This window comes from Tropicimonas sp., assembly GCF_047971885.1.
Taxonomy (GTDB): Bacteria; Pseudomonadota; Alphaproteobacteria; order Rhodobacterales; family Rhodobacteraceae; genus Tropicimonas.
The window spans coordinates 1-46,405 of sequence record NZ_JBKEAE010000184.1 but is presented as its reverse complement, the minus strand read 5'-3'; the positions used below and the strand labels follow the sequence as shown (position 1 = coordinate 46,405).

47 protein-coding genes are annotated in these 46,405 nt (G+C 64.4%); 14 read left to right on the top strand and 33 right to left on the bottom strand.

The genetic code is table 11. The features are described 5' to 3' along the window. Positions 1 to 982: GAF domain-containing protein (locus ACK5IR_RS15860; protein WP_416930189.1), on the bottom strand; the 982-nt coding region annotated here is incomplete at its 3' end. 166 nt (positions 983 to 1,148) lie between these two features. Beyond that, positions 1,149 to 2,690 carry an acetolactate synthase large subunit gene (locus ACK5IR_RS15855; protein WP_416930187.1) on the bottom strand — a complete coding sequence of 514 codons (1,542 nt, stop codon included), beginning with the start codon at positions 2,688 to 2,690 and terminating at the stop codon, positions 1,149 to 1,151. Positions 2,691 to 2,847: 157 nt separating this feature from the next. On the opposite strand from ACK5IR_RS15855, the gene ACK5IR_RS15850 reads away from it, so the two are divergent. Together ACK5IR_RS15850 and ACK5IR_RS15845 are read left to right on the top strand one after the other, a co-directional pair. Continuing rightward, positions 2,848 to 3,741 carry an aldo/keto reductase gene (locus tag ACK5IR_RS15850; RefSeq protein ID WP_416930185.1) on the top strand — a complete coding sequence of 298 codons (894 nt, stop codon included), beginning with the start codon at positions 2,848 to 2,850 and terminating at the stop codon, positions 3,739 to 3,741. Positions 3,742 to 3,763: 22 nt separating this feature from the next. Further along, positions 3,764 to 4,261: a flavin reductase family protein gene (locus tag ACK5IR_RS15845; RefSeq protein WP_416930183.1), complete on the top strand. Its 498-nt coding sequence runs from the start codon at positions 3,764 to 3,766 to the stop codon at positions 4,259 to 4,261. A 215-nt stretch (positions 4,262 to 4,476) separates the two neighbouring features. Here the strand turns inward: ACK5IR_RS15845 and ACK5IR_RS15840 are convergent, their stop codons facing one another. The 4 genes from ACK5IR_RS15840 to ACK5IR_RS15825 all read right to left on the bottom strand — a co-directional run bounded on the left by ACK5IR_RS15840 (position 4,477) and on the right by ACK5IR_RS15825 (position 9,884). Next, positions 4,477 to 5,382 carry a DMT family transporter gene (locus tag ACK5IR_RS15840; protein WP_416930181.1) on the bottom strand — a complete coding sequence of 302 codons (906 nt, stop codon included), beginning with the start codon at positions 5,380 to 5,382 and terminating at the stop codon, positions 4,477 to 4,479. Positions 5,383 to 5,544: 162 nt separating this feature from the next. Next, on the bottom strand, positions 5,545 to 5,808 hold the full coding sequence (locus tag ACK5IR_RS15835; RefSeq protein WP_416930179.1) for an excalibur calcium-binding domain-containing protein: 264 nt from the start codon (positions 5,806 to 5,808) through the stop codon (positions 5,545 to 5,547). A 57-nt stretch (positions 5,809 to 5,865) separates the two neighbouring features. Further along, positions 5,866 to 9,315 carry a transcription-repair coupling factor gene (mfd, locus tag ACK5IR_RS15830; RefSeq protein ID WP_416930177.1) on the bottom strand — a complete coding sequence of 1,150 codons (3,450 nt, stop codon included), beginning with the start codon at positions 9,313 to 9,315 and terminating at the stop codon, positions 5,866 to 5,868. A 59-nt stretch (positions 9,316 to 9,374) separates the two neighbouring features. Then, positions 9,375 to 9,884, bottom strand: coding sequence for a component of SufBCD complex (locus ACK5IR_RS15825; RefSeq protein WP_416930195.1), 510 nt, complete (start codon positions 9,882 to 9,884; stop codon positions 9,375 to 9,377). A 166-nt stretch (positions 9,885 to 10,050) separates the two neighbouring features. Here ACK5IR_RS15825 and hemB point away from each other — a divergent pair, with 166 nt between their 5' ends. Continuing rightward, a complete protein-coding gene (gene hemB / locus ACK5IR_RS15820; RefSeq protein WP_416930175.1) occupies positions 10,051 to 11,052 on the top strand; it encodes a porphobilinogen synthase in 1,002 nt (333 codons plus the stop codon). On the opposite strand, the gene ACK5IR_RS15815 is transcribed toward hemB, so the two are convergent. Further along, the gene (locus ACK5IR_RS15815) at positions 11,010 to 11,900 is read right to left on the bottom strand and encodes an aminoglycoside phosphotransferase family protein (RefSeq protein WP_416930173.1); all 891 of its coding nucleotides are present in this window, start codon (positions 11,898 to 11,900) and stop codon (positions 11,010 to 11,012) included. The two genes, hemB and ACK5IR_RS15815, sit on opposite strands and share 43 nt — an antisense overlap. Before the next feature lie 175 nt (positions 11,901 to 12,075). On the opposite strand from ACK5IR_RS15815, the gene ACK5IR_RS15810 reads away from it, so the two are divergent. After that, positions 12,076 to 12,642, top strand: coding sequence for a YSC84-related protein (locus ACK5IR_RS15810; protein ID WP_416930171.1), 567 nt, complete (start codon positions 12,076 to 12,078; stop codon positions 12,640 to 12,642). Between the two features lie 67 nt (positions 12,643 to 12,709). Here the strand turns inward: ACK5IR_RS15810 and ACK5IR_RS15805 are convergent, their stop codons facing one another. After that, the gene (locus ACK5IR_RS15805) at positions 12,710 to 13,285 is read right to left on the bottom strand and encodes a peptidylprolyl isomerase (protein WP_416930169.1); all 576 of its coding nucleotides are present in this window, start codon (positions 13,283 to 13,285) and stop codon (positions 12,710 to 12,712) included. Further along, on the bottom strand, positions 13,272 to 13,778 hold the full coding sequence (locus tag ACK5IR_RS15800; protein ID WP_416930167.1) for a peptidylprolyl isomerase: 507 nt from the start codon (positions 13,776 to 13,778) through the stop codon (positions 13,272 to 13,274). Before ACK5IR_RS15800 ends, ACK5IR_RS15805 begins: the two co-directional genes overlap by 14 nt. A gap of 144 nt (positions 13,779 to 13,922) precedes the next feature. Between ACK5IR_RS15800 and ACK5IR_RS15795 the strand changes: the two genes are divergently transcribed. Both ACK5IR_RS15795 and ACK5IR_RS15790 read left to right on the top strand, forming a co-directional pair. Then, positions 13,923 to 15,098 carry a phosphoglycerate kinase gene (locus ACK5IR_RS15795; RefSeq protein ID WP_416930165.1) on the top strand — a complete coding sequence of 392 codons (1,176 nt, stop codon included), beginning with the start codon at positions 13,923 to 13,925 and terminating at the stop codon, positions 15,096 to 15,098. 767 nt (positions 15,099 to 15,865) lie between these two features. Next, the gene (locus tag ACK5IR_RS15790; RefSeq protein WP_416930163.1) at positions 15,866 to 16,795 is read left to right on the top strand and encodes a class I fructose-bisphosphate aldolase; all 930 of its coding nucleotides are present in this window, start codon (positions 15,866 to 15,868) and stop codon (positions 16,793 to 16,795) included. Between the two features lie 61 nt (positions 16,796 to 16,856). Here ACK5IR_RS15790 and ACK5IR_RS15785 read toward each other — a convergent pair whose 3' ends face one another. Further along, positions 16,857 to 18,488, bottom strand: a complete 1,632-nt coding sequence (locus ACK5IR_RS15785; RefSeq protein ID WP_416930161.1) for an acyl-CoA dehydrogenase family protein — start codon at positions 18,486 to 18,488, stop codon at positions 16,857 to 16,859. Between the two features lie 164 nt (positions 18,489 to 18,652). Between ACK5IR_RS15785 and ACK5IR_RS15780 the strand changes: the two genes are divergently transcribed. The 4 genes from ACK5IR_RS15780 (at position 18,653) to ACK5IR_RS15765 (ending at position 22,830) form a co-directional block, all read left to right on the top strand. Then, positions 18,653 to 18,955 carry an FtsB family cell division protein gene (locus tag ACK5IR_RS15780; RefSeq protein WP_416930159.1) on the top strand — a complete coding sequence of 101 codons (303 nt, stop codon included), beginning with the start codon at positions 18,653 to 18,655 and terminating at the stop codon, positions 18,953 to 18,955. A gap of 166 nt (positions 18,956 to 19,121) precedes the next feature. Next, the gene (gene pdhA / locus ACK5IR_RS15775) at positions 19,122 to 20,132 is read left to right on the top strand and encodes a pyruvate dehydrogenase (acetyl-transferring) E1 component subunit alpha (RefSeq protein ID WP_416930157.1); all 1,011 of its coding nucleotides are present in this window, start codon (positions 19,122 to 19,124) and stop codon (positions 20,130 to 20,132) included. A gap of 12 nt (positions 20,133 to 20,144) precedes the next feature. Further along, entirely contained in the window at positions 20,145 to 21,518 is a 1,374-nt protein-coding gene (locus tag ACK5IR_RS15770) for a pyruvate dehydrogenase complex E1 component subunit beta (RefSeq protein WP_416930155.1), read from the top strand. 10 nt (positions 21,519 to 21,528) lie between these two features. Next, positions 21,529 to 22,830, top strand: coding sequence for a pyruvate dehydrogenase complex dihydrolipoamide acetyltransferase (locus tag ACK5IR_RS15765; protein ID WP_416930153.1), 1,302 nt, complete (start codon positions 21,529 to 21,531; stop codon positions 22,828 to 22,830). Between the two features lie 86 nt (positions 22,831 to 22,916). On the opposite strand, the gene cysE is transcribed toward ACK5IR_RS15765, so the two are convergent. The 17 genes from cysE to ACK5IR_RS15680 form a co-directional block, all read right to left on the bottom strand. Then, on the bottom strand, positions 22,917 to 23,726 hold the full coding sequence (gene cysE, locus ACK5IR_RS15760; protein ID WP_416930151.1) for a serine O-acetyltransferase: 810 nt from the start codon (positions 23,724 to 23,726) through the stop codon (positions 22,917 to 22,919). Positions 23,727 to 23,865: 139 nt separating this feature from the next. After that, positions 23,866 to 24,573, bottom strand: coding sequence for a DUF2793 domain-containing protein (locus ACK5IR_RS15755; RefSeq protein WP_416930149.1), 708 nt, complete (start codon positions 24,571 to 24,573; stop codon positions 23,866 to 23,868). Next, the gene (locus tag ACK5IR_RS15750; protein ID WP_416930147.1) at positions 24,566 to 28,492 is read right to left on the bottom strand and encodes a baseplate multidomain protein megatron; all 3,927 of its coding nucleotides are present in this window, start codon (positions 28,490 to 28,492) and stop codon (positions 24,566 to 24,568) included. The genes ACK5IR_RS15755 and ACK5IR_RS15750 overlap by 8 nt, the downstream gene beginning before the upstream one ends. Then, positions 28,492 to 28,950: an NlpC/P60 family protein gene (locus tag ACK5IR_RS15745; protein ID WP_416930193.1), complete on the bottom strand. Its 459-nt coding sequence runs from the start codon at positions 28,948 to 28,950 to the stop codon at positions 28,492 to 28,494. Before ACK5IR_RS15745 ends, ACK5IR_RS15750 begins: the two co-directional genes overlap by 1 nt. Next, positions 28,943 to 29,863, bottom strand: a complete 921-nt coding sequence (locus ACK5IR_RS15740; protein WP_416930145.1) for a DUF2163 domain-containing protein — start codon at positions 29,861 to 29,863, stop codon at positions 28,943 to 28,945. Before ACK5IR_RS15740 ends, ACK5IR_RS15745 begins: the two co-directional genes overlap by 8 nt. Then, positions 29,863 to 30,492 (bottom strand): TIGR02217 family protein, encoded by a 630-nt coding sequence (locus ACK5IR_RS15735; RefSeq protein ID WP_416930143.1) that lies wholly within the window; start codon positions 30,490 to 30,492, stop codon positions 29,863 to 29,865. Before ACK5IR_RS15735 ends, ACK5IR_RS15740 begins: the two co-directional genes overlap by 1 nt. 20 nt (positions 30,493 to 30,512) lie before the next feature. Beyond that, positions 30,513 to 31,175 (bottom strand): phage tail tape measure protein, encoded by a 663-nt coding sequence (locus ACK5IR_RS15730; RefSeq protein WP_416930141.1) that lies wholly within the window; start codon positions 31,173 to 31,175, stop codon positions 30,513 to 30,515. Next, a complete protein-coding gene (locus tag ACK5IR_RS15725) occupies positions 31,165 to 31,362 on the bottom strand; it encodes a phage tail assembly chaperone (protein ID WP_416930139.1) in 198 nt (65 codons plus the stop codon). Before ACK5IR_RS15725 ends, ACK5IR_RS15730 begins: the two co-directional genes overlap by 11 nt. A gap of 4 nt (positions 31,363 to 31,366) precedes the next feature. Continuing rightward, positions 31,367 to 31,690: a gene transfer agent family protein gene (locus ACK5IR_RS15720; protein WP_416930138.1), complete on the bottom strand. Its 324-nt coding sequence runs from the start codon at positions 31,688 to 31,690 to the stop codon at positions 31,367 to 31,369. A gap of 2 nt (positions 31,691 to 31,692) precedes the next feature. Further along, on the bottom strand, positions 31,693 to 32,106 hold the full coding sequence (locus tag ACK5IR_RS15715) for a phage major tail protein, TP901-1 family (protein WP_416930135.1): 414 nt from the start codon (positions 32,104 to 32,106) through the stop codon (positions 31,693 to 31,695). Between the two features lie 36 nt (positions 32,107 to 32,142). Further along, positions 32,143 to 32,553, bottom strand: a complete 411-nt coding sequence (locus ACK5IR_RS15710; protein ID WP_416930133.1) for a DUF3168 domain-containing protein — start codon at positions 32,551 to 32,553, stop codon at positions 32,143 to 32,145. Then, positions 32,550 to 32,891 (bottom strand): head-tail adaptor protein, encoded by a 342-nt coding sequence (locus tag ACK5IR_RS15705; protein ID WP_416930191.1) that lies wholly within the window; start codon positions 32,889 to 32,891, stop codon positions 32,550 to 32,552. Before ACK5IR_RS15705 ends, ACK5IR_RS15710 begins: the two co-directional genes overlap by 4 nt. 2 nt (positions 32,892 to 32,893) lie before the next feature. Beyond that, positions 32,894 to 33,493, bottom strand: coding sequence for a head-tail connector protein (locus tag ACK5IR_RS15700; RefSeq protein ID WP_416930131.1), 600 nt, complete (start codon positions 33,491 to 33,493; stop codon positions 32,894 to 32,896). A gap of 164 nt (positions 33,494 to 33,657) precedes the next feature. Beyond that, positions 33,658 to 34,833: a phage major capsid protein gene (locus ACK5IR_RS15695; RefSeq protein ID WP_416930128.1), complete on the bottom strand. Its 1,176-nt coding sequence runs from the start codon at positions 34,831 to 34,833 to the stop codon at positions 33,658 to 33,660. 27 nt (positions 34,834 to 34,860) lie between these two features. After that, on the bottom strand, positions 34,861 to 35,436 hold the full coding sequence (locus ACK5IR_RS15690) for an HK97 family phage prohead protease (RefSeq protein WP_416930126.1): 576 nt from the start codon (positions 35,434 to 35,436) through the stop codon (positions 34,861 to 34,863). A gap of 24 nt (positions 35,437 to 35,460) precedes the next feature. Further along, positions 35,461 to 36,648 (bottom strand): phage portal protein, encoded by a 1,188-nt coding sequence (locus ACK5IR_RS15685; RefSeq protein ID WP_416930124.1) that lies wholly within the window; start codon positions 36,646 to 36,648, stop codon positions 35,461 to 35,463. Between the two features lie 146 nt (positions 36,649 to 36,794). Then, positions 36,795 to 38,138 carry a DNA-packaging protein gene (locus tag ACK5IR_RS15680; protein ID WP_416930122.1) on the bottom strand — a complete coding sequence of 448 codons (1,344 nt, stop codon included), beginning with the start codon at positions 38,136 to 38,138 and terminating at the stop codon, positions 36,795 to 36,797. 31 nt (positions 38,139 to 38,169) lie between these two features. Between ACK5IR_RS15680 and ACK5IR_RS15675 the strand changes: the two genes are divergently transcribed. Then, positions 38,170 to 38,592, top strand: a complete 423-nt coding sequence (locus ACK5IR_RS15675; protein WP_416930120.1) for a hypothetical protein — start codon at positions 38,170 to 38,172, stop codon at positions 38,590 to 38,592. 14 nt (positions 38,593 to 38,606) lie between these two features. Here the strand turns inward: ACK5IR_RS15675 and mltG are convergent, their stop codons facing one another. From mltG to fabD, 5 genes are all read right to left on the bottom strand, one after another. Further along, positions 38,607 to 39,761, bottom strand: a complete 1,155-nt coding sequence (gene mltG / locus ACK5IR_RS15670) for an endolytic transglycosylase MltG (RefSeq protein WP_416930118.1) — start codon at positions 39,759 to 39,761, stop codon at positions 38,607 to 38,609. Next, positions 39,761 to 41,023: a beta-ketoacyl-ACP synthase II gene (fabF, locus tag ACK5IR_RS15665; RefSeq protein WP_416930116.1), complete on the bottom strand. Its 1,263-nt coding sequence runs from the start codon at positions 41,021 to 41,023 to the stop codon at positions 39,761 to 39,763. The genes mltG and fabF overlap by 1 nt, the downstream gene beginning before the upstream one ends. Before the next feature lie 192 nt (positions 41,024 to 41,215). Beyond that, positions 41,216 to 41,449 (bottom strand): acyl carrier protein, encoded by a 234-nt coding sequence (locus ACK5IR_RS15660; RefSeq protein WP_416930114.1) that lies wholly within the window; start codon positions 41,447 to 41,449, stop codon positions 41,216 to 41,218. 293 nt (positions 41,450 to 41,742) lie between these two features. After that, the gene (gene fabG, locus ACK5IR_RS15655; protein ID WP_416930112.1) at positions 41,743 to 42,480 is read right to left on the bottom strand and encodes a 3-oxoacyl-[acyl-carrier-protein] reductase; all 738 of its coding nucleotides are present in this window, start codon (positions 42,478 to 42,480) and stop codon (positions 41,743 to 41,745) included. Between the two features lie 33 nt (positions 42,481 to 42,513). Then, the gene (fabD, locus tag ACK5IR_RS15650; RefSeq protein ID WP_416930110.1) at positions 42,514 to 43,455 is read right to left on the bottom strand and encodes an ACP S-malonyltransferase; all 942 of its coding nucleotides are present in this window, start codon (positions 43,453 to 43,455) and stop codon (positions 42,514 to 42,516) included. A 175-nt stretch (positions 43,456 to 43,630) separates the two neighbouring features. On the opposite strand from fabD, the gene ACK5IR_RS15645 reads away from it, so the two are divergent. After that, entirely contained in the window at positions 43,631 to 44,827 is a 1,197-nt protein-coding gene (locus ACK5IR_RS15645; RefSeq protein WP_416930108.1) for a cytochrome b/b6 domain-containing protein, read from the top strand. Between the two features lie 53 nt (positions 44,828 to 44,880). Here the strand turns inward: ACK5IR_RS15645 and ACK5IR_RS15640 are convergent, their stop codons facing one another. Then, entirely contained in the window at positions 44,881 to 45,474 is a 594-nt protein-coding gene (locus ACK5IR_RS15640) for a YceI family protein (protein ID WP_416930106.1), read from the bottom strand. 259 nt (positions 45,475 to 45,733) lie between these two features. Here ACK5IR_RS15640 and rpsF point away from each other — a divergent pair, with 259 nt between their 5' ends. Then, positions 45,734 to 46,090, top strand: coding sequence for a 30S ribosomal protein S6 (rpsF, locus tag ACK5IR_RS15635; RefSeq protein WP_416930104.1), 357 nt, complete (start codon positions 45,734 to 45,736; stop codon positions 46,088 to 46,090). A 29-nt stretch (positions 46,091 to 46,119) separates the two neighbouring features. Continuing rightward, on the top strand, positions 46,120 to 46,347 hold the full coding sequence (gene rpsR / locus ACK5IR_RS15630) for a 30S ribosomal protein S18 (RefSeq protein ID WP_416930102.1): 228 nt from the start codon (positions 46,120 to 46,122) through the stop codon (positions 46,345 to 46,347). Positions 46,348 to 46,405: the final 58 nt, after the last annotated feature.

The window sequence follows — 46,405 nt, the reverse complement described above, 5'->3', positions numbered from 1 at the left end:
CCATCACGCCAAGCTGCGTTGTCGCCAGCGCGCCGATGATCCGCACTGCGGCGCATTCGTCCGCGCTCCAGTCCGCCTCGCGCGGGTCGCGGCCGATGAACTCCAGCGCGCCATAGAGAATGCCGTCCAGTACCAGCGGAACCGCAATACACGCCCCCGGCCGGCGATTGTCGAAGCCGGCACACTCCTGCCGGCAGGAATTGAGGCAGTCGCGGCAATGAACCACGTCGCGGCCGGACAGGACATCGAGCGTCAGCGCACCGGCCACACGGCGCTCCTCGGGCACCGGCGCGCTGCCATCGTGCCAATATTGTGCCACGATGATGCCGCTTTCGCCGCTCACCCGGGTGATCGCGCCGGCGTCCATGCCAAAGGCGCGACAGCCCGCCGCCAGCAACGCGATCAGCCGTTCCTCGGAATTTCCGGCCGGCGCGGTGAGCCCCTCGAAGATCGAATCGCGCAATGCGCGCAGCCTGTGCTCGCGCTCCGGCGCGGCCTCCAGCTTGCCGGTCAGGCTGCGCAGCACATGCAGCCGGGTGCGCAGCGCGATCACGTCGCTGACGCAGCGGGCAAGATCCCCGAGCGCCACAAGATCGTCCTCCGGCCAGTCCCGGCGCACGCGGTCAGCAACGATCAGCGCACCATAAACCGCCCCGTCCGGCGCAAATACCGGCACGGCAAGGCAAGCGCGGAAATGCGCCGCCACAGTATCGGGGATGGCGGCGAAGCGGGGATGATCAGGCACCCATGGCACGTTGACGGGCCGGCCCTGCTGCAAGACAAGCTCGCAGAGCATATGTTCGGGCCGCGACGACACGGCATCGACCACATCATCACACGCAGGCAGCAGCCCGAGACTGCCGAGAACGACCGGCCGGCCGGGCGGCCCGCCGACAACGACGATCGAGGCGCGCGGTGCCGCCAGCGTGCGCAAGGCCGCACGCAGGACATGCCGAAACGCGGTTTCGCCATCCTCTTTCAAAAGACCGAGTTCCTGTGGCGAATATCCGGACGGCACAATAGCCGATAAACGGGAAGGGGCAGTTTCGGGCATGGGACCCCCGGCGCGTGGCGACTTTCGTGTCAACGATTGCACTGCGGAGTTTAGAATGTGTTAACGATCATTAACTCATTCAAAATACAGCTTTTCAGCAGGCGGCCTCGATCAGGAAGGGTCCCGGGCGCGACAAACCGATTCGGAATGCCGCCGCGAACCCCTCGGCATCCTCGACCCGTTCGGCCTCTACCCCGTGCCCGCGCGCCAGTGCCACCCAGTCGAGTTCCGGCCCCTCCAGGTTGAACATCCGCGCTGCGTTGCGCCCGACCTGCTGCACCCCGACATTGGCCAACTCGCCGCGCAGGATCTGATAGCCCCGGTTGGCATAGACGATCACCGTCACATCGAGCCCTTCCCGCGCCATGGTCCACAGCGACTGGAGCGTGTACATCGCCGACCCGTCACCGGTGGCGGCAATCACCTTGCGCTCGGGGCAGGCAATGGCCGCGCCCACCGCAAGCGGCAACGCGGCGCCGATGGCACCGCCCGGATTGGCAAGCCAGTCGTGGCGCCGCGCCATGCGGGTTGCATCCGCAAGCGGCTGGCCGGCGGTGATGCTCTCGTTGACGACGATCGCCCCTTCGGGCAGCAGCGCGGCCACCGCCTGCGCGACCTTGCGGGCATCGAGCGCGCCTGCGGGCAGTTCCGGCAGATCGCGCGGCAGGTCCAGCGGCACGGCATCGGTGGCCCCGGTCGCCTCGACCAGTGCCGCGAGGGTCCAGCCGATATCCATCGACGGATCGCACAGGTCGATGATCCCGCAATCGCCGGGCTCCGGGGTCGAGGGCTTGTCGGGATAGGCGAAGAACGCCACCGGCTGCCCTGCCCCGCACAGAACCAGACGGGTCGCGTCGCGCAGGATTTCGGCGCTTTCCAGCACCGGGTATTGCAGGCATTCGATGGTCACCGCGCCTTCGCCGCGCTCCATCCGGGGCACGAACAGATCGGCCATCAGCCGGCAGCCGGTGCGTGCGGCGATCTTGCCCGCAAGCCGGGCATGATCGCCATAAAGCGCCGAACCGCCGACGAACAGCACCGCGCCGGGCTGGCGCAGGACCCCGGCCACCGCAGCGATCCGCTCGGGGCGCGGGCGGTGCAGCGGCGCGGGCGGCGCCATCGGCGCCGGGCCGTCCGCCTGCTCCCACGCGGTATTGGCGGGCAGGATCAGGGTGGCAATCTGCCCGTTCTTCGACAGCGCCGCGCGTACGCCCGCCGCACCGTCCGCCGCCACCGACCGGCTGTCGGCGCCGACCCGCACCCAGTCCGAAACCGATTGCGTCACTCCCAGCACGTCGCCCTTCAGGGGCGCATCGTATTTCAGGTGATAATCGGCATGGTCGCCAACGATGTTCAGCATCGCCGAATGCGCCTTGCGCGCGTTGTGCACGCTGGCATAGCCGTTGCCGAACCCCGGCGCGAGGTGCAGCAGCGTCGCCGCCAACCCGCCCGACATCCGGCGATAGCCATCCGCCGCCCCGGTCACACCGCCCTCGAACAGCTTGAGAACACAGCGCATCCCGGGGTGACTGTCGAGCGCGGCGACGAAGTGCATCTCGGACGTGCCGGGGTTGGCGAAACAGACATCCACACCCGCTGCGAGCAGCGTTTCGACGAGGGATTCGGCACCGTTCATTTCTGGCCTCCGGTCTTCGGCATGGGTCGATCGCGGCGCAGTCAATCACACTCGTCGCAGGTCTGCACGGCGAAACGGCAGACAGATGGCCGCGCCGCTCTGGTCACCGCCGCCGCTTTGTGATGGTTTGCATCGCGAACCGGAAGGGAGAGCGATCATGGAACGGGTCGAACTGACCGTCGGGCTGGAACTCAGCCGGATCGTCTATGGCATGTGGCGGCTCTGCGACGACAGCGACACCTCGCCGGCGCATGTGCAGCACAAGATCGAGGCCTGTCTGGAACAGGGCATAACTTCGTTCGATCAGGCCGATATATATGGCGCATACCGGGCCGAGGCGGTGCTGGGTGCGGCGCTGGCGGCCGCGCCACACCTGCGCGAGCGGATGGAGATCGTCACCAAGTGCGGGATCGTGGCGCCGATCGGCAAATACGCCGGCCGCAGGGTGAAATATTATGACACCGGCGCAGCGCATATCGCCGGGTGCATCGACCGCTCATTGCGCAAGCTGAACGTCGAGCGGATCGACCTGCTGCTGATCCACCGCCCCGATCCGCTGATGGACGCGGTCGGGACCGGCCGGGCGCTGGACGAGGCGGTGGCGTCGGGCAAGGTGCGCGCGGTCGGGGTTTCGAACTTTCGCCCGCATGACTGGACGCTGCTGCAAGGCGCCATGGAAACGCGGCTCGCCACCAACCAGATCGAGCTTTCGCTGCTGGCGAACGACGCCTTCAGCAACGGCGATCTGGCCTTTCTGCAGGAGCGGGACATCGCGCCGATGGCCTGGTCGCCGCTGGCCGGCGGGGCGCTCATGTCGTCCGGTCACGCCGCCATGAACGCCGCGCTGAGGGAAATCGCCGCGCGCGACGGCGTGGAACCGATGCATGTGGCGATTGCCTGGCTGCTGGCGCATCCCGCCTGCATCCTGCCCGTCTTCGGCAGCAATACGCTCGACCGGATCCGGACGGTTTCCGACGCTTTCAAGGTCAACATGGACCGCCAGACATGGTACCTGCTCTATACCGCCGCGCTTGGGCACGAGGTTCCGTGAACCACACACCGGAAGGACAGGAATGACTGCGACTTTCTCGCCCGGACCGGGCCGTGAACGGGCCATGCGCACCGCGCTCGGCGCCTTTGCGACCGGGGTCTGCGTGGTGACCTGCCGCGACCAAACCGGGCCGATGGGCTTTACCGCCAACAGCTTTTCGAGCGTCTCGCTTGACCCGCCGCTGGTGTCGTGGGCCCCTGCCGTGGTTTCGCCGCGCCACGATGCCTTTGTCGCGGCGCAGTTCTTTTCAATCCATGTCCTTCAGGCGCATCAGCTTCACATCTGCGAGCGGTTCGCGCAGGAGGCGCGCAATTTCGACGGAATCGAATGGCACGAGGGGTCGAACGGCGTGCCGCGGATCGCTGGCAGCATCACCCGGCTCGACTGCCGCCATTTCGCCGCCCACGGCGCGGGCGACCACACCATCGTGCTGGGGCTGGTCGAGCAGGTGCAGCACACGCCCGGCGCGCCGCTGGTCTTTGCGCTCGGCAGTTACGGCCGCTTTGCCCCCGGCCTCTGAAACCAGCGGCCACAAGAAGCGACTGTTCGCAAGAGTTGGCAGTGCGGGCTTTTCTGCCGTTCTCCCTTCGCCCGGAACAGCCGCGCACGCGGCCCGGGCGGCGCCCGTCCGCCGTTATGCCAGTTGATTGTCGTCACAACGGGCTCGAAGCGGACTTGCGGTGGCACCCACCGGTCATTTTTTGGCGCCATTGGTATGATCCGCCGCGACGGCGATCAGCCGTGAGAAATCCGCTCCGTCGCGGCAACCGGTCGCCGCGCCCGCGCCGCCAATGCGATGGCGACCCCCGATAGCCCAACCAGAATCATGCCCATCAGGCTGATCCTGTCGGGGAAATCGCCAAAGAACAGAAAGCCCAGACCGCCGGCCCAGACCAGATGCGAGTAATTGACCGGCGCAAGCAACGCGGCCGGGGCAAGCCGGTAGGCTGCGGTGAACAGGTAATGCCCGACCGAATAGGCAAGGCCGAGCCCGATCATCAGCAGGGCATCGGTCCACCCGAGTCTGATCGCCGACAGCAGCGGCAGGCTCCACAGGGTGAAGACAACAACCCCGACCCAGGCGGCGTGGAACTGGAGCGCAACGGTCGTTTCGGTCCGCGACGCCAGGCGTGTCAGCAGGTGATAGGCGGTGGCCAGACCCGCGTTGATCACCGCATAGACGGCACCCACCGGGTCGAGGCCGCCACCCGGCCGCAGTATCAGCAACACGCCGGCAAAGCCGACGAATGCCCACACCCAGACACCGCGCGGCACCGGTTCGGCAAGCAGCCGCGCCGACAGCAGCATGACCAGAAAGGGGCTCAGGTAAACGATGGCGATCGTCTCACCAACTGGCATCAGGCGCAGCGCAAGAGCCAGCGTCAGCGACGCCAGCGCGAGGCAGAGGCTTCGCGCCATGACGACCGTGCGATTGCGCATTGCCCACACCGCGCTGCCGATCCGGGGATAGATGAACACACCGATCAGCACCGCGTTCACCAGATATCGCACCATCAGAATCACCGGCACCGGGTAATGCTGGGCGAGATATTTCGTCGCGACATCGCCGAGCGCAAACGAAAAGGTCGCAGCCAGGACAAGCGCGATGCTCTGTACCGGAGCGTTGAGAGCGGCGTTCATCGGTATCCGTCCGTCATTCCGTTCGAGAAGAAAGCACCCGCGCCCATCCAGCGCCATGCCACTGTCAGATCGCGTTCGGCACCATGATGCAATGTCTTCGAAAGGATGGAAACCCTTGGGCAGACAGCCCCGCCCGGGTTTGTGCAGGGCGTGGCGGCCGGGCTATTCGCACCGCGCGGAGCAGACATTCTCGCACGGGATCCCGTCGTTATCGCCGTCGCGCTTTTTCTGGCCGCAAACGACAAGCTTGTAACAGGCCTCGTCGCACGAACTCATCTGCTTGCAGGACTTGTCGCTGCAATCATAGGCCGCGGCCAGTTGCAGCAGCGCGTCGCGAACATCCGGCCGGGCCGGAACGACGATCCGGGGTTCGGCGGTTGCTGCCGTCGTTATCAACAGCAGGGAAAGAACAACACCCACGCGCATGGCGGAATGTTAAGCAATCGTTAACGCCACCGGCCACCGGGTAATCGTCCTGCGCTATCATGCCGCACGGCCGGCCGATGCGTGTTCGGCCAGATCGCGGGCAATGGCAAAGGCGCCCTTGATCTTGTCGGCATTGTTCGTCCAGTCGCGCCGCACGACAATCTTGTTGTCGCGGACTTTGGCCAGCCCGTCCTGCGCCTGAACGAAGCTCACCAGCCCGGCAGGGTTGGCGAACCTGTCGTTGTGGAACTGGATCGTCGCACCCTTGGGCCCGCCGTCGAGCCGGGCGATGCCGGCACGCTTGCACATCGCCTTGATCCGCACCACCAGAAGCAGGGTGTTGACCTCTTTCGGCAGCTTGCCGAACCGGTCGATCAGTTCGGCGGCGAACCCTTCGAGTTCCACCTTGGTCGACAGACCCGAAAGCCGCCGGTAGAGCCCCAGCCGCACATCGAGGTCGGGCACGTAATCCTCGGGGATCAGCACCGGCACGCCAAGGTTGATCTGTGGCGCCCACTGGCCATCGTCGTCGGTCAGCCCCTCGAAGGCGCCGGATTTGATCTTGCCGATCGCCTCCTCCAGCATGGTCTGGTAAAGCTCGTAGCCCACCTCGCGCATCTGGCCCGATTGCTCCTCGCCCACCAGATTGCCGGCGCCGCGAATGTCGAGATCCTGACTCGCCAGCGTGAAGCCGGCACCCAGACTGTCGAGAGAGCCAAGCACGCGCAGGCGTTTCTCAGCCGCATCGGTCAACTTCAGGCGCGGTTTGGTGGTCAGATAGGCATAGGCGCGGGTTTTCGACCGCCCCACCCGGCCGCGTATCTGGTAAAGCTGCGCCAGCCCGAACATGTCGGCCCGGTGCACGACCATGGTATTGGCGGTCGGGATATCGAGCCCCGATTCCACGATTGTGGTGGCCAGCAGTACATCGTACCTGCCATCGTAGAACGCATTCATCCGATCGTCGAGTTCGCCCGCCGCCATCTGGCCGTGCGCCACCACAAAGGTGACTTCGGGCACCTGCTCGCGCAGGAATTCCTCGATCTCGGGCAGGTCGGAAATGCGCGGAACCACATAGAAGCTCTGCCCGCCCCGGTAATGCTCGCGCAGCAGCGCCTCGCGGATGGTGATCGAATCGAATTCGCTCACATAGGTGCGGATCGCCAGCCGGTCCACCGGCGGGGTGGCGATGATCGACAGATCCCGCACCCCCGAAAGCGACATCTGGAGCGTGCGCGGGATCGGCGTTGCGGTCAGCGTCAGGACGTGGATGTCCGAGCGCATTTCCTTCAGCCGTTCCTTGTGGGAGACGCCGAAATGCTGCTCCTCATCGATGATCAGCAGCCCGAGGTTGGCGAACTTCAGCCCCCTGGCCAGCAACGCATGGGTACCGATGGCTATATCGACCGAACCGTCGGCGATGCCCTTGCGGGTCTCTGCCGCCTCTTTCGCCGAGACGAACCGCGAAAGCTGGCGGACCCTGAGCGGAAAGCCCCGGAACCGTTCGGCAAAGCTTCGGGTGTGCTGGCGCGAAAGCAGCGTGGTCGGGGCGATCACCGCCACCTGCATGCCCGACATCGCGGCGACGAAGGCGGCGCGCATCGCGACCTCGGTCTTGCCGAAGCCGACATCGCCGCAGATCAGCCGGTCCATCGGGATGCCGCGTTCGAGATCTTCGAGCACATCCTCGATCGCCTTGAACTGGTCGTCGGTTTCCTCATAGGGAAAGCGGGCGGCAAAGTCCTCCCACGCGTGGTGGTCGGTGTGCAGGACCGGCGCCTTGCGCAGCGCCCGTTCGGCAGCAATCCGCATCAGCTTGTCGGCAATCTGGCGGATGCGCTCCTTGAGCCGCGCCTTCCTGGCCTGCCAGGCCCCGCCGCCCAGCCGGTCGAGCAGCCCCTCCTCGTGGCCGAAATGCGATAGCAGCTCGATATTCTCCACCGGCAGATAGAGCCGCGCGCCCTCGGCGTATTCGAGGTGAAGCATCTCGTGATCGGCGCCGAGCGCATTGACGATCTCGAGCCCCATATAGCGCCCGACGCCGTGATCGACATGCACCACCAGATCGCCGGGAGAAAGCGACTGCGCCTCGGTCAGGAAATTGTCGGCCCGCCGCCGGCGGCGCGGCTTGCGGATCAGCCGGTCGCCCAGAACGTCCTGTTCCGAGATAACGGTCAGGCCCGTGCCCTCGAAGCCATGCTCCAGCGCCCAGACCGCCAGATAAAGCCCGCCCTTGCCTTCGGGCACGTCGCGGAAGCTGTCGATCTCGGTCGCGCCGACGACATTCTCATCCGCGATCAGCCCCGCCAGCCTTTCGCGCGCACCTTCGGAATAGCTGGCGACAACCACCTGCCCAACCTCGCGTTTCGCACGAATATGATCTGCCAGGGCACCGAAAAGACTGATATTTTCCTGCTGCCTTTCGGGTGCGAAGTTGCGCCCGATACGCCCGCCCGCGTCGATCGCACCGGGGCCGCTGCCCTGCGGCAGGGCGTTCAGCCGCAACACCCGATGCCCTGCGACGGCCTGCCCCCAGCCCGTATCGTCCAGATAGAGCGACGCCGGCGGCGCGGGCTTGTAGACCGAATCGAGCCGCGCCCTGGATTTCATCGCCTCGACACGGTTCTCGTAGCTGTCCGCGATGCCGTCCCAGCGGGCGATCCGCGCCGGCTCGACCTGATCGTCGAGCATCACGGTGGCGCCGGGGAGATAGTTGAACAGCGTTTCCAGCCGCTCGTGGAAGAATGGCAGCCAGTGTTCCATTCCTGCGTGCTTGCGCCCGGCTGACACCGCCTCGTAAAGCGGATCGTCGGCCCCCGCCGCCCCGAACTCGATCCGGTAATTCTGCCGGAAACGGGTGATCGCTGCCTCGTCCAGGATCACCTCGGACACCGGGGCAAGCTCGATGGCGGTAAGCTTTTCGGTGGTTCGTTGTGTCGCCGGATCGAAGCGGCGCGCGCCGTCCAGCACATCGCCGAACAGGTCGAGCCGGATCGGCCCGGAATGGCCCGGCGGAAATATGTCGATGATACCGCCGCGGATGGCATAATCGCCCGGCTCCGTCACGGTGGGTGCCTGCGAAAACCCCATCCGGACCAGAAACGACCTGAGCGCCGCCTCGTCCAGCCGCCCGCCGACACGGGCGGCAAAGGCCGCCTCGCGCAGGACCTCGCGCGCCGGCAGCCGCTGGGTTGCCGCGTTGAGGGTCGTCAGCAGCACGAAGGGGCCGGGAACGCCGGCGGTCAGGGCCGCCAGCGTTGCCATCCGGGTGGCCGATATGTCGGGGTTGGGCGAAACACGATCATAGGGCAGGCAATCCCACCCCGGAAAATCGAGCACGATGGCGCCGGGGGCAAAGAACGCAAGCGCGGCGCGCATTGCGGCAAGGCGCTTGTCGTCGCGTGCGACATGAACAACAGGCGCGCCCTTTTCCAGCTCGCGTCTGAGCAGCAGCGCGTCGAACCCCTCGGGGGCTCCGCCTGCAAGGATATGTGTGGCCGGGGTCATGGCGCCTCACCTAGTAATGCCTGCGCCTGTGTCAACGGCAAAGCGCGCGGCGCGCAGCATCAGAACGCGCCGAGCGCCATGTTCTGCAGCATGCCCCAGAAGGCGGTGACGAAGATCGACACCATGCCGACGATCTGGGTAGCGACCCGGTGGCGGACCAGCATGTTGTACATGCCGACGCCGTCCGCCGCGCGTATCCGGCGCGCCGTGCGGATCGACAATGCCAGAACGCCATTCAGCGGCAGGGCGATCAGAAACACCGCCTGCGCGAATTCGACCGCGTAGACAAAGCCGATAATCCCCAGCGAGGTGAGGAAAAAGCAGGAAAGACCAAGCATCCACAGACCCGACCGCCGCACCATGAACTGCAGGCGGTTGACGTTGATGCGAACCATGTCGCGCAAATCTGCCTCGGCATCGCCGCCATGGCGGCGGGCGCGGATCACCATGTCATAGGGCACGCCCAACACCCAGTGGCTGGCCGACGACCAGACCACGGCGAGTACGATCCAGTACCACAGGTTCGAGAACGACCGCATGTCGATCAGTTCGAACACCATCTGGTACATGTCCTGCAAACGCAGACCTCCCGCCGCTGTTGTCGCCGACAAGTCACGTAGCCCCCGGCCCCGGTTTCCGCAACCCGGAACCTTGTGCGCCGAATGTTGCCCTTGAGGCGCGGGAGATTCCGTGCAAGCTGCCGCACCATCCGCCGATAGCCGAAGGACCCCTGTCATGCGCCCCACGCTTGCCCCCTATCCCGCCGGACGCCCCCGCCGCCTGCGCCGGACGGCGCCGCTCAGGGCGCTGGTGCGCGAAACGAGCATCGGCGTGGACGACCTGATCTGGCCGGTGTTCGTGCGCGACGGAAGCGGCGTGCGCGAGGAGGTCCCGTCGATGCCCGGTGTCTTCCGCCGCTCGGTCGATCTGACGGTTGCGGCGGCGGCCGAGGCGGCGGAGCTTGGCATACCGGCGATCTGCCTGTTTCCCTACACCGATCCCGCGCTGAAAACCGCCGGATGCGAGGAGGCGTGGAACCCCGAGAACCTGTGCAACCGCGCCATACGCGAGATCAGGCGGCAGGTGCCCGGCATCGCGGTGATGACCGATATCGCGCTCGACCCCTACAACATCAACGGTCACGACGGCATCGTGCGCGACGGCGAGATCGTCAACGATGAAACCGTCGGCTGCCTGGTGAAGATGGCGCTGGCGCAGGCCGATGCGGGGGCAGATATCCTCGGCCCGTCCGACATGATGGACGGCCGGATCGGCGCGATGCGCACCGCACTGGAGACAGCCGGCCACAGCAACGTGACGATCATGTCCTACGCGGCGAAATATGCCAGCGCCTTTTACGGCCCGTTCCGTGATGCGGTGGGGGCGAGCGGCGCGCTCACCGGCGACAAGAAGACCTATCAGATGGACCCCGGCAATTCGGACGAGGCACTGCGCCTGATCGAACGCGACCTGTCCGAGGGCGCCGATATGGTGATGGTCAAGCCCGGCCTGCCCTATCTCGATATCTGCCGGCGGGTAAAGGAAACCTTCGGCGCACCGACCTTTGCCTATCAGGTGTCGGGCGAATACGCGATGATCGAGGCCGCCGCCGCCAACGGCTGGATCGACGGCGAGAAGGTGATGCTGGAAAGCCTCGCCGCCTTCCGGCGCGCCGGATGCGACGGGGTTCTGACCTATTTCGCCCCCCGCGTGGCGCGGCGGCTGCGCGAGGGCTGAGGCGGCAGGGTGCTGTCCAGTACCGCCAGAAGGATATGCAGAAGATCCGCGTCCCCATCGCTGTCCAGCACCGGGTGGCGCCACGAGATGGACAGCGCGCAATGCGCCGCCGCCCATTGCAGAAGGCGTGTTTCCTCCACCTCGAAGGCAGCGCTCCACGACCGGGCCAGCCGCCGGATACGTGCCGGATCCCGCATCAGGTCGTCCACACCGTCGGGGTTGCGAAAGGCATTGGCCAGTTCATAGGCGCGTTCGCCCAGCACACCCTTCGCATCGAAGGCGCACCAGCCGCGTTCGCCATGGCGGATGTTGTCGTGATGCAGGTCACCGTGAAGCGGAACGATACCGGTCATGGTTGCAAGCAGATGTCGGGCGATCTGACGGGAGCGCCCGATATCGTGGCGCAGTTCGGACCCGCACCCGGAAGCGAACCGCATTTCGAAAAGCGACGCGAACCATTCGGACAGCGATGGAAGCGCCATCGGCACACCACGCGGAATTCGATGTAACCGCGCCGCAACCGTCACAAGTTCGCGACTGGCCTCGTCGTCCCGACCGCCGCGTGACAGATCGCCGAGCGACGGTCCGTCGAGCCATTCCACCAGCACGGAGCCTGCGCCCTGCCCGCAGATGCGCGCCGCCGCCTCTCCGTCGAGCGTCCGCAGGAACGCAATTCCGGGAATTTCTCCGCCGCAATCCCGGTTCTTGTAACATTTCAGGGCGGCATATCCGCCATCCGCTTTGACGACTTTCCAGACACGGGCGATCGTCGTATCGGCAACCGGCACCGGAGAGCTGACACCGAGGACAGTCAGCAGCGATGCAGGCGGGTTGGGAAGATCGGTCATGATGTATCCGTGCCCCTGTTCGGTTGCGTATCGGTTTGCGGCATACCTTCGCTCCCGGCGGTATCGGGCCAACAATGGGCGCGACAGGGTGACACCCGGCGCGACTTGGGTTATAACGTTGCCAACCGGCCACAACGCCGGACAGAGGCATGAACAAGATATCAAGGGCAGTCTGATGATTTCCACATCCCTTCTCACCCGACGCGGGTTTCTGGGTGCGGCGGCTGGCAGCGTGGCGCTGGCCGGATGTGCCAACGGCGTCAACTCTAACGGCGCCGCGCGCATTGACAGCCGCGTCGACGCGACGCGCACCTACCTGTTCAACAGCTATACCGGCACGTCGGAACTGGAGCAGAAGGCCGCCGGCGTCCTGTGGATGCCGCTCATCACCAAGGCGGGGCTGGGGGTTGGCGGCAGCTACGGCACCGGCGCGTTGCGCATCGACAACGCCACGGTCGATTACTACGAGGCCGTTCAGGCCAATTTCGGCTTTCAGGCCGGCGCCCAGCAATACGCCCACGCGCTGTTCTTCATGACACCCGAGGCGCTGCGGTCCTTCCGCACCTCGGCGGGATGGTCGGCCGGTGCGGATGCCGAATATGCCTGGGTCGATCAGGGCGGCAACCTTTCGGCCGAAACGCTGACGGCGCTCGATCCGGTTATCGCCATGGTCTTCGGCCAGGCCGGGCTGATCGCCGGCGCCACGGTCGAGGGCACGAAGTACCGCCGCATCATTCCCTGACCACCGGGTATCCGGCGGCGCCCGAAAGAAATGCGGCCGAACGGGCCGCATTTTGTTTTCGTATCGCTCAGCGTTCGACGACGACCTTTACCATGCGGTCAGGGTCGAGCACCGCACCGTTGGCGGTCTGGCTGCCGCGCTTGATGCTGTCGACCACATCCATGCCGCCGATCACCCGGCCCACCACCGTATACTGGCCGTTCAGGTGCGGCGCGGGGGCGAACATGATGAAGAACTGGCTGTTGGCCGAGTTGGGGCTGGCCGAACGCGCCATGCCGACGGTGCCGCGCTCGAACGGCAGATCCGAGAATTCGGCATCGAGATCGGGCATGTCCGATCCGCCGGTTCCGACGCGGTGCATGTCTGCGCCGCCCTTGCCGAACTGGACATCGCCGGTCTGGGCCATGAACCCGTCGAGCACGCGGTGGAAGACCACGCCGTCATAGGCGCCGGATTCGGCCAGTCGGGTCAGGCGTTCGACATGTCCGGGCGCCACATCCGACAGAAGATCGACGACGATGGTGCCCTGCGTGTCGCCGCCGACCTCGATCACCAGATTCGGCCCCGGGCCATCCTCGGCCGCAAGCGCGGGCAAGGCAAGCATGCCGGCAACGAGGCCGGCCAGAAGATCACGCCTGAACATCGGCAGCCACCCTTACGGTAATCATCTGGTCGGGCTCGGCGGGCGGCTCGCCACGGGCGATCCGGTCGACATGCGCCATTCCGTCGATCACCCGGCCATAGACGGTGTATTGCCCGTTGAGAAAATCGTTGTCCTTGAAGTTGATGAAGAACTGGCTGTTGGCCGAGTTCGGATTGGCCGAACGCGCCGCCCCCAGCGTTCCGCGCGCATGCGGAAGCTTCGAGAATTCGGCCGGCAGGTCGGGCAGATCCGAACCGCCGGTTCCGGCGCGGCGCAGGTTGCCGCCGGACTTGCCGTGTTCCACATCGCCGGTCTGGGCCATGAAGCCGTCGATCACCCGGTGGAAGACCACGCCGTCATAGGCGCCGGCGCGGGCAAGTTCCTTCATGCGTGCGCTGTGTTTGGGTGCAACGTCGGGCAGAAGCGCGATGACGACCTCGCCAGCCTTCAGGGTGACGATGATCGTGTTTTCGGGATCGGTGATTTCTGCCATCAGGCTCTCCTTTGCAAGCGTCGCGGCGGTGCCGCCGCAGGGTCGGCGCGACCCTAAACCGCGTTAGCGGAAACCGAAAGCCCATAGCTGCGCGCACGCGCTTGCGCTAGAGCAGGCGCGACCGTTCCCAAAGGAGCTTCTCTCATGAGCTGGAAAACTCTCGACGACATGGATCTGGCCGGCAAGACAGTGCTCGTCCGTGTCGATATCAACGTACCGGTGAAAGACGGCGTCGTTACCGATGCCACGCGGATCGAACGCATCGTACCGACAATCAAGGATATTCTGGCCCGGGGCGGCAAGCCGGTACTGCTGGCACACTTCGGCCGGCCCAAGGGCAAGGTCGTGCCCGAGATGAGCCTGAGGATCGTTGTTCCGACGCTGGAAGAGAAACTCGGCCAGAAGGTGATCTTCATCGAGCAGCCGAGCCGGGCGCTGATCGACGCGGAGCCCGCCGGATCGGTAATCCTGATCGAGAATACGCGTTTCACGCCGATGGAAACCGAAAACGACCCCGGTTTTTCCGATTTTCTCGCATCGCTTGGCGATGTTTACGTGAATGACGCCTTCTCGGCCGCGCACCGGGCGCACGCCTCTACCGAGGGTATTGCGCGCCGCCTGCCCTCGGCGGCCGGGCGCCTGATGCAACAGGAACTCGAAGCGCTGGAAAGCGCGCTCGGCAATCCCGAGCGTCCGGTTGCCGCCGTGGTGGGCGGTGCCAAGGTTTCGACCAAGCTCGACCTGCTGGGCAACCTGATCGAGAAGGTCGAGCATCTGGTGATCGGAGGCGGTATGGCCAACTCCTTCCTGTTCGCCAGGGGTTACGAGATCGGCACCTCGCTCGCCGAGCGCGACATGGCCGACACGGCCCGCGAGATCATGGCCAAGGCCGACGGTGCGGGCTGCACCATCCACCTGCCGGTCGACATCGTGGTGGCCAGGGAGTTCAGGGCGGGCGCCGATTTCGAGGTGCTGCCGGCGGACAAATGCCCGGCGGACAGCATGATCCTCGACGCGGGTCCCGAAACCGTCGAGGCGCTGAAAACGCTCTTCTCGAAGTGCAGGACACTGATCTGGAACGGCCCGCTCGGCGCCTTCGAGATCGAGCCGTTCAACAGGGGCACCTTCGACGCCGCGCTGGCGGCGGCCGACCTGACCGCCCAGGGCAAGCTGAAAACGGTCGCCGGTGGCGGCGATACCGTCGCGGCGCTGAACCAGTCGGGCGCGGCGGGCAACTTCACCTACATTTCGACGGCGGGCGGCGCCTTTCTCGAATGGATGGAAGGCAAGGAACTGCCCGGCGTCGCGGCGCTCGGCTGACACGCGAATGGCGGCGCGACGGGTCAGCCCGTCCGCCGGCCGCACCTGCAACAGGTCGCGGCGCCTGCGCCGCGAGCTTCCTGTTGCGGCCACCTGACGCTGCAAACACCCGCCAGGTGCCGGCATTTTCGCCGCACACCGCCAGGATCGCCGACCCGACGGGGCCAGCGCGTCAGGCGGAAGCACCCCAAAGCTCGGTCAGGACCGGTTCAAGGCGGCCGTCTGCTACGCGGACGAAGCTGCTGTTCGGACGGGGGCGCAAGCCGCGCCGGCGCATGGCCGTGGGCAGGCGCTCTGCCCTTCGAACGTTGTGCTTTATACCAGCCACGTCCGCGCGCTATATGAACGTCGTGCGGTCGTCACCAAAGCGCCTGGCCGCGGGAACGGCCAGGCGCTGGCGCGGCGGCCTTCGGCCTTGTCCCGCGCCCGGGTGTCTTGTTCATTCGGGAAAAAATGGGCTCTTTCCGCCACCGCGAACGCAAAGACCGAGATACCCATCGGACCGCGAATCTCGCAAAAAGCCCGATATCCCGGGCAGTCGATAGCTTCTGTCGGGCGAATCGCCGGCCGGGCTGTCGGTGTGCGGCCATGCGCCAACGGCATACCTGTGCCAACCCATAAGGCGAAAACCGGCGTTCGGCTGCCGGAAAGTGGCATCTTTAGCGCTCACACTGCGACTTAGCGACCGCATTTCGTCATGCCGCTTGCGCGGGCGCGTCGCGAATTCTACGCCGCGAATGCAATCCACAGTACAGGGATCGAAATCCATGAAAGCCACACGAGCCGTCAGCAAGATCCTCGCCAATTACGAAGGCGAGACCCCGGGTGTGAAGGCCAACCTCTGCCGGATGCTGATGGCCGGCAAGCTTGGCGGTACCGGCAAGATGATCATCCTGCCCGTCGATCAGGGCTTCGAGCACGGCCCGGCCCGCTCCTTCGCCAAGAATCCGGCCGGCTACGATCCGCATTACCACTACCAGCTTGCCATCGACGCGGGGCTGAACGCCTATGCCGCGCCGCTCGCATCGCTTGAAGCTGGCGCGGATACCTTCGCCGGCCAGATCCCGACCATCCTCAAGGTCAACTCGGCCAACTCGCTGATGTCGCCGACCGCCGCCAAGAACCAGGCGATCACCGCCTCGGTCGACGATGCGCTGCGTATCGGCGCATCGGCCATCGGCTTTACCATCTATCCCGGCTCCGACGTGATGTTCGACATGTTCGAAGAAATCGTCGAGATGCGCCGCGAGGCCGCCGCCAAGGGGATCGCCACCGTGATCTGGTCTTATCCGCGCGGTGAGGGCGTGACCAAGGACGGCGAAACCGCGATCGATGTCGGCGCCTATGCCGCCCATATCGCGGCGCTGCTCGGCGCCCATATCATCAAGATCAAGCTGACCACCGATCACATCATGCAGGACGAGGCCCGCAAGGTATACGATGCCGAGAAGATCGACATCTCGACCCTGACGGCGCGCGTCAGGCACTGCGTCGACGCCTGCTTCGCCGGCAAGCGGATCGTCGTGTTCTCGGGCGGCGCCATGAAGGGCTCGGAAAGCGTCTACGACGACGCCCGCGCCATTCGCGACGGCGGTGGCAACGGCTCGATCATCGGGCGCAACTCGTTCCAGCGTCCGCGCGACGAGGCGCTGCAGATGTTCCAGAATCTGGTCGACATCTACAAGGGCAAGGCCTGATCCTGCTCCGGCCATCGGCAACCCCGGGCGCGCGGTCTTCCGCGCGCCTTTCCCTTTCCCGTCACTTGGCGGGATCGGCACGTTTCAGGATCGCGCCGGCGTCTAGCCCCGCAACCGCACCGCAGGTCATCCCCCGTCCGCCGGCCGCAAGCCGTGTTGCGGCGTAGCCGTCGGCGATTGCCGCCGGCGCCCGCCCGAGCAGCACCGAAGCGGTGAAGAGCGTCGCCAGACGTTCGACGAACAGTCGCGCCTCGCCGTCGGGCGGAACGCCCGGCCAGCGGCTGCGGAAATCCGCCAGCGCCGCATCGTAATGCCGGTTGGCACCGGTTGCGGCGTCAAGCTCGGACGCGAGCGCCCCGGCCGCCAGCGGTACGCGGGACAGCGTGCGCAGGATATCGAGACAGATCACATTGCCCGATCCCTCCCAGATCGAATTGACCGGGGCTTCGCGATAGAGCATCGGCATCGGCGTATCCTCTACATAACCCATGCCGCCAAGGCATTCCATCGCCTCGGCGATCACTGCGGGGGCGCGCTTGTTGTTGAGGTATTTCGCCAGCGCAACGGCGATCCGCGAAAGGACACGCGCGGCCTCGCCGCGGCCGTCATAGGCTTCGGCGACACGCAGACCCACAGCCAGCGACGCCTCGACCTCGAGCGCAAGATCGGCCAGCACCGTACGCATCAGCGGCTGATCGATCAGACGCCGCTGGAACGCCGTCCGCCGGCGGCACCAGCGCAGCGCCTCGTCCAGTGCTGCGCGCATCAGGCCGGCAGGGGCAAGCGCCGTGTCGAGCCGCGTGTGGTGCACCATCGGCAGGATGCAGCGGATCCCGTCGCCCTCCTCACCCAGTCGCCAGGCATGCGCGCCGTGGTATTCGATCTCGGCAGAAGCGTTGGAGCGATCGCCGAGCTTGTGCTTGAGACGCTGGATCTGGATCGCATTCCGGCCCTCGTCGAGCCAGCGCGGAACCAGAAAGCAGGTCAGTCCTCCCTGCGCCTGGGCGAGGGTCAGGAAACCGTCCGACATCGGCGCCGAACAAAACCACTTGTGGCCGGTCAGCCGATAGGTCTCGCCGTCCGGTTCGGCCCGGGTGGTATTGGTGCGCAGGTCCGAGCCACCCTGCTTTTCCGTCATCGCCATCCCCATCGTCGCCGCCGGCTTCGTATCGACGGGACTGACCGACGGGTCATAGGCCGCCGCCGTCAACCGCGGCCGCCAGAGCGCGTCGAGCGCCCGATCCGCCGCCAGCGCGGGCACCGCCGCATAGGTCATGGTCGCCGGGCAGCAAATCCCCGGTTCGACCTGACTGAACAGGTAAACCATCGCCGCATGGGTCGCATGCCCGCCCGGCCCGCCGCCCCACGGACGCGCCGTATACCCCGCCTCCAGCGCCAGCCGAATCAGGTGATGGTAGGCCGGATGAAAGGCGACCTCGTCCAGCCGCCGCCCGTAACGGTCAAACAGGCGCAGTTCGGGCGGATACCGTTCGGCTTCGCGCGCCGCTTCGCGCGTCTCCGCTGCTCCAAGCGCCTTGCCGAGGCCGGCAAGGGCCGCCATATCGCAACCCGCCCTGCGCGCGTGCTCGCGCAGCGCCGGGTCGCAGGCAAAAAGATCGGGATCTTCTGTATCAAAGGGCTGGTTTTCGACACGATGTGTCGGCAACTCGCCCCTACCCGGCAGTCCGTTCATCGTTGGGTGCCCCTTCTGTTGCCGGAACACCATAGCACCAAACATTCCGTGGCAGAGCGGGTGATTTGCACCCGGCATCCGGGTTCCGGGATTCACAAGGCAGGTCGCCTGTGCAAGAGTCGCGGGACCGGCGCCCGCAAAGAGGCGCAAGAAGAGGCACATTCATGAGCGGTTCCGCATCCCGCCCCGGGGTCAAATCGGCGATTTTCCTGACCATCGTCTTCTCGCTGGCGATGTATTTCACCTTTGCCGCCGTGCAGGGGGATTTCGGCCTGTTCCGGCGTGTCGAGATCGAGGCCGAGACCCGCATGCTCGAAGCCGAACGCGAGGTGCTCAGGGCGAAGGTTGCGCAGATGCGCAACCTGACCCATCGCCTGTCCGAGGATTTTCTCGACCTCGACCTTCTGGACGAACAGGCGCGCGACGTGTTGGGCCTGATCCGCAACGACGAAATCGTCATCCGCTAGGCCATAGTTCCCCGGTCGACAAGCGTCCCACCATGTGCATGACGGGTTCTCACCGGTTTTTCCCGGCATTCTTCCGCCACGTCGATTTTTCCTGTGCAGCGCCCCTCGCAACCTGCTAGAGGATAATTCAACGTTAAACTATTTTTCGTTCAGGGGGGGCCTGCTGATGGCGGCGAGACGAACCACCACCAAGAAACCAAACGTCTCCAAAGAGGAACTGCTTGGGTATTATCGCGACATGCTGATGATCCGCCGGTTCGAGGAAAAGGCCGGCCAGCTCTACGGGATGGGCCTGATCGGCGGATTCTGTCACCTCTATATCGGGCAGGAAGCCGTTGTCGTCGGGATGGAGGCTGCGGCCGAAGAAGGCGACAAGCGCATCACCTCCTACCGCGATCACGGCCACATGCTGGCCTGTGGCATGGATCCCCGTGGCGTCATGGCGGAACTGACCGGCCGCGAAGGGGGCTATTCCCGCGGCAAGGGCGGTTCGATGCACATGTTCTCGAAGGAAAAGCACTTCTACGGCGGGCATGGTATTGTCGGTGCACAGGTACCGCTTGGTGCCGGGCTGGCCTTTGCCAACAAGTACCTGGAAAACGGCCGGGTCTCGTTCACCTATTTCGGCGATGGCGCGGCAAACCAGGGACAGGTCTACGAGACGTTCAACATGGCGGCGCTCTGGGCGCTGCCGGTGATATTCGTCATCGAAAACAACCAGTACGCGATGGGAACGGCGCAGGCGCGCTCGACATCGAGCCAGGAGATCCACGAGCGCGGCAAGGCGTTCGGCATTCCCGGCGAGGCCGTCGACGGGATGGACGTGCTGGCGGTCAAGGCGGCCAGCGAAAAGGCCATCGCACATTGCCGGGCCGGCAAGGGCCCCTACATTCTCGAGGTCAAGACCTACCGCTACCGCGGCCACTCGATGTCGGACCCGGCAAAATACCGGACCCGCGAAGAGGTCCAGAAGGTTCGCGAAGAGCGCGACCCGATCGAAGCCGTGCGCCAGCTTCTGCTGACCGGAAACCACGCCACCGAGGACGAACTGAAGGCGGTGGACAAGGAGATCAAGGATATCGTCAACGACGCGGCCGAATTCTCCAAGCAGAGCCCCGAGCCGCCGCTCGATGAACTCTGGACTGACATCTACGCCGACGCGGCACAGAACGCCTGAGGGGGAACGAGAATGGCAATTGAAGTACTGATGCCCGCTCTGTCGCCGACCATGGAGGAAGGGACGCTGGCGAAATGGCTCGTCAAGGAAGGCGACACCGTATCGTCGGGCGATATTCTGGCCGAGATCGAAACCGACAAGGCGACGATGGAATTCGAGGCCATCGACGACGGAATCGTCGGCCGGATCCTGATCCCCGAGGGAACAGAAGGCGTCAAGGTCAACACCCCCATCGCGGTTCTGGTCGAAGAGGGCGAAGACGCGGACGCCGTTGCAAGCGCGGGCGCTGCGGCACCGGTAGCCGCCGCCCCCTCGGCGCAACCTGACGCACCGCCCCCCGCCGCCGCTCCGGCCGCACCGGTACAGAGCCGGGCGATCGAACCGGATTACCCCGCCGGGACCGCGATGAAATCGACCACCGTGCGCGAAGCGTTGCGCGACGCCATGGCCGAGGAAATGACCCGCGACCAAACCGTCTATCTGATGGGCGAGGAAGTCGCCGAATATCAGGGTGCCTACAAGATTTCGCAAGGTCTTCTGGATCAGTTCGGCCCCAAGCGCGTGGTCGACACTCCGATCACCGAGCATGGATTTGCCGGCCTCGCGGTTGGCTCTGCCTTTGCAGGGCTGCGCCCGATCGTCGAGTTCATGACCTTCAACTTCGCCATGCAGGCGATCGACCAGATCATCAACTCTGCCGCCAAGACCCTGTACATGTCGGGCGGCCAGATGGGGTGCCCCATCGTCTTCCGCGGCCCCAACGGCGCCGCCGCGCGTGTCGCCGCCCAGCACAGCCAGGACTATGCCGCCTGGTACGCGCAGATTCCCGGCCTGAAGGTGGTGATGCCCTACAGCGCGGCCGATGCGAAAGGCCTGCTGAAGACCGCCATTCGCGATCCGAACCCGGTTATCTTCCTCGAAAACGAGATCCTCTATGGCCGCACTTTCGAAGTGCCGGTGCTGGAGGACTTCACCATTCCCTTCGGCAAGGCGCGTATCTGGCGCGAGGGAAAGGACGTGACCATCGTCTCCTTCGGCATCGGAATGACCTATGCACTGGAAGCGGCCGATGAACTCGCCAGGGAGGGGATCGAGGCAGAGGTCATCGATCTCAGAACGCTGCGACCGATCGACTACGAGACGGTGCTTGCCTCGGTCATGAAGACAAACCGTTGCGTCACGGTGGAGGAAGGCTGGCCCGTCGCATCCATCGGCAATCATCTGTCGGCCTATATCATGACCAACGCGTTCGATTATCTCGACGCCCCGGTCCTGAACTGCACCGGCAAGGATGTGCCGATGCCCTATGCTGCCAACCTCGAAAAACATGCGCTGGTGACGACGGCCGAGGTGATCGCCGCCGTCAAGTCCGTGACCTATCGCTGAGGAGACAGACATGCCGATCGAAATACTGATGCCCGCACTGTCCCCGACGATGGAGGAAGGGACGCTGGCCAAATGGCTGGTAAAGGAGGGTGACGAGGTCTCTTCCGGCGATCTGCTCGCCGAAATCGAGACCGACAAGGCGACGATGGAATTCGAGGCCGTCGACGAAGGGGTGATCGGAAAGATCCTGATCCCCGAGGGCAGCGAAGGGGTGAAGGTCAACACTCCGATTGCCATCCTGCTGGCCGACGATGAAAGTGCTGGCGACATTGCGGTCGCGGCACCCGCTGCGACACCGACGCCGAAAGCTGACGCCGCAAGCGCTCTGGTGCCGGCCGGGGCGGTACCGGACGCCCCTGCACCGGCAGCAGGCTCTGCCTCCGGCGGTGGCCGCATCTTCGCGTCACCGCTTGCCCGCCGGATCGCCGCCGAAAAGGGGCTCGATCTGTCGAAGATCAAGGGAACCGGACCGCACGGGCGAATCGTCAAGGCCGACGTGGAGACCGCCGTTACAGCACCGGTGGCCAAGCCCGCAGCAGAAGCTTCGGCCAAACCAGTTGCGGCACCCTCCACGCCCGCCGGGCCATCGGCGGATGTGATAGTCCGGATCTACGAAGATCGCCCACACGAAGTGATCAAGCTCGACGGCATGCGCAAGACGATCGCCGCCCGCCTTACCGAGGCCAAGCAGACGATCCCGCACTTTTATCTGCGCCGGGATATCAGGCTCGATGCACTGCTCAAGTTCCGCAGCACGCTGAACGGTCAACTCGAGGCACGCGGTGTGAAGCTCTCGGTCAATGATTTCATTATCAAGGCCTGCGCGCTTGCCCTTCAGCAGGTTCCCGCCGCAAATGCCGTATGGGCCGGCGACAGGGTACTGCAACTCAAGCCGTCGGATGTGGCGGTTGCGGTGGCAATCGAAGGCGGGCTTTTCACGCCGGTTCTGAGGGATGCGGACATGAAGTCGCTTTCCGCACTGTCGACCGAGATGAAGGACCTGGCCAAACGTGCACGCGAACGCAAACTCGCCCCGCACGAGTATCAGGGCGGCAGCTTCGCGGTTTCGAATCTCGGCATGTTTGGCATCGACAATTTCGATGCAGTGATCAATCCGCCTCAGGCCGCCATCCTCGCGGTTGGCGCCGGTGTCAGGAAGCCGGTGGCAGGCGCCGATGGAGAGCTTGCGGTGGCGACGGTTATGTCCGTTACGCTGTCGGTCGATCACCGTGTGATTGATGGCGCCCTCGGTGCGGAACTACTGAAAGCCATTGTCGAGAACCTCGAAAATCCGCTCGGCATGCTTGCGTGACAACAGGCGGGCGCCAAGAAAATCAAGGCGCCCGTCCGTTTGACTCGCTGCGCCGCACATGACGGACCGGATCGCCATAAATGGCCCTAGATTTCCTCGCCCGACAGCAACTGATCCATTGTAATCGCGGGTTCGGCGCATCCGGCTGCTCCGACGACACGTGCCGGAACACCGGCAACGGTCGTCTTGGGCGGAACGTCTTCAAGCACAACCGATCCGGCGGCGATCCGGCTGCAATGGCCAACCATAATATTGCCGAGCACCTTTGCCCCGGCTCCAATCAGGACTCCATTGCCGATCTTCGGATGCCGGTCACCATCTTCCTTTCCCGTTCCACCCAGCGTAACCGAATGCAACATCGACACGTTGTCGCCGACCGCGGCCGTTTCACCGATCACGATGGAATGTGCATGGTCGATCATGATGCCACGCCCCAAACGCGCCGCCGGGTGGATATCGACGCCGAAAATCTCGGAAATCCGCATCTGGAAAAAATAGGCCAGGTCAGTTCGGCCGTGGTTCCACAGCCAATGGCCCAGCCGATATCCCTGAACCGCCTGGTAGCCTTTGAAAAACAGGATGGGCTGCAGGAACCGGTGACAGGCGGGATCGCGTTCGTATGTTGCAACCAGATCTGCCCGTGCCGCCAGGCCGATCTCGGGGTCCGATGAATAGGCCTCGTCGGCGATTTCACGCAGGATTTGTTCGGACATCTCTCCGGACGAGAGCTTCATCGCGGTGCGATAGGCAAGCGCGCATTCGATCGTCGTATGATGAAGCAGGCTGGTATGTATGAACCCGCCCAGTAACGGTTCCTGAACAACCGCTTGCCGTGCCTCGCGGGTGATCCTGGCCCATACCGGATCAATACTGGCGAGCGTCTCGACGTTCTTCATGACCCTCTGCTTCCCCTGACTTGGACACAAGGAGAAGATACGGGAACGACGCCAGATTGGAAACCCATCGTCGGATCGCGCAGGGCGTCTTCGTTCAACTCGACGTCATTGATGCCCCACCCGATCCGACTGGCCGGCCTCAGATCGGCAGCGCGATACGATAGGTATGAAGTGCGAGCTTCAGCCGTCCACCATAAAACTCGCCGCCGATTGGCGAAAGCAGCGGTCGCCGGTTTGTATAATAGGTCGTCGGCTGCGACAGGATACCGGTGCAGTAGGAACCTGTGGCGAGCCCCATGCCCGAGCCGAACTTGGCCGGTTCGTCGGACAGTCCGAGGCTCCAGGTTCCCAGGCTACCTGTGATGTCCTCGAAAACCCGCGCCGAGCAGGCAAAGACCATCGCGTCTTGCGGGATATCGAGGGGGATTTCCTGGGTCCCCGGCAGCGTGATCCGATAGTCCAGTTCATCGATACCAAAGAGCGACGCGGCACCGTTTCGGGCAATGGCCGTAACATCGCAGTGCCAGGCTCCATCATGGAATGTCGCCGTGCAATTCTCGTCCGATATCCAGGCTTTCCAGCCGGTACCAGGGATAGCGAAAATCCAGCCACCATTGCTGTAGACGGCAATGCTTCCGTCGCGGCCGCTCCAATCGCCGGTCGCTCCCGTCGGCACCGCATAGCAGGAGCCGTCAACCCCCACCTCGGCGGGAGCCGACACAGACCGGGATAACAACGTCAGTTGCGTCAGGGAATCCAGGCGAACCAACGCTTCGTTCACCGTGACATGCTTCTGGGCCTGGCTGGGTTGCAACAGCGGCAACCCGAGGTTTGCGGTTTCAGACATTGATCTCGATCCTTCTGAATGGTCCGGCACCGTACCGCTCGGACATTTGCGCAACACGGATCTCAAAGGGGGCACTCAGCGCATCTTCGCTGCGCATGTCAGCGGAATAGCTCCACTTGGGCTCATCCGGCAGCGCTTCGCGGCGAATCCGACCCGCACTCGAAATCTGCAACAGGTATCGCTCCGATTCCTCGCCCAGCGGAACCTCATAGGAGGCCCAACTGTCACCGTCGATTCTGGTCCTTCGGATCCAGCGGATCATCAGACTTCCATCATCGACGGCCTCGCATCGCAGGTGTGCCGGCGAATAGGGTCGAAGGCCAGCACCATCGAACGCCGAAGCAAGATGCAGATACGAGGGATCATCATATGAACGCCCGGCAGGCCCGATCAGATAATGACGCTCCAGTCCTCGTTCGGCCGCAGACAAGTCGATCTGAGCGGCCGATCCGTTCAGTAGTACGGCGGTACTTCCAGCGGGCCAGACATCGGGCATCACGCCATCCGTCCCTGCCTGTCCGCGCAGGCGCCCCGATACCTCATAGGTGTCCGGACCGACCAGCACAGCCTTGCGAAACTGGAGGATCTCCCAGCACTGGGTCGCTGGATCACCGATCGCCAACTGGTTTGCGCCAGCAAGCAGTGCATTCGTTTCGGCAGAAGATAACAACCCTTCACCGATACGCAGCCGCAGCGGTGGCCCATTGTCGAACAAGCCGGGTGCTGCGGCGTGCAACGGCGTTTCGGTTGCTCCAATGGTCGTGCGCGCTCCGATCAGGGTGTTCAGCCTGTAGCCCTCCCCGGTCGCGGACGAATAGATCGCAACCTTGCCCGGCCACGGGTGCGCCGCAATGGCTACATGCGGGGCAACCGGATCTTCACTGCCCGAAAGCAGCGGAATGTCGAGAAAAACCGGATAGACAGGCAAGGCGGCGCTGACCTCCCTCGCTGCCGTGATGGTCTCTGCTTGCCCACTTGCCTGATACAGGTCGGGTTCTACCCGAACAGCTTCGAGCACCTGCGCCTCGCCCAGTTCAGCCTGATCCACGCGATAGGCACCTGCATCCGCTGCACCGGTGAGCCTTATCGTGTCGCCTGCGCCAACGGATTTCTGTGACGGCGGCAAGGCCAACCTCACACGGTCCCGCGCGACCCGCGCTTCCGAAAGCCAGCGTTCCACAACCGCCGTGCCTTCGGCGGCGCTCATGCACAAGGGCAGCTCCGTTGTGGCGACGGTCTGGTCCTGCTCGTCGGGAAAAATCGCCTCCGCAGATCTCGTCGCAAAATCCCCCTCAGCCTCGATAAAGTTCAATCGGACACGCCCTGCCATCTCGGCCGCGGGAGATCTCAGATATTCGACCTTTCCGTCCAGATCGTCGGCGACCGCAACCCTTTCAGACTCTATCTCCACATCAACTGCGGAAATTCTCGATCGAAAACACAGCGCTCCTTCCCGTTCGAAGGAATCGAAACCGCCGGCAAGCGCCAATGGTTGCAATGCCGCGCGCGCTGGTGCCACATCGCCGATCGCGTATCCACGCACGAGACCGTAAAGCTCGCTGACATCGACACCTGGCAATCCGCTACTGGAGCAAATCTCGGAAACCACGGCCGCAAGCGATTCCGATGTGGTACGTCCGTTCAGCCAGTGACCCTTGAGGTAGTTTTCGCCGTCGCTCCACACATCGTTGCGCGACGGAAAGGCAGGATAGGGCCGTGCGTCCCATGCCCAGACATGGGCTCGGGACATATCGACCATTCGATCCCCATAGACCGTCGAAACCGGGTTGTTTTCGGGATCGTTCCAATAGCCGTGCAATGCCCGAAGATATTGTTGCTGCAAGTAATCGTCGCGCATGCCATTCGAGTGATAGGGATAACCGGATTCCGAGGATTTGGGATCGACGAACTTGTTGGGCTGGTTGGTCGCCTTATCGACTGCCGCGCACCCCAGTTCGGTAAACCAGACTGGCTTAGATTCCGGAGCCCAAGCGGTCGGGATACCCTCACGAACACCCGCAACCCGATTGTAGTGCGGCCTGCTCCACCAGTTCACAATATCCTTGTAGCGAAACACCCACGGCTCGGAATGGGCTGCATCCTCTATCGGAAGGCGAACCTGCGCATCACGGCCATCCGCATCGGCATAGTACCAGTCATATCCTTCTCCACCACAGATGTTCGATTTGAGGTAGTCGATATTGTAGATGCTCTTCCAATGGGCATCGCTGTGTCCCGAGCCATCGCGCCAATCGGAAACCGGCATGTAATTGTCGATGCCGACGAAATCGATGTTGTCATCAGCCCACAGCGGATCGAGGTGGAAGAACACATCGCCCGACCCATCGTCCGGTTGAAATCCGAAATATTCGCTCCAGTCGGCGGCATATCCTATTTTCGTCGTGGCGCCGAGGATCGTCCTGACTTCGGCTGCCAGATCCCTTAGTTCCTCAACTGCGGGAAACGAATTCTGCGACCCCCGGATCTGGGTCAGTCCGCGCATTTCCGATCCGATACAGAATGAAACGACACCGCCCGCCGCCGCGCACAGGTGCGCATAATGAAGAATGAAACGGCGGTATGACCACTCGTCCGCACCGGAATACTCGACGGTTCCGTGCGACACGGAAAAATCGCTTGCCCGGGCGCTTCCGAAGAACTGCCTCACCTCCAGGACCGCAGCCTCGCTCCCATCCGCAGACCCGGCAATGCCGGCGGCACGCGATGTGGTAATGCGTCCGCGCCACGGCAAAACGGGCTGCCCGGCATCTCCGGTCCACGGATCGGCAAGCGTGTTTCCCGCCATCTGTTCCATCAGGATGAACGGATAGAACATCACGTCCTTGCCGCTTTCGGAAATTGCCCGGATCGCCTCGACAACCGATTGATCGGACGGGGTGCCGCCATAGACGGGTCTGTCGTCGATCCGCACTACGGTTTCCGCATCCTCTCGGGCAAGCCCGCCGACCCGCCACGGCATTCCGGTTCCATCGGTGTGGGATTGCTCGACCTTGGGCACCAGGTCACAGGACGGACACCGCAGGTCATTACCGAACCACGACACGACCAGTGACACGGACTTGCATCGCGGCAACTCCAGCCCCAGATGCTCCAGCGACGTCGAAAAATCGGTCATGCCGCTCACCGAATGGACGTTCGCAGACTTGTTCCATCCAAATCCCGAAGAATAATGAACCGGCGTGGTCGCGAGTAAATATTCGCCGGTGCCGGGTATTAACGCGACCGCCTCGATGGTCTCCGAAAGGCTCCTGCACTCTTCAGGAACGCACTCCGCCCTGGTGGCGCGTATCACCTCGAACGAAAACTGCGGCACGCGGTTTCCGTAATTTGCAAGCTGCAAATCCTCGAAGACGACATAAGCCGTGCCGCGATAGGCAGGAGCGTTCCCGATGCCTTCGACCGCCTCGATCTTGGGATCGGGTTCCTGTTCCACGCTGCCCGTGTAGACGCGGAAATCCAGATCGTCGCCGCCAATTTCCATTCCATCGGCCCAAATACGCCCGATCCGCAGGATTTCACCCTCACAAAGGGCAATCGCCAGGCTCACGGAATAGCTGTATTCTCTGGCCTGCGCACCACGTCCGACACCCTTTCCGCCGACATCGCTGGTCGAGACGTGTTCGTTGAAACGCGAACTCCAGATCACCTGCCCGGCAATCCGCATGCGACCGTATACATCCGGAATGGCAGCACCTTCGCTCGCGCCGGTCAGACGGTATCTTTCCAGCCGGCCAGTCTCGATCACCTCGCTGCCGGTACCGATGATCGCCTGATCGATCATTCGGCCGACGGTCGCGCCAATGGCACGGCCGATCATGGCGGTTGAAATACCGAACGCGGTTCCACCAAAGGCACCGCCCACCGCCGCACCAGCGGCAGAAAGCAAAATGGTTGCCATTACTCACCTCCTTCGGGAAACTCAAAAGCCGCAACGATCTTTCGCCGCCATGGATCGGTCAGGCAGCTCTCGATCACGCCGTGGCCGCTGTAGGCGTGAATGAACGTCCATGTCCTGCCACGGGAGGCCGCGATCGCAACATGTTTGGCAATACGATCCGCACGCATACGAAACAGCAGCACATCGCCATTCCGGAAATCATCGGCAGCTGCGCGCTGCCGGAGGTTGCGACCGGCCGCACACCACAGGCGTTCATGTTGTCCCGCCTCGGACCAGTCGGCAGTATAGTCCGGCACCGTTTCAGGCTCGCGCCCGTATAGTGTGCGCCAGACACCACGCACCAGCCCCAGACAATCCGCGCCGCTCCCCCGAACAGATGCCTGGTGGCGATACGGGGTTCCGATCCATGATCGCGCGATCCCGACAATATCGTCCCGCTTCGTGAAATCCTCATTCATCGAATTGGCCAGCCCCGCCGAAAATGCTGCCACCATCATTCTCGTCCGATGATCTGGGATAGGCCGTAAGCCAATCTTCCCCGGGCACGTGAGGGAATCCGCCGAAATTCGCCATGTTGTTGAACCGGTTGCGGCAGGTTGCTGCCCGCTTGTTGCATCCCGCTTCGACACGAACCTCATCGCCCGCGGCAACGGCGCAGCGCAATCCGTGCCAAAGATCTATCTGGCGCATGCCTCCGGACAGTCGGTCAGACTTGATGATACCGACCAGTCCCGTCGCCGTTCCGCTTACCACGCTCAGGCGCCCCTTTTCGAACCAGCGCGCCGGATACTCCTCCAACGTATCGAAACAAAACTCCCGCCCGTCCGTGGCCCCGGCAACCTGAACGACCTTCGAATATTCCGGGGCGTCTGCGTCGATGCCACAGGATGCATCGCCGAATATCGCGGTGCAGCCTCGTTGAAAGGTTCTTCCATGGGGGGCGTTCAGTGCCTCGGTCAGGCTTCGCAATTCCGCCCAAAATTGGCCGCCGCTTCGGGTCACTTCGCCTAGCGACCCCGAAAACTGCAACATCCGTTCCGTCGTATCGGTCCAGTTAACCAGCCACAGGAGCACCTCGGCGTGATCGTAGCGGCCGGCAAGGATATCCGCCTCGCTCATCGCCATATCACTCAGCGTGCCGAGTGCTTCACTGTTATCGACCGCCATCCCCGTTGTCGTGGCAAGGGTTCGTGCCGCCATCCCGCTTGATGCGGCGAAGATCGTACCATCGAAACCCAACGCCTCGTCGTGGTCGGTAAAGCCCATGGTCGCCCCGTCCCGGCGGATGATCTTCCAGCAGCGGCAAACGGTTGTGGTTCCGCTTTGCAGGTGTTCGATCAGGCGCCTTGCGGGTTCAGTACGAACAGCCATCAGACACGCACCTCGACCACCGGAACGTCGGGTACCTCGCCCGCCTGAAACGTCACTACCGAGGCCCGGATGCTGTCGGTATCGAACCGCACCGGCACGTCGAATTCGAATCCGGCGGAAATCGCCGCGCCAACGTCAGGTGCGACGGCAAGGCTGACAATGCCGGTGGCGGTGTCGACCGTCCATTCCGGGGCGGGAACCTCGGCACCGTCCACTGCAATGACAACGCTGCCGGCGACCGGCTTGGTGATCGGACGAATGTACTCGGCCTCGCCTGAACGATAGGTCTTGACCAACTGAAACTTCGTTGTTCCGCCATCGCCCGCCCCGATCGGCTGATCGAAAGGTGAAACCGCCTGCGAGGGTAACCCGCTGCGAAAATCCGCCCAGTCCTTCCAACGGAACCCGAACAACTGCCCCCGGCGGGCCTCGAAGAACGCAAGCAGTTCCTGCAGGTCGTCGAGCGACCGCAGCCCCAGCCCGGCGTCGTAGCGACGACGCGAGTGTTTCCACGGCGTATTACGCTCCTCGAAACCGTTGGCCAGTGTGACGATCTCGGTCCTTCGCTCCGGTCCGCCGATCGAACCAAAGCCGAGTGACGTCGGAAATCGTACTTCGTGAAAACTCATGTCCGTACCTTTCGATCAGCCTAGCGATTTCGCTGCCCGAGCGTCAGCGCACGGTTCACCCGTGCCGCGATTTGCGACTGGCTGCGCTGAAACCCCGAGACATCGGGGGTCGATATGTTCATCACCACCTGAACCGGGCGCGTGCCGGTTCCTTCGGTTGCAACACCGAGCCGGCCATCGGCACCACGTGCCAGCGGCATGATGGCTTCGGGGCCGGCCTCGCCCATCAGGCCGGTTCCGCCGCGCATCGGAAAGGCGGTCGGCGCGGTCACGACGCCCCCTTTGGCAAAGGGCATCACGCGCCCCTGGGCAAAGCTCGCACCATCCCTGAAGGCGGCGGCACCGATCCCGGCAAGCCCCTGGCTCAGGATGCTCCCGAACTGGCTGGTAACCGGCTTGATCGCCGCCGAATAGGATGCATCGATGATCGACGATGCGACGGTTTTCATCGCATCCGACAGCTTCATGCCATCGAACATCAGCCCGTCGAACGCACGCCGCAGGTTTCCGCTGATGCTTGAGGAAAGCGATCCGACGCTGCTGCCGGTTCTCAGCGCGCTGCCCTGCATCTTGCGCAATTCCGCATCGAACAGGCCAACCAGCGATCCGGCCGACGACAGCGTTGTCGTCAGTGCATCGACCTGCAAATCGAAATCTTCGATCCCCTCCGGATCAATCGTCATCGTAGTGCCCTTTCGTCAGATCCGGATAGCGGCGCGCCAGATCGGCAAGCCGCGCCCGCGTCAGCAGGGGCTGCCCGGGGTCGAACCCCAGCATCAGCAGCAGTTCTGCCGGCGTCAGTTGCCAGAATTCCGCCGGCTTCAACCCCAGCCGCCGCACTCCGAGGCTCATCAAACCCCGCCAGTCCATCGGGTCACTCGCCGGCCGGCGGCAGCGCGAACGCCCGCGCCAGAAGCTGCGCTGCGGCCCCGGCCGCACCGGCGACACCGCCGCCGATCTCGGCGGTACGCAATTCGGCAAGCGTGCCCGACCAGCCGCCCCCGCGAAGCCCCGCGATCACAACAGCCAGCACGTCGCGCGCCGAAAACCGGCCGGCCTCGAACCGCGTGACCAGCGTCAGAATCGATCCTTCGCCAAGCTCGGCCTCCAGTTCGGCAAGCGTTCCCAGGGTAAGCTTGCAGACCCTGGGCTCACCGTCGAGATGCAGCAACACCTCGCCTCTCCACGGATTGGCCATGGTCAGATCGCCGTAAAGTTCAGCGCCCCGGCCGACGCCATCGAAAGCTCATAGGTCGCCTCACCGTTGTAGCTGCCGGCATATTCGATCGAGGTGATCTGGAACGGCCCTTCGATGATGCCGAAATCCGGAATGATCACCTGAAACTGCGGCAGGGCCGCATCGAAGAAGAGCCGCCGCGCACGCTCGTCGGTTGCATCGTCCTTGAAAACACCGGAGCCACTCAGCGATGCGCTCTTCACACCCGCCCCGGACAGCAACTCGCGCCAGCCGCCCGCGCTGTCCAGATTGGTCACGTCGACCGTCTCGGCGTTGAAACTCATCCGCGTCGCTCTGAGCCCCGCCACCGTCTCGAATTGGCCAAACCCATTCATGTCGAGCTTGATCAGCAGGTCTTTCCCCGATTGCGCACCCATGTGCATTCTCCAGTGTTCGAGATTTCTTTTGATGGATCAGTCGTCTTCGACCCGCGCTTCGAAGCGCAAATCGATGCGTCGCTTGCCTTGCGTGCCCGCCCTGCGCGCATCGGCCCGCAGGAACTGCATCCCGACGACCCTGCCGCGCGCCAGTTCCGGACGGGCATCATCCAGCGCATCCGATACCGCTCCGGCAATCCGCTTCGCGCCGTGAAATCCGGCGGCGCCGCAAACCACGCTGACCGTGAAGCGGTGGCGGGCGCCCTGCCCGGTCTTGTCGCCGGCGGCCAGGCCAACCTCCGGGCCGAGAGTAACGTAGAGATCTGGAACCGCGCCCGCCGGCGCCTCGTCAAAGACGTTCGGGCCGACCAGCTCGGCAATCTTCGTGTCGTTGACCAGCAGGCCATAGATCGCCGTCTGAAGCGCGGCGGCTACCCCATAGCTCATGTCGAGACCTCTTCTTCGCGCGCAAAACACGTCAGGTAGCGGCCATGCGCGTCGGCATCGGCCACGGCCAGAATGTGAAAACAGCGGCTTCCTTCACGAAACCGCTGGTCGGGCCGCGGGCGCCGGGGCGAGCCGGCCGGCGCCGAGCGTACGATAACCCGGTAGGGAACTGACGAAACCGGCAGCGCATCCGCTGCACTCTCCCGCCCGCTTCCCGCAGTCACCTGCGCCCAGACCGATCCCAGCGCCGCCCAGGCATCGACGTAACCGCCCGCACCGTCGGGTGTGCGCTCCAGCGCCTCCAGCACAAGCCTGCGGGTAAGCTCCGGGGATGACACGCTCATATGCGCCCCCCTCCCATCAGGCGGACGTTACGCCAGCGATCCACCAGCGACGACACGCCATAGGGCATCACCGCGCCGCCAACGCGCATCTCGTGCCGGTATTCGTAGTAATAGGCCGCAAGCAGCATCACCGCCTGCGCTAGGTCCGCCGGCACTTCGGCCCAGGTCGGGCCAAACCCCGCAGTGAATTCGATCAGCACGGATCCCTGCGGCGGGATGGTCGGCAACCTCGCGGCCCGCGCAACCAGGGCGGGCCGGTGCGTGTCCTGCTGCAAGCGGTATTTCGATGGGTCGACGATCGTCTGCCAATCCAGGCAATCGATCATGCGAACCGCTCCGATCGCGCTGACCGGGGCAATCGGTATCGTCTGCGCCCGGCCATCGCGCCAGGCGATCAGCGTCCAGGTGAAATCCCGTTCCAGCAATGCCTTTCCGGTCCACGCCTCGACTGCGGCAATCGCCGCCCGCAGGAACGTTTCCAGCAGGCTGTCTTCCGCGCCGTCGTCGGCAAACCCTGTTCCCAGGCGAAGGTGATCCCGAAAATCCGCAACAGGTAGTGCAGAAGCAGGCACACTGGTCTGCTCGACAAGCATCATCAAATTCTCCGAAGTGATCTTCCCCTCGGGGGATCGGGTGACAGGTGCGCGCCCCGTGTCGCTCGGACGGAGGGGAGCAGCTGGACAACACGGCGAGTGGTGGTCGTGGCGCGCACCTGCCGACTGCCCCGGTCAAACACCCGGGGAAGTCTGCTGCATCGAAATCAGACGGACGAGAACTTCAGCACCTTGATGGCGGCAAAATCGCTGACATCTCCGCCAACACGTTTCGTCGCATAGAACAGTACATGCGGCTTGGCCGAAAACGGATCGCGCAGCACCCGCAGGTCGGGACGCTCGGCAACGGTGTAGCCGGCGGCAAAATCGCCGACCGCAATCGCGCAACTGTCCGGTGCGATGTCGGGCATGTCTTCGGCGATCAGAACCGGATAGCCGAGCAGGCGCGCGGGTTCTCCGGCCGCAAGCCCGTCGGACCACAGGAACCGCCCGTCGCTGTCCTTGAGCTTGCGCACCGTGCCGGCTGTTTTCGAGTTCATCACGAAGCTCGCATTGGCGCGGTAGACCGCGCCCAGCGCATAGACCAGATCGATCAGCGCGTCGGCGCTGCCGAACGCGCCATCGGCACCACTTGCCACGTAACCCAGCGCCCCCCACGTCCAGGCGTCGTTGCCCACCACCGGGTGGCTCAGAAATCCGGTGGGCTTGTCGATGCCATCGCCGTTGACGAAAGCCGCCGCCTCGGCGCGGGCGAACTTGTCGGCGATCCGTTCCGCCAGCCAGCTGTCGATGTCGAAGGCACTGTCATCGAGCAGCCGCTGGCTCGCCTTCGGCATCGCCGAAAGCTCGTGCAGCGGAATGGTGATGCGCTCGATCTGGGGCGTGTCCGTCTCGATGCTCGAAGCGGTCTCGGTTGCCCATCCGCTTCCCAGTTCCCCATGATCGATCAGCACGTCGAACGATGTCGCCTCGACGTTGACGACATTGGCAATCGACCGGATCGAGGCGCTCGATTTCAGCACGCCCTTGATCATCGCCGAGGTCTCGGGATCGACCAGATATCCACCATCGGCCGCAACTGCGGTCGACATCGCCTTTCCCTCGAATTCCAGTCCGCGCAGGCCATCGTCGTCACCCGAACGAAGGTAGGTTTCAAAGGCCTTCTGGTGGGGTGCCCCGGCGCTTTCGGCGGCACCGGCAAGGGCGGGTCGCCCGGCAATCAGGGATTTCCGATCCAGCATGGTCAGTCGCTCTTCCTGTTTCTGAAGCTTCGATTTGATTTCGGCGTGAAAGTTTCTGAAATCGCTCAGAAACCCGATCATCGCCGCATTGAATTCGGGCGCAGGCCGCCCGTCCCGAGCCTTGGTCTCGGATGTACGCATCACAGGGATCCTTCCAGGTGGGGATGATTAGGTTGTGGCGGGTCTGTCGGCCGCCAGGTCGTGGCGGGCCGCTTGCAGCGCCTCCGCCAGTTCACGCATCGGGTTGCTGTCCGGGCTTTCCGCCTTGGCGCCTACCCGCGCTTCGGGAAGCATCGGAAAGGTGACAAGCGACACCTCCCAAAGCTCCAGATCGTGCAGCAAACGGCGCCCGCCGGCATCCTTCTCTGCACGCTTGGTGCGATATCCGATCGAAAGCCCGTCGATGGCACCCGCCTCGATCAGCGCCGCCGCTTCGCGGCCTTTCTCGATCTCGCGCAGGATGCGACCCCTGACATAAAGCCCGCGCTCGTCTTCGCGCACTTCGTCCCAGACGCCGCTCGGCTGTGCCGGATCGTGCTGCCACAGCATCTTGACCCGGCGCCCGGCCGCCTCGAGCGCCCGCAGCGAAGCACCGTAGGCGCCGGACTGCACGATATCGCCGCCCTGATCCACCCTCCCGAAAAGCGAGGCATAGCCGGCGATTTCCGATCCGTCCCGTACCGCAAGCGTTGCGTCGAACTGGCAGAACTTCCGTTCGAGCCCGCCATTCAATGTGTCTGTCATCATCCGGATTTCCTTGTTCGGGTCTCACTCATCGTTGGGAAGCGGCGGCAGCCCCAGCAGCGCACGCTTCTCGCCGTCGGTCAGGAACGACGCGGCGCCGATCCGCGCCCACTGCCCCTCGCGTTCGCTGCTGAGCGCCGAAATCCTGTCCAGATCGGGTTCGAGGTTGGCGGGCGGCAGGTCGAAGCGGCCGAGCCAGGCCGAAATCGACGCCACCGCCCGCGTCGCCAGCGGAAGCACCGTCAGGCGATAGAAAGCCCGGTTCGCCTCCTGATAGTTGGCATAGGTCATGTCACCGGGAATGCCGAGCAGCATCGGCGGCACACCGAAGGCGGTCGCGATCTCGCGGCCGGCGGCGATTTTCGTTTCGTGAAACTCCATATCCGCGGGCGAAAATCCCATCGGCTTCCAGTCGAGCCCGCCCTCGAGCAGCATCGGCCGGCCGGCGTTGCGCGCGCCCTGATGATGGAGCTCCATCTCGCTCAGGAGCCGGTCGTACTGATCGGCACTCAGCGTTCCCGGGCTGCCATCCGAACTCCGGTAGACGATGGCACCCGACGGGCGCGCGGCATTGTCCAGCAGCGCTTTCGACCAGCGCGAGGCGCTGTTGTGCACGTCGATCGCCGTCGCCGCCGCCTGCATCGGCGACATGCCGTAATGGTCGTCCTGCGGGTGGAAGCTCTTGAGATGGCAGATCGGTGGCGCGGCTCCGGTCATTTCGAACCTGTGCTTTCTGCCGCTCACCGCATATTCGTAAGCAACCGGCCAGCCGTCGGCACCCGGAACGATGCTCATCCGCTCGCTGCGCAGGACATGCAACTCATAGGGGGTCACCCCGTCACCGACCGCTTCGAGGTACCCGTCACCCGACAGCAGCAACTGCCCGTAGAGCGCTTCCAGCAGTTCGGCCCTCCCCTGGGCGGGGTTCGGACGCGCCAGAAGGTCGGTGATCGGATGGGTGTCGTAGCGGCGTTTTCCATCCTGACAGACAAGCGGCACCGCCGCTGCCGCCTCGGCGATCAGTTTCACGCAGCGAAAGCCGACCGGATTTCCGACAAAGCCGGTTCTGGTCAGCGATGCCGTGTCGCGCGGCGACCAGACGATACGCCCCGCACCCTGCCACGACACAATCGGCCCGGCGGCCGAGGCCTTGCGCTCCGGTATCTCGGCCGGGTCGGATGTCGCCCCCGACCGACGCAGGAATTCCAGCATGCTATCGTACTCCTGTTGTTTCTGTCTGTGCGCTGCCAGACCCGCGCGCTGCGGCCCCCTGCCGGATGGCAGGGGGCGGGCATGGCGAGGATCGGGGCGCCGAAATCCGGCAGCCGCGCATCCCCACGCACCGCGCGTGTGATGGGCTACAGCGTCCGGATCGACGGTCGTCTGAATTGTCCGCCTGGCACAATCATCAGTTCGGTCAGCGCCCAGACCAGCGCATCCAGCCGGTCCGGCGACCCCTTGCCGTCGTATCCGCGTGTGGACATCCGGCACATCTGGTCTTCCAGTTCCGCAAGGTGGCGCAGATGATGCACGCGCCCCTGTTCGTAAAGTGCGGCAACCGGCTCGGCCCGGGCTGCCTTGCCGCGACTGGCACGGACGGCGCGAAAGGGAAGCAGCGGATCGATCTGGTTGAGGACCGTCTGCACCAGATCGCCGCCCTGATTGACCTCCGCCACCAGCCGCTCGGCATCGTGGCGGTCGCGCGCGGCAACTGCCGCACGGGCCCAGGCCATCGGCGATGCAGCCGCGACGCTTGCATCTTCCAGCACATAAGCCTGCCAATGGCGCGGATCGCCCCTTGCCGATACCCCGACGACAACGATCCCGCATTCGTCCGACCCGTCGTGCCCGGTCACCGGCGGGTCGATCGCAACGATAATCCGGTCGAGCACCGGCGCCGCTTCGACCCGCGATGCCTCTATCGTTCTCGGCGTCCACAGCGCACCGTCGGTCTCCTCGACCAGAACGCCATCAAGTTCCTGTCGCCCGAGCCGCGTGCCGGCGTATCGGCTGCGAACCTCTTCCAGAAAGCTCCCGGCCAAATTCGCCCGGTTTGCCTCGGTCGGCGCCGAGGTCACAACCGTCGAGTCGCGCTTGAGCAGTTCCTTCAGAACCGCCACATCGCGCGGGGTCGTCGTCACGCATTGCTGCGGATTCTCACCCAGCCGCAAACCGAATTGCAGCATCGACCAGGCCTCCCCGGCCTTCCGCCACTTGGCAAGCTCGTCAACCCAGGCGCAATCGAACTGCGGTCCACGCAGGCTTTCGGGGTCGTGGGCCGAAAACACCTGCGCAATCGCGCCGTTGGCCCAGACCAGACGCTTGCGTCCGGCCTGCCAGACGGGGCGGCGGTCCGGCGGAGAGCAGGCAAGTATCCCGCTCTCCCCGAAAACCATCACCTCCCGGACCTGATCGACCGTTTCGCCAACCAGCGCCACGCGCCGCGCACGGCCGGGATCGCGCGGCGTCGCACCCTCGACCCGCGCGCGGACCCATTCGGCACCGGCGCGGGTCTTGCCCGCGCCGCGCCCGCCCAGAATCACCCAGGTCTTCCAGTCGCCCGCCGGCGGCAACTGGTGCGGCATCGCCCAGAACTCGAAGAGCCAGGGCAATGCCGCCAGGGCGTTTTCGCTCAACCCGTCAAGAAACGCCCGCTGCACCTCTCGCGGCCCGCAGACGAGCCATTCTGCGCCCGATCTCATCGCGGGCCCCGGCAAGGTCGAGAGGCTGCTCATGAACATCCCCGACGAGCTTGCGGCGAAGCTCTTCGACATTACGCGCCTCCTCCATCATGGTGATCGAAGCTTTCCGCATCTCGGACAGAACCGGCGAAAGCTTCTTCGCGCGGTCGGTTTTTCCCTCGCCGACCTCGCGGATGATATCGGTGAGCTGTTTCGAGCCGCTCCGATAGAGTTCCATTGCCTGGTCGAAAAACAGACCGGTACCGTTCCCGTGAAATTCGGGCTTCAAGCTGTTATCCATTTATTGAACCTGCTCTTTCTCATGCCTCCGCACGAGCAAATGAAAAAGCACCGCGATCTTTGCGATCCGGTGCTTGCCCATTTCTTCCAGCTTGATCTGTTTCTACTTTGGACCGTTCGCCGAGTCAAGAGAACTCTGCCCGCCCGGCGCGCCCAGCGCACGCCAGGTTACTGATTATTAACCTTTTCCTACTGCCCCTGCCGCTGCGCCTCGATGGCCCGCCAGCGCTGGACATTGCGGTTGTGCTCGTCAAGCGTTGTGGCAAAAACGTGGCCGCCGGTCCCGTCCGCAACAAAATAGAGGTAATCCGAATCCTCGGGATTCAGCGCTGCCTCTATCGACGCCCTGCCGGGGTTCGCAATTGGTGTCGGCGGTAAGCCCTGAACGACATAGGTGTTGTAGGGCGTTGCCCGGCGCAACTCGCTCTGGCGCAGGCCGCGCCCCAGAACGCCCCTGCCCTCGGTCAGCCCGTAGATGACCGTCGGATCGGTCTGAAGCCGCATTCCCTGCCGCAGCCGGTTGACGAATACACTTGCCACCCGGCGGCGCTCCTCCGGAACGGCGGTCTCCTTTTCCACGATCGACGCAAGCGTCAGCGCCTGCTGCGGGTCCTCCACCGGCAGGCCGGGGGCTCGCGCGGCCCAGAGATCGTTCAGGATACCCGCCTGACGGTCGCTCATCTCGGCGATCAACCCGCTTCGCGACGCGCCGGGCGTCACCTCGTAGCTGTCGGGGGCAAGCGTCCCTTCCAGCGGAACCTGACCGATCTCGCCATCGAGGAAGCTAGCGCGCGCCAACGCATCGACAACCTGCCAACTCGTGACACCTTCAGCCAGCGTCACCCGGAACCGCGTGCCCGGGCTCGCCAGGACCGACTCCATCACCCCGGGCGTCGGGTCGCTTCCGGGGTCGTAGCTTGCAACCTCGGTATAGCCCTGTGTTGCCGGATCAAGTTCGCGCACCAGCATGTTGCTGCTGTTGACACCGATCCGGTAGTTGATTTCGGTGCCGCAGGTGCTGCGTCCGCTGGCTGTCACCGCCTCGATGATCTGGTCCATCGATGCACCGGCCGGGACCACGAAGCTACCGGCCTTCAGCTTGTCGGCCCGGTCCGAATACTCGGCACCCAGCCGGAAGATCGTCGCGTTCGAGATCGCGCCGCGCTCTTGCAGTTGCTGCGAAACCGACGCCATCGAAGCGCCCGGTGCGACCATGACGCAAATCGCATCGTCAAGCGGCCCGGTGCCGGCATATTGCGCACGGCCCCAGGCAAAGGCACCCGCGGCCGCCAGCATCAGGACGACGAGAACCGTCAGCGCGTTGGAGGCGATCGCCCTTGCCATCAGGCGCCGGCCCGGCCGATCACGAGGCTGGCATTGGTGCCGCCGAATCCGAACGAGTTGGTCAGCGCAATGTCGATCCGGCGTTCGACCTTGCGGTTCGGGGCAAGATCGATGGCCGTCTCGCGCGCCGGAGTATCGAGGTTGATCGTCGGCGGCGCGACCTGGTCGCGGATCGCCAGCAGGCAGAAGATCGCCTCGGCCGAACCTGCCGCCCCCAGCAGGTGCCCGATGGACGACTTGGTGGAAGACATCGTTACCCGGCCGGCGGCATCGCCAAGCAAACGCTCGACCGCGCCAAGCTCGATGGTATCGGCCATGGTCGATGTGCCGTGGGCGTTGATATAGTCGATATCCTTCGGCTCAAGCCGCGCCCGTTTCAGCGCCGCCCGCATCGAACGCTCGCCGCCCTCGCCGTTTTCCGATGGCGCGGTGATGTGATAGGCATCGCCCGACAGACCATAGCCGAGAATCTCGCCATAGATCCGCGCGCCACGCGCCCTGGCATGTTCGTATTCCTCCAGCACCACGATACCGGCGCCCTCGCCCATCACAAAACCATCGCGGCCCACATCCCACGGGCGGCTCGCCGTCTGCGGTGCGTCGGCGAATTTCGTCGACAGCGCCTTGCAGGCATTGAACCCGGCAATCCCGATCTCGCTGATCGGACTTTCGGCACCGCCGGCGACCATCACATCCGCATCGTCCAGCGCAATCAGCCGCGCCGCATCGCCTATGGCGTGGGCACCGGTCGAACAGGCCGTCACCACCGACACGTTCGGCCCCCTGAAACCGTAGCGAATGCTGACCTGGCCGCTGACAAGGTTGATCAGCGATCCGGGAATGAAAAAGGGCGATACCCGCCGCGGTCCCTTTTCGTTCAGCAGCACCGCCGTATCGGCAATCGTCGTCAGCCCGCCGATGCCCGAGCCGATCAGCACGCCGGTGCGCAGGCGGCTTTCCTCGTCCTGCGGCCTCCAGCCGGCATCGTTCACCGCCTGCTCGGCGGCGGCGACACCGTAGAGGATGAAGTCGTCCACCTTGCGGCGCTCCTTCGGCTCCATCCAGTCGTCGGGATTCATCGTGCCGCCCGAGCCGTCGCCGAACGGGATTTCGCAGGCGTATTTCGTTGTCACGCGCGATGCGTCGAACCGGGTGATCGGGCCGGCACCGGATTGCCCGGCCAACAGGCGGTTCCAGGTCTCCTCGACACCACACGCAAGGGGGGTAACCAAGCCCAAGCCAGTGACAACTACTCGCCGCATCTCAATGTACCTCGGTTCGATTTTCGACTTTCGGGCGTGATACACGCGGCGGCAGGCCCGCGCAACACAACCTGTCGCCATCGGCACGCGAACGCCGCCACGCACCCCTGTCATCCGGTCGGCCGGGCGGCACCGCAAAAGAAAATGGCGCCCCGAACGGAGCGCCATCCAGACCCTTGCGGGAATGTCGGATCAGGAAGCTTCGGTGATGAACTTCACCGCGTCGCCGAAGGTCTGGATCGTCTCGGCCGCATCGTCGGGAATCTCGATGCCGAACTCTTCTTCGAAGGCCATCACCAGTTCCACGGTATCGAGGCTGTCGGCCCCCAGATCGTCGATGAACGACGCGCTTTCGGTCACCTTGTCCTCGTCGACGCTCAGGTGCTCGACAACAATCTTCTTCACGCGATCGGCGATGTCGCTCATGTCACTTCCTCTTGCCTTGGGGCTTTCACCCCGTTGTATCCAATGCCCGGCTACGGGCGATTTCCCGTTTGTCCCACGGGCGATTACGTCCCGTCGCTGGTGGGGCTTGTGACCTGACCGCCCGCATTTGGCAAGTGCCGGTCAAAAATCTGCGCCGCCTTTACCATGTCCGCCTGCAAAAGCAAACGCTTTGACGCGCGATCCGTTAGCGCCCACCACCGACTCCCCGCACCATGGGCGAGCGGCACCGATTTCACAAGACCGGCAGCCGCGCCCCGGCGGAGAATCCCGTCTCAGAGCATCGCCATCCCGCCGTTCACATGGAGCGTCGCGCCGGTAACATACCCCGCTTCGGGGCTGGCAAGGTAAAGAACCGCAGCGGCGATCTCCTCGGCGGTGCCCATGCGGGCGGCGGGGATTCTGGCGTTGATCGCGGCCTTCTGCTCGTCGGTCAGACTGTCGGTCATCGCGGTGGCGATGAACCCCGGCGCCACTGCATTTGCGGTGATGCCGCGGCTCGCCACCTCGCAGGCGATGGATTTGGTCAGTCCGATCATCCCCGCCTTCGACGCGGCATAATTCGCCTGCCCGGGGTTCCCGGTTGCCCCGACCACCGACGAGATGTTGACGATACGTCCCCAGCGTGCCTTCATCATCGGCCGCATCACTCCGCGACAGAGCCGCATGGTCGACGTCAGATTGACCTCGATCACCTGCGCCCATTCGTCATCCGACATCCGCATGAAGATCTGGTCGCGGGTGATGCCCGCGTTGTTGACCAGAATATCCACCCCGCCCATGGCCCCGATCGCCTGCTTGGGCAGGGCATCGACCGCTGTCGCATCGCTCAGGTTGCACGGCAGAACGTGGGCGCGCTCGCCCAGTTCGCCGGCCAGCGCCTCCAGCGGCCCGGTCCGGGTGCCCGACAGCGCCACCGTCGCCCCCGCCTCATGCAGCGCCCTGGCGATCGCCCCGCCGATCCCCCCCGAGGCCCCGGTCACCAGCGCCTTCCGGCCCGTCAGATCGAACATCCCGCTCTCCTTTCGCTATATGTCCCGCCGCGCTCAGCCGCGAACGCTTTCGGCCGCGTCCTTCACGTCCTCCGGCGTGCCCACCGCGCGTGTGGCCACCGACTTGTCGATCCGCCGCACCATGCCGCTCAGCGCCTTGCCGGCGCCGATTTCCCACATCTCGTCAACGCCCTGCGCCGCCATCCACAGGACGGATTCGCGCCAGCGTACCGAATGGGTCACCTGCTCGACCAGCAATTCCCTGATCCCCTGCGGGTCGGTCACCGCCGCCGCCCGGACATTGGCCACCACCGGCACCCTGGGCGGTTCGATGTGAACCTGCGCCAGCGCCTCGGCCATCGCATCGGCGGCCGGGCCCATCAGGGCGCAATGGAAGGGTGCGGAAACCGGCAGCAGGATCGCGCGCTTCGCACCCCTGCCCTTCGCGATCCCGATCGCGCGCTCGACCGCCGCCTTGTCGCCCGAAACCACGACCTGCGCCGGATCGTTGTCGTTGGCTGCCGCACAGACACCGCCTTGGGCAGCCTCGGCCGCGACCTCCTGCACCGTGACCAGATCGAGCCCGAGGATCGCAGCCATCGCGCCCCGCCCCACCGGAACGGCCTGCTGCATGGCGCGTCCGCGAATCCGCAACAGCCGGGCGGTATCCGCCACGCTCAGCGCCCCGGCCGCCGCCAGCGCGGAATATTCACCCAGCGAATGGCCCGCCACAAAGGATGCCACCTCGATTCCGACCCCTTCGGCCTGAAGCGCGCGCAACGCGGCGAGCGAGGTCGCCATCAGCGCCGGCTGGGCGTTTTCGGTTAGCGTCAGCGTTTCGATATCGCCCTCCCAGATCAGGCCCGACAGGTCCTGCCCCAGCGCCTCGTCCACCTCGTCGAACACGGCCTGCGCCTGCGGATAGGCATCGGCAAGCGCCTTTCCCATGCCGATCGTCTGGGCGCCCTGCCCCGGAAACACAAATGCGCGGCTCATGCCCTCATCCTTCGGTTTGCTTTTTCGTGACGCCGGTCTAGCGCCTCGGACGATATCCCACAAGCGATGCGGCGTTCGCCGCCGTCCGCACAGCGGCTGTGCGGTGGCTCGCATGGGCATCACCGGCGTGCCGGTCTACCCCGGTCTTCGATACACACCTCCCAACGGAGCCGACATGGCATTGCATAATTCCCCCACCCGCTACGGTCTGGTCGCCCGCAGCCTGCACTGGTTCGTCGCGCTGCTGATCGCGATCCTGCTTCCGCTCGGCTTCGTGGCCGAAAACTGGCCCTACGACACCGGCGAAGCGCTTCGGCAGAAGATGTGGCTGTTCAGCCTGCACAAGACATTTGGCGTGACTGTCTTCTTCCTCTCCCTCGCACGGATTCTCTGGGCGGCGGTCCAGCCGCACCCCCTTCCGCTCAACGGCGAGCGGCAGATCGAAACGACCCTTGCCCAAACCGTGCACTGGCTTCTCTATGTCTGCCTGGTGGCGGTCCCGCTGACCGGATGGATCGACCACGCCGCAACCGAAGGGTTTGCCCCGATCTGGTGGCCCTTCGGCCAGTCGCTGCCGCTGGTGCCCAAATCCGACTCCGTGGCGCATATCTTCGCCGCGCTGCATTTCGCATTCGTCATCCTGCTTGTCATTGCGCTCGGCCTGCATGTCGCCGGGGCGCTGAAACACCACCTGATCGACCGCGACGCCACGTTGCGGCGGATGCTGTTCGGCACCGAGGCCGCCGGCCCCGAGCCGGCGCGGCACCGCCGCGGCCCGGCCATCGCCGCCGGTGCGATTCTGATACTGGCCATGGGCGCCGGAATCCTCTCCGGTCCGGACACGCCTGCAACGCCGCAGGCGGCAGATCCGGTGCAGGCGGCGGCGAGCGGATGGCAGGTCAGGGAAGGAACGCTTGCCATCACCGTTCGCCAGATGGGATCGGACGTGACAGGCAGCTTCGGCGACTGGCAGGCGGCGATCGCCTTCGACGAGGCCGCAACCGGCGGCAGCCTGGGAACAGCCGAAGTCACGGTCGCCATCGGCTCGCTCACGCTCGGCTCGGTCACCGATCAGGCACTGGGCGCCGAATATTTCGATGCCGGGCAATTCCCCGCCGCAACCTTCCGCGCCGACCTGTTGCCCGGCGAAGGCGGGGATTACCTCGCGCAGGGCTCGCTGACGCTGCGCGGGGTCGAAATGCCGATCAAATTTCCCTTCACCCTCGCCATCGAGGGCGACACCGCCCGGATGAGGGCCAGCACGTCGCTCGACCGGCGCGATTTCCACATCGGCGACACCCAGACCTCCGAGGGCACGTTGGGTTTCTCCGTCGGGGTGGACATCGACCTGACGGCAGAACGCAGCCGGTGATACCCGCTCCGTAACAGGCCGCCGGTAATCCCGGCGGCCTGTCGGAGTACCGTTTACTCGGCTTTCATCGCCTCGATCGAGATCCGCACATCGATATCGTCACCGATGGCGGGCGCGAACAGCCCGAGCCCGAAATCCGACCGTTTCAGCGTTGTCGTCGCGTTGAACCCGGCCCATTCCTTGTTTTCCATCGGGTGCATGCCGGCCGCGTTCAGCTTCGCCTCCAGCACCACCTCCTTTTCGGCACCGTTCATGCTCAGAACGCCGGTGATCCTGCCGGTTTCCTCGCCGGTCACTTCGATTCCGGTCGATTTGAAGGCGATCAGATCGCCCTCGCTGGCTCCGAAGAAATCGTCCGCCATGAAATGCCCGTCCCGGGCTTCCCAGCCGGTGAACATGCTCAGCACGGGCAGCGCGACGCTGACCGAGCTTTGCGCCGGGTCCTCCCTGTTCCACTCGATCTCGCCGTCAAAGCCCGAGAACATGCCGGTTGTGGTCGAAAAACCCATATGCGTATAGCTGAAGACAACCTGGCTGTGGCTCGGATCGAGAACATAGGTCTCGGCCGTTGCCACCAGCGGGCCGGCCAGCAAAACCGCGCCTGCCAGCATGGCGGTTCCTGCGGTGGATTTCAGCGATCTGTACATTGTCGTGATCCTTGAACTGTGAATGTCCGATAGTGACCGGCGGAAGATCGGGCAGATACCCCGGCAAGGGAACCTGCGCCGCCGCACAGTCGTATGCCGACAGGCGCGCATAGCGGCGCTTGCCGCTTGCGCGCTATCGCCTTCTGGACTAAGAGCGCACATCTCCGCAAACGGATTATTACCAGCGGCGCCTCTCGTGGCGGGGTGCGGAGCACGAAGCCCCCCTTTGAAGGCCGCTATAGAAACGAAAGGCAAACGCATGCCGCTATACGAGCATGTCTTCATCGCGCGCCAGGATCTGTCCAACGCGCAGGCCGAAGGGCTGATCGAACATTTCTCGACAGTCCTTTCGGATAACGGAGGCAAGGTCGTCGACCAGGAATACTGGGGCGTCAAGACCATGGCCTACAAGATCAACAAGAACCGCAAGGGGCATTACGCCTTTCTCCGCACCGACGCACCCGCGCCGGCGGTACAGGAGATGGAGCGTCTGATGCGCCTGCATGAAGACGTGATGCGCGTCCTGACGATCAAGGTCGAAGGGCACGAGGAAGGCCCCTCGGTCCAGATGCAGAAACGCGACGATCGCGACGACCGCCGTCGCGAACGCCGTTAAACCATAACCTGAGAAAAGGAGCTCAAGACATGGCTGCAAAACCGTTTTTCCGCCGTCGCAAGGTCTGCCCGTTCTCGGGTAAGGACGCGCCCAGGATCGACTACAAGGACACGCGCCTGCTGCAACGCTATATTTCCGAGCGCGGCAAGATCGTCCCTTCCCGTATCACCGCCGTCTCGGCCAAGAAGCAGCGCGAACTGGCCCGCGCCATCAAGCGCGCCCGCTTTCTCGCCCTGCTGCCCTATGTCGTGAAGTAAGGAGACCTGATCATGCAAGTCATCCTGCTGGAACGCGTGGCCAAACTGGGCCAGATGG

Excerpts from the sequence above, each read along its gene's own strand:
- ACK5IR_RS15855 (WP_416930187.1), bottom strand. The coding sequence starts at position 2,690 with ATGAACGGTGCCGAATCCCTCGTCGAAACGCTGCTCGCAGCGGGTGTG.
- ACK5IR_RS15850 (WP_416930185.1), top strand. The coding sequence starts at position 2,848 with ATGGAACGGGTCGAACTGACCGTCGGGCTGGAACTCAGCCGGATCGTC.
- ACK5IR_RS15845 (WP_416930183.1), top strand. The coding sequence starts at position 3,764 with ATGACTGCGACTTTCTCGCCCGGACCGGGCCGTGAACGGGCCATGCGC.
- ACK5IR_RS15840 (WP_416930181.1), bottom strand. The coding sequence starts at position 5,382 with ATGAACGCCGCTCTCAACGCTCCGGTACAGAGCATCGCGCTTGTCCTG.
- ACK5IR_RS15835 (WP_416930179.1), bottom strand. The coding sequence starts at position 5,808 with ATGCGCGTGGGTGTTGTTCTTTCCCTGCTGTTGATAACGACGGCAGCA.
- mfd (WP_416930177.1), bottom strand. The coding sequence starts at position 9,315 with ATGACCCCGGCCACACATATCCTTGCAGGCGGAGCCCCCGAGGGGTTC.
- ACK5IR_RS15825 (WP_416930195.1), bottom strand. The coding sequence starts at position 9,884 with ATGTACCAGATGGTGTTCGAACTGATCGACATGCGGTCGTTCTCGAAC.
- hemB (WP_416930175.1), top strand. The coding sequence starts at position 10,051 with ATGCGCCCCACGCTTGCCCCCTATCCCGCCGGACGCCCCCGCCGCCTG.
- ACK5IR_RS15815 (WP_416930173.1), bottom strand. The coding sequence starts at position 11,900 with ATGACCGATCTTCCCAACCCGCCTGCATCGCTGCTGACTGTCCTCGGT.
- ACK5IR_RS15810 (WP_416930171.1), top strand. The coding sequence starts at position 12,076 with ATGATTTCCACATCCCTTCTCACCCGACGCGGGTTTCTGGGTGCGGCG.
- ACK5IR_RS15805 (WP_416930169.1), bottom strand. The coding sequence starts at position 13,285 with ATGTTCAGGCGTGATCTTCTGGCCGGCCTCGTTGCCGGCATGCTTGCC.
- ACK5IR_RS15800 (WP_416930167.1), bottom strand. The coding sequence starts at position 13,778 with ATGGCAGAAATCACCGATCCCGAAAACACGATCATCGTCACCCTGAAG.
- ACK5IR_RS15795 (WP_416930165.1), top strand. The coding sequence starts at position 13,923 with ATGAGCTGGAAAACTCTCGACGACATGGATCTGGCCGGCAAGACAGTG.
- ACK5IR_RS15790 (WP_416930163.1), top strand. The coding sequence starts at position 15,866 with ATGAAAGCCACACGAGCCGTCAGCAAGATCCTCGCCAATTACGAAGGC.
- ACK5IR_RS15785 (WP_416930161.1), bottom strand. The coding sequence starts at position 18,488 with ATGAACGGACTGCCGGGTAGGGGCGAGTTGCCGACACATCGTGTCGAA.
- ACK5IR_RS15780 (WP_416930159.1), top strand. The coding sequence starts at position 18,653 with ATGAGCGGTTCCGCATCCCGCCCCGGGGTCAAATCGGCGATTTTCCTG.
- pdhA (WP_416930157.1), top strand. The coding sequence starts at position 19,122 with ATGGCGGCGAGACGAACCACCACCAAGAAACCAAACGTCTCCAAAGAG.
- ACK5IR_RS15770 (WP_416930155.1), top strand. The coding sequence starts at position 20,145 with ATGGCAATTGAAGTACTGATGCCCGCTCTGTCGCCGACCATGGAGGAA.
- ACK5IR_RS15765 (WP_416930153.1), top strand. The coding sequence starts at position 21,529 with ATGCCGATCGAAATACTGATGCCCGCACTGTCCCCGACGATGGAGGAA.
- cysE (WP_416930151.1), bottom strand. The coding sequence starts at position 23,726 with ATGAAGAACGTCGAGACGCTCGCCAGTATTGATCCGGTATGGGCCAGG.
- ACK5IR_RS15755 (WP_416930149.1), bottom strand. The coding sequence starts at position 24,573 with ATGTCTGAAACCGCAAACCTCGGGTTGCCGCTGTTGCAACCCAGCCAG.
- ACK5IR_RS15750 (WP_416930147.1), bottom strand. The coding sequence starts at position 28,492 with ATGGCAACCATTTTGCTTTCTGCCGCTGGTGCGGCGGTGGGCGGTGCC.
- ACK5IR_RS15745 (WP_416930193.1), bottom strand. The coding sequence starts at position 28,950 with ATGAATGAGGATTTCACGAAGCGGGACGATATTGTCGGGATCGCGCGA.
- ACK5IR_RS15740 (WP_416930145.1), bottom strand. The coding sequence starts at position 29,863 with ATGGCTGTTCGTACTGAACCCGCAAGGCGCCTGATCGAACACCTGCAA.
- ACK5IR_RS15735 (WP_416930143.1), bottom strand. The coding sequence starts at position 30,492 with ATGAGTTTTCACGAAGTACGATTTCCGACGTCACTCGGCTTTGGTTCG.
- ACK5IR_RS15730 (WP_416930141.1), bottom strand. The coding sequence starts at position 31,175 with ATGACGATTGATCCGGAGGGGATCGAAGATTTCGATTTGCAGGTCGAT.
- ACK5IR_RS15725 (WP_416930139.1), bottom strand. The coding sequence starts at position 31,362 with ATGGACTGGCGGGGTTTGATGAGCCTCGGAGTGCGGCGGCTGGGGTTG.
- ACK5IR_RS15720 (WP_416930138.1), bottom strand. The coding sequence starts at position 31,690 with ATGGCCAATCCGTGGAGAGGCGAGGTGTTGCTGCATCTCGACGGTGAG.
- ACK5IR_RS15715 (WP_416930135.1), bottom strand. The coding sequence starts at position 32,106 with ATGGGTGCGCAATCGGGGAAAGACCTGCTGATCAAGCTCGACATGAAT.
- ACK5IR_RS15710 (WP_416930133.1), bottom strand. The coding sequence starts at position 32,553 with ATGAGCTATGGGGTAGCCGCCGCGCTTCAGACGGCGATCTATGGCCTG.
- ACK5IR_RS15700 (WP_416930131.1), bottom strand. The coding sequence starts at position 33,493 with ATGATGCTTGTCGAGCAGACCAGTGTGCCTGCTTCTGCACTACCTGTT.
- ACK5IR_RS15695 (WP_416930128.1), bottom strand. The coding sequence starts at position 34,833 with ATGCGTACATCCGAGACCAAGGCTCGGGACGGGCGGCCTGCGCCCGAA.
- ACK5IR_RS15690 (WP_416930126.1), bottom strand. The coding sequence starts at position 35,436 with ATGACAGACACATTGAATGGCGGGCTCGAACGGAAGTTCTGCCAGTTC.
- ACK5IR_RS15685 (WP_416930124.1), bottom strand. The coding sequence starts at position 36,648 with ATGCTGGAATTCCTGCGTCGGTCGGGGGCGACATCCGACCCGGCCGAG.
- ACK5IR_RS15680 (WP_416930122.1), bottom strand. The coding sequence starts at position 38,138 with ATGAGATCGGGCGCAGAATGGCTCGTCTGCGGGCCGCGAGAGGTGCAG.
- ACK5IR_RS15675 (WP_416930120.1), top strand. The coding sequence starts at position 38,170 with ATGAACATCCCCGACGAGCTTGCGGCGAAGCTCTTCGACATTACGCGC.
- mltG (WP_416930118.1), bottom strand. The coding sequence starts at position 39,761 with ATGGCAAGGGCGATCGCCTCCAACGCGCTGACGGTTCTCGTCGTCCTG.
- fabF (WP_416930116.1), bottom strand. The coding sequence starts at position 41,023 with ATGCGGCGAGTAGTTGTCACTGGCTTGGGCTTGGTTACCCCCCTTGCG.
- ACK5IR_RS15660 (WP_416930114.1), bottom strand. The coding sequence starts at position 41,449 with ATGAGCGACATCGCCGATCGCGTGAAGAAGATTGTTGTCGAGCACCTG.
- fabG (WP_416930112.1), bottom strand. The coding sequence starts at position 42,480 with ATGTTCGATCTGACGGGCCGGAAGGCGCTGGTGACCGGGGCCTCGGGG.
- fabD (WP_416930110.1), bottom strand. The coding sequence starts at position 43,455 with ATGAGCCGCGCATTTGTGTTTCCGGGGCAGGGCGCCCAGACGATCGGC.
- ACK5IR_RS15645 (WP_416930108.1), top strand. The coding sequence starts at position 43,631 with ATGGCATTGCATAATTCCCCCACCCGCTACGGTCTGGTCGCCCGCAGC.
- ACK5IR_RS15640 (WP_416930106.1), bottom strand. The coding sequence starts at position 45,474 with ATGTACAGATCGCTGAAATCCACCGCAGGAACCGCCATGCTGGCAGGC.
- rpsF (WP_416930104.1), top strand. The coding sequence starts at position 45,734 with ATGCCGCTATACGAGCATGTCTTCATCGCGCGCCAGGATCTGTCCAAC.
- rpsR (WP_416930102.1), top strand. The coding sequence starts at position 46,120 with ATGGCTGCAAAACCGTTTTTCCGCCGTCGCAAGGTCTGCCCGTTCTCG.